This is a genomic window from Kitasatospora sp. NPDC008050, from assembly GCF_042957465.1.
Lineage (GTDB): Bacteria > Actinomycetota > Actinomycetes > Streptomycetales > Streptomycetaceae > Kitasatospora.
The window spans coordinates 1-55,503 of the sequence record NZ_JBIBIJ010000030.1; the positions used below are offsets into that span (position 1 = coordinate 1).

General features: G+C 72.0%; 51 protein-coding genes, 1 pseudogene and 1 riboswitch (1 of these 53 only partly in view). Of the genes and pseudogenes, 31 read left to right on the top strand and 21 right to left on the bottom strand.

Going from position 1 to position 55,503, the window contains the following annotated elements; translation table 11 throughout:
• The 3 genes and pseudogenes from ACFZB9_RS35065 to ACFZB9_RS35075 all read left to right on the top strand — a co-directional run.
• A pseudogene (locus tag ACFZB9_RS35065) lies at positions 1-141 on the top strand (4-hydroxy-3-methylbut-2-en-1-yl diphosphate synthase); the annotation flags it as partial.
• 83 nt (positions 142-224) lie between these two features.
• Positions 225-2,147: a 1-deoxy-D-xylulose-5-phosphate synthase gene (dxs, locus tag ACFZB9_RS35070; RefSeq protein WP_391453968.1), complete on the top strand. Its 1,923-nt coding sequence runs from the start codon at positions 225-227 to the stop codon at positions 2,145-2,147.
• A complete protein-coding gene (locus ACFZB9_RS35075) occupies positions 2,137-3,537 on the top strand; it encodes an aspartate aminotransferase family protein (protein WP_391453969.1) in 1,401 nt (466 codons plus the stop codon). The genes dxs and ACFZB9_RS35075 overlap by 11 nt, the downstream gene beginning before the upstream one ends.
• Before the next feature lie 34 nt (positions 3,538-3,571).
• Here the strand turns inward: ACFZB9_RS35075 and ACFZB9_RS35080 are convergent, their stop codons facing one another.
• Positions 3,572-3,847, bottom strand: a complete 276-nt coding sequence (locus ACFZB9_RS35080; RefSeq protein WP_391453971.1) for a DUF6343 family protein — start codon at positions 3,845-3,847, stop codon at positions 3,572-3,574.
• Between the two features lie 117 nt (positions 3,848-3,964).
• Between ACFZB9_RS35080 and ACFZB9_RS35085 the strand changes: the two genes are divergently transcribed.
• Together ACFZB9_RS35085 and ACFZB9_RS35090 are read left to right on the top strand one after the other, a co-directional pair.
• Positions 3,965-4,213, top strand: coding sequence for a hypothetical protein (locus ACFZB9_RS35085; RefSeq protein WP_391453973.1), 249 nt, complete (start codon positions 3,965-3,967; stop codon positions 4,211-4,213).
• A gap of 80 nt (positions 4,214-4,293) precedes the next feature.
• Positions 4,294-4,497, top strand: coding sequence for a hypothetical protein (locus ACFZB9_RS35090; RefSeq protein WP_391453975.1), 204 nt, complete (start codon positions 4,294-4,296; stop codon positions 4,495-4,497).
• A gap of 267 nt (positions 4,498-4,764) precedes the next feature.
• Here ACFZB9_RS35090 and fabG read toward each other — a convergent pair whose 3' ends face one another.
• Complete coding sequence (fabG, locus tag ACFZB9_RS35095) at positions 4,765-5,532, bottom strand: 3-oxoacyl-ACP reductase FabG (protein ID WP_391453977.1); 768 nt, start codon at positions 5,530-5,532, stop codon at positions 4,765-4,767.
• 514 nt (positions 5,533-6,046) lie between these two features.
• Between fabG and ACFZB9_RS35100 the strand changes: the two genes are divergently transcribed.
• Positions 6,047-6,955, top strand: a complete 909-nt coding sequence (locus ACFZB9_RS35100; RefSeq protein WP_391453978.1) for a MarR family winged helix-turn-helix transcriptional regulator — start codon at positions 6,047-6,049, stop codon at positions 6,953-6,955.
• 192 nt (positions 6,956-7,147) lie between these two features.
• Here ACFZB9_RS35100 and ACFZB9_RS35105 read toward each other — a convergent pair whose 3' ends face one another.
• Positions 7,148-8,002, bottom strand: a complete 855-nt coding sequence (locus ACFZB9_RS35105; protein ID WP_391453980.1) for an aldo/keto reductase — start codon at positions 8,000-8,002, stop codon at positions 7,148-7,150.
• 197 nt (positions 8,003-8,199) lie between these two features.
• On the opposite strand from ACFZB9_RS35105, the gene ACFZB9_RS35110 reads away from it, so the two are divergent.
• The 3 genes from ACFZB9_RS35110 to ACFZB9_RS35120 all read left to right on the top strand — a co-directional run bounded on the left by ACFZB9_RS35110 (position 8,200) and on the right by ACFZB9_RS35120 (position 10,164).
• A complete protein-coding gene (locus ACFZB9_RS35110; RefSeq protein WP_391453982.1) occupies positions 8,200-8,454 on the top strand; it encodes a LapA family protein in 255 nt (84 codons plus the stop codon).
• A gap of 88 nt (positions 8,455-8,542) precedes the next feature.
• Positions 8,543-9,448, top strand: a complete 906-nt coding sequence (locus ACFZB9_RS35115; RefSeq protein WP_391453984.1) for a LysR family transcriptional regulator — start codon at positions 8,543-8,545, stop codon at positions 9,446-9,448.
• 143 nt (positions 9,449-9,591) lie between these two features.
• A complete protein-coding gene (locus tag ACFZB9_RS35120) occupies positions 9,592-10,164 on the top strand; it encodes a cysteine dioxygenase (protein ID WP_391453986.1) in 573 nt (190 codons plus the stop codon).
• Positions 10,165-10,318: 154 nt separating this feature from the next.
• Here the strand turns inward: ACFZB9_RS35120 and ACFZB9_RS35125 are convergent, their stop codons facing one another.
• The gene (locus tag ACFZB9_RS35125) at positions 10,319-12,364 is read right to left on the bottom strand and encodes a hypothetical protein (RefSeq protein ID WP_391453987.1); all 2,046 of its coding nucleotides are present in this window, start codon (positions 12,362-12,364) and stop codon (positions 10,319-10,321) included.
• Positions 12,365-12,443: 79 nt separating this feature from the next.
• Positions 12,444-13,238 (bottom strand): TetR/AcrR family transcriptional regulator, encoded by a 795-nt coding sequence (locus ACFZB9_RS35130; RefSeq protein ID WP_391453988.1) that lies wholly within the window; start codon positions 13,236-13,238, stop codon positions 12,444-12,446.
• Between the two features lie 139 nt (positions 13,239-13,377).
• Here ACFZB9_RS35130 and ACFZB9_RS35135 point away from each other — a divergent pair, with 139 nt between their 5' ends.
• Both ACFZB9_RS35135 and ACFZB9_RS35140 read left to right on the top strand, forming a co-directional pair.
• A complete protein-coding gene (locus ACFZB9_RS35135; RefSeq protein ID WP_391453989.1) occupies positions 13,378-14,109 on the top strand; it encodes a molybdopterin-dependent oxidoreductase in 732 nt (243 codons plus the stop codon).
• Positions 14,093-14,773: a cytochrome b/b6 domain-containing protein gene (locus ACFZB9_RS35140; RefSeq protein WP_391453991.1), complete on the top strand. Its 681-nt coding sequence runs from the start codon at positions 14,093-14,095 to the stop codon at positions 14,771-14,773. The genes ACFZB9_RS35135 and ACFZB9_RS35140 overlap by 17 nt, the downstream gene beginning before the upstream one ends.
• Here the strand turns inward: ACFZB9_RS35140 and ACFZB9_RS35145 are convergent.
• Complete coding sequence (locus ACFZB9_RS35145) at positions 14,755-15,258, bottom strand: NUDIX hydrolase (protein WP_391453992.1); 504 nt, start codon at positions 15,256-15,258, stop codon at positions 14,755-14,757. The two genes, ACFZB9_RS35140 and ACFZB9_RS35145, sit on opposite strands and share 19 nt — an antisense overlap.
• Positions 15,259-15,317: 59 nt before the next feature.
• On the opposite strand from ACFZB9_RS35145, the gene ACFZB9_RS35150 reads away from it, so the two are divergent.
• Positions 15,318-16,544, top strand: a complete 1,227-nt coding sequence (locus tag ACFZB9_RS35150) for a serine hydrolase domain-containing protein (RefSeq protein ID WP_391453993.1) — start codon at positions 15,318-15,320, stop codon at positions 16,542-16,544.
• A 64-nt stretch (positions 16,545-16,608) separates the two neighbouring features.
• Here ACFZB9_RS35150 and ACFZB9_RS35155 read toward each other — a convergent pair whose 3' ends face one another.
• The 3 genes from ACFZB9_RS35155 to ACFZB9_RS35165 form a co-directional block, all read right to left on the bottom strand.
• Entirely contained in the window at positions 16,609-16,977 is a 369-nt protein-coding gene (locus ACFZB9_RS35155) for a DUF779 domain-containing protein (protein WP_391453995.1), read from the bottom strand.
• Between the two features lie 31 nt (positions 16,978-17,008).
• A complete protein-coding gene (locus tag ACFZB9_RS35160) occupies positions 17,009-18,514 on the bottom strand; it encodes an aldehyde dehydrogenase family protein (protein WP_391453996.1) in 1,506 nt (501 codons plus the stop codon).
• A gap of 120 nt (positions 18,515-18,634) precedes the next feature.
• Positions 18,635-19,582 carry a hypothetical protein gene (locus ACFZB9_RS35165; protein ID WP_391453998.1) on the bottom strand — a complete coding sequence of 316 codons (948 nt, stop codon included), beginning with the start codon at positions 19,580-19,582 and terminating at the stop codon, positions 18,635-18,637.
• Positions 19,583-19,908: 326 nt separating this feature from the next.
• Between ACFZB9_RS35165 and ACFZB9_RS35170 the strand changes: the two genes are divergently transcribed.
• The 7 genes from ACFZB9_RS35170 to ACFZB9_RS35200 all read left to right on the top strand — a co-directional run bounded on the left by ACFZB9_RS35170 (position 19,909) and on the right by ACFZB9_RS35200 (position 29,194).
• A complete protein-coding gene (locus ACFZB9_RS35170) occupies positions 19,909-22,860 on the top strand; it encodes an AAA family ATPase (RefSeq protein ID WP_391453999.1) in 2,952 nt (983 codons plus the stop codon).
• Positions 22,861-22,934: 74 nt separating this feature from the next.
• A complete protein-coding gene (locus ACFZB9_RS35175) occupies positions 22,935-24,116 on the top strand; it encodes an aldose epimerase family protein (protein ID WP_391454001.1) in 1,182 nt (393 codons plus the stop codon).
• Positions 24,117-24,234: 118 nt separating this feature from the next.
• On the top strand, positions 24,235-26,661 hold the full coding sequence (locus ACFZB9_RS35180) for a nitrate- and nitrite sensing domain-containing protein (protein ID WP_391454003.1): 2,427 nt from the start codon (positions 24,235-24,237) through the stop codon (positions 26,659-26,661).
• Positions 26,658-27,062, top strand: coding sequence for a roadblock/LC7 domain-containing protein (locus ACFZB9_RS35185; protein WP_391454004.1), 405 nt, complete (start codon positions 26,658-26,660; stop codon positions 27,060-27,062). Before ACFZB9_RS35180 ends, ACFZB9_RS35185 begins: the two co-directional genes overlap by 4 nt.
• Positions 27,059-27,460, top strand: a complete 402-nt coding sequence (locus ACFZB9_RS35190) for a DUF742 domain-containing protein (protein WP_391454005.1) — start codon at positions 27,059-27,061, stop codon at positions 27,458-27,460. Before ACFZB9_RS35185 ends, ACFZB9_RS35190 begins: the two co-directional genes overlap by 4 nt.
• Positions 27,461-27,463: 3 nt before the next feature.
• Positions 27,464-28,030, top strand: coding sequence for an ATP/GTP-binding protein (locus ACFZB9_RS35195; protein ID WP_391454007.1), 567 nt, complete (start codon positions 27,464-27,466; stop codon positions 28,028-28,030).
• 24 nt (positions 28,031-28,054) lie between these two features.
• The gene (locus tag ACFZB9_RS35200) at positions 28,055-29,194 is read left to right on the top strand and encodes an FAD-dependent monooxygenase (RefSeq protein ID WP_391454009.1); all 1,140 of its coding nucleotides are present in this window, start codon (positions 28,055-28,057) and stop codon (positions 29,192-29,194) included.
• 7 nt (positions 29,195-29,201) lie between these two features.
• Here the strand turns inward: ACFZB9_RS35200 and ACFZB9_RS35205 are convergent, their stop codons facing one another.
• From ACFZB9_RS35205 to ACFZB9_RS35220, 4 genes are all read right to left on the bottom strand, one after another.
• A complete protein-coding gene (locus ACFZB9_RS35205) occupies positions 29,202-29,978 on the bottom strand; it encodes a G1 family glutamic endopeptidase (protein WP_391454010.1) in 777 nt (258 codons plus the stop codon).
• Between the two features lie 143 nt (positions 29,979-30,121).
• The gene (locus ACFZB9_RS35210) at positions 30,122-30,886 is read right to left on the bottom strand and encodes a G1 family glutamic endopeptidase (RefSeq protein WP_391454012.1); all 765 of its coding nucleotides are present in this window, start codon (positions 30,884-30,886) and stop codon (positions 30,122-30,124) included.
• Positions 30,887-31,100: 214 nt separating this feature from the next.
• Positions 31,101-32,309 (bottom strand): fumarylacetoacetase, encoded by a 1,209-nt coding sequence (gene fahA / locus ACFZB9_RS35215; RefSeq protein ID WP_391454013.1) that lies wholly within the window; start codon positions 32,307-32,309, stop codon positions 31,101-31,103.
• Positions 32,306-33,541, bottom strand: coding sequence for a homogentisate 1,2-dioxygenase (locus tag ACFZB9_RS35220; protein WP_391454015.1), 1,236 nt, complete (start codon positions 33,539-33,541; stop codon positions 32,306-32,308). The genes fahA and ACFZB9_RS35220 overlap by 4 nt, the downstream gene beginning before the upstream one ends.
• A 386-nt stretch (positions 33,542-33,927) precedes the next feature.
• On the opposite strand from ACFZB9_RS35220, the gene ACFZB9_RS35225 reads away from it, so the two are divergent.
• The 6 genes from ACFZB9_RS35225 (at position 33,928) to ACFZB9_RS35250 (ending at position 40,654) form a co-directional block, all read left to right on the top strand.
• Complete coding sequence (locus ACFZB9_RS35225) at positions 33,928-35,208, top strand: extracellular solute-binding protein (RefSeq protein WP_391454016.1); 1,281 nt, start codon at positions 33,928-33,930, stop codon at positions 35,206-35,208.
• A 103-nt stretch (positions 35,209-35,311) separates the two neighbouring features.
• Positions 35,312-36,262, top strand: coding sequence for a carbohydrate ABC transporter permease (locus tag ACFZB9_RS35230; RefSeq protein ID WP_391454017.1), 951 nt, complete (start codon positions 35,312-35,314; stop codon positions 36,260-36,262).
• 86 nt (positions 36,263-36,348) lie between these two features.
• Positions 36,349-37,263, top strand: a complete 915-nt coding sequence (locus ACFZB9_RS35235) for a sugar ABC transporter permease (protein WP_391454018.1) — start codon at positions 36,349-36,351, stop codon at positions 37,261-37,263.
• A gap of 102 nt (positions 37,264-37,365) precedes the next feature.
• A complete protein-coding gene (locus ACFZB9_RS35240; RefSeq protein ID WP_391454020.1) occupies positions 37,366-39,045 on the top strand; it encodes a glycoside hydrolase family 13 protein in 1,680 nt (559 codons plus the stop codon).
• Between the two features lies 1 nt (position 39,046).
• Positions 39,047-40,099 (top strand): LacI family DNA-binding transcriptional regulator, encoded by a 1,053-nt coding sequence (locus ACFZB9_RS35245; RefSeq protein WP_391454021.1) that lies wholly within the window; start codon positions 39,047-39,049, stop codon positions 40,097-40,099.
• Between the two features lie 51 nt (positions 40,100-40,150).
• A complete protein-coding gene (locus ACFZB9_RS35250) occupies positions 40,151-40,654 on the top strand; it encodes a hypothetical protein (RefSeq protein WP_391454023.1) in 504 nt (167 codons plus the stop codon).
• Positions 40,655-40,750: 96 nt separating this feature from the next.
• Here the strand turns inward: ACFZB9_RS35250 and ACFZB9_RS35255 are convergent, their stop codons facing one another.
• Together ACFZB9_RS35255 and ACFZB9_RS35260 are read right to left on the bottom strand one after the other, a co-directional pair.
• A complete protein-coding gene (locus ACFZB9_RS35255) occupies positions 40,751-41,944 on the bottom strand; it encodes a transglycosylase family protein (RefSeq protein ID WP_391454024.1) in 1,194 nt (397 codons plus the stop codon).
• A 7-nt stretch (positions 41,945-41,951) separates the two neighbouring features.
• Positions 41,952-42,112: riboswitch (cyclic di-AMP (ydaO/yuaA leader) on the bottom strand.
• Between the two features lie 616 nt (positions 42,113-42,728).
• Complete coding sequence (locus ACFZB9_RS35260) at positions 42,729-43,715, bottom strand: hypothetical protein (RefSeq protein ID WP_391454025.1); 987 nt, start codon at positions 43,713-43,715, stop codon at positions 42,729-42,731.
• A gap of 516 nt (positions 43,716-44,231) precedes the next feature.
• Here ACFZB9_RS35260 and ACFZB9_RS35265 point away from each other — a divergent pair.
• Positions 44,232-44,468: a DUF397 domain-containing protein gene (locus ACFZB9_RS35265; RefSeq protein ID WP_391454027.1), complete on the top strand. Its 237-nt coding sequence runs from the start codon at positions 44,232-44,234 to the stop codon at positions 44,466-44,468.
• A 281-nt stretch (positions 44,469-44,749) separates the two neighbouring features.
• Here the strand turns inward: ACFZB9_RS35265 and ACFZB9_RS35270 are convergent, their stop codons facing one another.
• Positions 44,750-45,358: an ATP-binding protein gene (locus ACFZB9_RS35270; RefSeq protein ID WP_391454028.1), complete on the bottom strand. Its 609-nt coding sequence runs from the start codon at positions 45,356-45,358 to the stop codon at positions 44,750-44,752.
• 383 nt (positions 45,359-45,741) lie between these two features.
• On the opposite strand from ACFZB9_RS35270, the gene ACFZB9_RS35275 reads away from it, so the two are divergent.
• Positions 45,742-46,608, top strand: a complete 867-nt coding sequence (locus tag ACFZB9_RS35275) for a helix-turn-helix domain-containing protein (protein ID WP_391454030.1) — start codon at positions 45,742-45,744, stop codon at positions 46,606-46,608.
• 24 nt (positions 46,609-46,632) lie between these two features.
• On the opposite strand, the gene ACFZB9_RS35280 is transcribed toward ACFZB9_RS35275, so the two are convergent.
• Positions 46,633-47,307 (bottom strand): TetR/AcrR family transcriptional regulator, encoded by a 675-nt coding sequence (locus tag ACFZB9_RS35280; protein WP_391454031.1) that lies wholly within the window; start codon positions 47,305-47,307, stop codon positions 46,633-46,635.
• Between the two features lie 244 nt (positions 47,308-47,551).
• On the bottom strand, positions 47,552-49,090 hold the full coding sequence (locus ACFZB9_RS35285; protein ID WP_391454033.1) for an MFS transporter: 1,539 nt from the start codon (positions 49,088-49,090) through the stop codon (positions 47,552-47,554).
• Between the two features lie 87 nt (positions 49,091-49,177).
• Here ACFZB9_RS35285 and ACFZB9_RS35290 point away from each other — a divergent pair, with 87 nt between their 5' ends.
• A complete protein-coding gene (locus ACFZB9_RS35290) occupies positions 49,178-49,585 on the top strand; it encodes a MarR family transcriptional regulator (RefSeq protein WP_391454035.1) in 408 nt (135 codons plus the stop codon).
• A 22-nt stretch (positions 49,586-49,607) separates the two neighbouring features.
• On the opposite strand, the gene ACFZB9_RS35295 is transcribed toward ACFZB9_RS35290, so the two are convergent.
• Positions 49,608-50,570 carry a M56 family metallopeptidase gene (locus tag ACFZB9_RS35295; protein ID WP_391454037.1) on the bottom strand — a complete coding sequence of 321 codons (963 nt, stop codon included), beginning with the start codon at positions 50,568-50,570 and terminating at the stop codon, positions 49,608-49,610.
• A 186-nt stretch (positions 50,571-50,756) separates the two neighbouring features.
• Positions 50,757-51,344 (bottom strand): DUF5134 domain-containing protein, encoded by a 588-nt coding sequence (locus ACFZB9_RS35300; RefSeq protein WP_391454039.1) that lies wholly within the window; start codon positions 51,342-51,344, stop codon positions 50,757-50,759.
• A 513-nt stretch (positions 51,345-51,857) separates the two neighbouring features.
• On the opposite strand from ACFZB9_RS35300, the gene ACFZB9_RS35305 reads away from it, so the two are divergent.
• The 3 genes from ACFZB9_RS35305 to ACFZB9_RS35315 are packed head-to-tail and all read left to right on the top strand — an operon-like array spanning position 51,858 to position 55,074.
• Positions 51,858-53,255, top strand: a complete 1,398-nt coding sequence (locus ACFZB9_RS35305; protein ID WP_391454041.1) for a DUF6421 family protein — start codon at positions 51,858-51,860, stop codon at positions 53,253-53,255.
• Entirely contained in the window at positions 53,252-53,995 is a 744-nt protein-coding gene (locus ACFZB9_RS35310) for an SDR family NAD(P)-dependent oxidoreductase (RefSeq protein WP_391454043.1), read from the top strand. Before ACFZB9_RS35305 ends, ACFZB9_RS35310 begins: the two co-directional genes overlap by 4 nt.
• Entirely contained in the window at positions 53,992-55,074 is a 1,083-nt protein-coding gene (locus ACFZB9_RS35315) for a threonine aldolase family protein (RefSeq protein WP_391454045.1), read from the top strand. Before ACFZB9_RS35310 ends, ACFZB9_RS35315 begins: the two co-directional genes overlap by 4 nt.
• Positions 55,075-55,145: 71 nt before the next feature.
• Here ACFZB9_RS35315 and ACFZB9_RS35320 read toward each other — a convergent pair whose 3' ends face one another.
• Positions 55,146-55,503, bottom strand: the final stretch of a protein-coding gene (locus ACFZB9_RS35320; RefSeq protein ID WP_391454047.1) for an alpha/beta hydrolase. Its footprint extends 800 nt past the window's final position; only the last 358 of its 1,158 coding nucleotides appear in the window; its start codon lies off the right edge, out of view; the stop codon is at positions 55,146-55,148.

Consider the following 55,503-nt stretch of genomic DNA (forward strand, 5'->3'; position numbering starts at 1 on the left):
TTCGTGAAGGGCGAGGTGATCAAGACCGTGCCCGAGTCGAAGATCGTCGAGACCCTGATCGAGGAGGCCCTCAAGCTGGCCGAGCAGATGCAGGCCGACGGTGGCCCAGCGGGCGTACCGGCGGTGATCGCGGCAGGCTGAGAGATCCGAACGTTCCGCCCCCAGCCAGCGGCCGGGCCCCTGTAGAGCAAACCGAGCTGTAGACCAAGCCGAGAGGTGGAGCCATGTCACTCCTGTCCTCCGTTCACGGACCAGCCGACCTGAGGCGACTGCCGGCCAACCGGATGCCGCAACTGGCCCAGGAGATCCGCGACTTCCTGATCGAGGCGGTCAGCCGCACCGGGGGCCACCTCGGCCCCAACCTCGGGGTGGTGGAGCTGACCATCGCGCTGCACCGGGTCTTCGACTCGCCGCGCGACCGGATCCTGTGGGACACCGGCCACCAGGCCTATGTGCACAAGCTGTTGACCGGCCGGCAGGACTTCAGCCGGCTGCGGGCCAAGGGCGGGCTCTCCGGCTATCCGTCGCGCGCCGAGTCCGAGCACGACGTGATCGAGAACTCGCACGCCTCCACCGTGCTCGGCTACGCCGACGGGATCGCCAAGGCGCACCAGATCCAGGGCCGCACCGACCGGCAGACCGTCGCGGTGATCGGCGACGGCGCGCTGACCGGCGGGCTGGCCTGGGAGGCGCTCAACAACATCGCCGAGGCGCAGGACCGGCCGCTGGTGATCGTGGTCAACGACAACGAGCGCTCCTACGCCAAGACCATCGGGGGCCTGGCCAACCACCTGGCCACGCTGCGTACCACCCAGGGCTACGAGCGGTTCCTGGCCTGGGGCAAGGAGGCGCTGCAGCGCACCCCGGTGGTCGGCCAGCCGATCTTCGAAGCGCTGCACGGCGCGAAGAAGGGGTTCAAGGACTCCTTCGCCCCGCAGGGCATGTTCGAGGACCTGGGCCTGAAGTACGTCGGCCCGATCGACGGCCACGACATCGCCGCCGTGGAGTCCGCGCTGCGCAAGGCGCGCGGCTTCGGCGGTCCGGTGATCGTGCACTGCCTGACCGTCAAGGGCCGCGGCTACCGTCCCGCCGAGCTCGACGAGGCGGACCGCTTCCACGCGGTGGGGGCCATGGACCCCTACACCTGCCTGCCGATCTCGCCCTCCGGCGGCACCTCCTGGACCTCCGTCTTCGGCGAGGAGATGCTGGCCGTCGGTGCCCAGCGCCCGGACGTGGTGGCGATCACCGCCGCGATGCTCCAGCCGGTGGGCCTGGCCGACTTCGCCAAGGCCTTCCCCAAGCGCACCTTCGACGTCGGCATCGCCGAGCAGCACGCGGTCACCAGCGCCGCCGGCCTGGCCACCGCCGGGCTGCACCCGGTGGTCGCCGTCTACGCGACCTTCCTGAACCGGGCCTTCGACCAGGTCCTGATGGACGTCGCGCTGCACAAGCTGGGCGTCACCTTTGTGCTCGACCGGGCCGGGGTCACCGGCAACGACGGCGCCTCGCACAACGGCATGTGGGACATGTCGATCCTCCAGGTGGTGCCGGGGCTGCGGCTGGCCGCCCCGCGCGACGCCGAGCAGTTGCGGGCCCAGCTGCGCGAGGCGCTGGAGATCACGGACGCGCCGACCGTGGTGCGCTACCCCAAGGGCGAGGTCGGACCGGCGATCCCCGCCGTCGAACACCTGGGCGGGGCGGACGTGCTGCAGCGCACCCGGGTGGCGGGCCGCGCCGGCCAGGACGTGCTGCTGGTCTCGGTCGGCTCGATGGCCGGCGCCTGCCTGGACGCCGCCGCGCTGCTCACCGCCGACGGCCTGGCCACCACCGTGGTCGACCCGCGCTGGGTCAAGCCGGTCGACCCGGCGCTCGTCCAACTCGCCGCCGCGCACAAGCTGGTGGTAACCGTCGAGGACAACGGGCGGGCCGGCGGCGTCGGCGCGGCCATCGCCCAGGCGCTGCGGGACGCCGAGGTGGCCACCCCGCTGCGCGACCTCGGCATCCCGCAGGAGTTCCTCCAGCACGCCGGGCGCGGCGAGATCATGGAGGAGGCCGGTCTGACCGGTACCGGGATCGCCGCCCAGACCGCCGCCTTCGCCAAGCACCTGCTGCCGAACCGAGGAGTGAACGAACCCCGTGCCAGCTGACCGACCTGAAGGTGCCCTCGACCTCGCCGCCCTGCTTGCCGAGCGCGGTGCCGAGCGGTACGAGTTGCACGGCCGCTACCTCAACCCGCAACTGCCGCGGATGCTGCACACCATCGGCTTCGACAAGACCTACGATCGCGCCCGCGGCCCGTTCTTCTACGACGCCGAGGGCAACGAGTACCTGGACATGCTGGCCGGCTTCGGCATCTTCGCGCTCGGCCGCCACCACCCGGTGGTGCGCGACGCGATCCAGCAGGTGATGGACCTCGACCTGCCCGACCTGACCCGTTTCGACTGCCCCCCGCTGCCCGGCCTGCTGGCCGAGCGGCTGCTCGCCGAGGCGCCGGGGCTGGACCGGGTCTTCTTCGGCAACAGCGGCACCGAGGCGGTGGAGACCGCGATCAAGTTCGCCCGCTACGCCACCGGGCGCGGGCGGATCCTCTACTGCGACCACGCCTTCCACGGCCTGACCACCGGCTCGCTGTCGATCAACGGGGAGGGCGGTTTCCGCAAGGGCTTCGGCCCGCTGCTGCCGGACACCGCGATCCCGCTCGGCGACCTCGGCGCGCTCCAGCGCGAGCTGCGCAAGGGCGACGTGGCCGCGCTGATCGTCGAGCCGATCCAGGGCAAGGGCGTGCACGCCGCCCCGCCCGGCTGGCTGCGCGCCGCCCAGGAGTTGCTGCACGAGAACAAGGCGCTGCTGATCTGCGACGAGGTGCAGACCGGCATCGGGCGCACCGGCGCCTTCTTCGCCTACCAGGACGAGGAGGGCGTGCAGCCCGACCTGGTCTGCGCGGCCAAGGCGCTCTCCGGCGGCTATGTGCCGATCGGTGCCACCCTGGGCAAGGGCTGGATCTTCGAGAAGGTCTACTCCTCGATGGACCGGGTGCTGGTGCACTCGGCCAGCTACGGCTCCAACGCCCAGGCGATGGCGGCGGGCCTGGCCACCCTGCAGGTGATGCGCGACGAGCAGGTGGTGGCCAATGCCCGCCGGGTCGGTGATCTGCTGCGCACCCGGCTGGCCGCGCTCACCGGGACGTACGAGATGCTGGCCGAGGTCCGCGGGCGCGGTCTGATGATCGGCATCGAGTTCGGCCGGCCCCGCTCGCTCAAGCTGCGCACCGGGTGGACCGCGCTGCAGGCCGCCCGCAAGGGGCTCTTCGCGCAGATGGTGGTCGTGCCGCTGCTGCAGCGGCACCGGATCCTCACCCAGGTCTCCGGCGACCACCTGGAGGTGATCAAGCTGATCCCGCCGCTGATCATCACCGAGCGCGAGGTGGACCGGTTCGTGGACGCGTTCAGCCAGGTGATGGACGACGCGCACAGCGGCGGCGGGCTGATGTGGGACTTCGGCAAGACCCTGGTCAAGCAGGCGGTGGGCAACCGGTAGACCGGTGCGCTCAGGCGGTCCTGGGCGCACCGGCTCACAGCTCGACCCGGCGGCGCCGGATCACCACGTAGAGGTCGACGACGGCGAAGACGGTCAGGACGAAGCAGGCGATGGCGAAGCCGATCAGGGCGCCCCGGGAGGGTACGCCGGTCGGTTTCGCCAGCGCGGCGAAGACGGCGAAGGCGGCCGCCATCAGGGCGAAGACCGGTATGAAGATCACCGAGAGCAGGAAGCGCAGTCTGAGGTCACTGCGTGCGGTGGCCGGTTCGGTCCCGCTGCGCCAGCGGCGCGGTGTGGTGGCATGACGCATGCTGTCCACCTCCGTCCGGATCGGGGTACCCCGGCCGCTCCAGGTTATTCCGGCGGTAGGCTCGGCAGTCGGGGCGTTTCGCCCCCTGGCGGGAGCGCGAGAAACGGAGGATCCGGCGTGAGCATCGCGGTGTGCACCATCTGCACCGGGACCGGGCGGTTGGCCGGTCTGCAGTGCCGGACCTGCAAGGGCACCGGCACCACCGAGCGGGACGGCGGCGGCAACTGCTTCCTGTGCAGCGGGACCGGCACCTACACCCGGTATCGTGTTTCGGCCGATGGCAGTAAGCAGGCTTACCGCGAGGAACCGTGCCGGACCTGCGACGGAACCGGATCGATCACCGGAAGCCACCCCATCGACGCCTGATCGTCCATCAGTTCGCTCTTTCTGGGCCCGCGTCAAGCGGCTACCGTGGACGTACTCTTCGTAGTCGATGCGAGGTCGTCATGGTCGCCACCGTCACCTATTCCCGGTACTGCGCCCACTGCGGCACCCCGGTCTCCGAGGGGCCGGAGGGTGGCTACGTCTGCGGGGCCTGTTTCCACGTGGTCGAGCCGCTCGGCGCGGACGAGGCGCGCAAGGCCCGCCGGGTCGAGCGAGCCGTGATGGTCGTGGAGGCAGCCCGGTTACGGGCGATGCGCGAGCACTGACCGCTCGGCCGAGTAGGCGCCGGGTCGGCGACCCCCAGGGACCCGCGACGTGTTCGAATCCATGGTTTGGCGCGGGTGGACGCGCGCCCGGCTCGGTCCTGTGCCCCGCGATGCCGCCCGGCGTGCGCCGGAGCGAACCCGGTCATCCTCCCGGTGGACAGCCGTCGGTCCGGCTGCCCCGGTGGAACCGGGATCCGGGCCGGAGAAAGACGTAGCGCCTTTGGTCATCTTCTCTTCGCGATGACCAGAGGCGCTACGACGGACGGACTAGTCGAGTGGACCGCCGGCGACGTAAATCACCTGGCCGCTGACGAAACCCGCGCCCTCGCTGGCGAGGAACGAGATGGTGTGCGCGATGTCCTCGGGCACACCCACCCGCTGGACCGGGATCTGGGTGGCCGCGGCCTCCTTGAAAGCCTCGAACTCCATGCCGACCCGGGCCGCGGTGGCGGCGGTCATGTCGGTGGCGATGAAGCCGGGGGCCACCGCGTTGGCGGTGATGCCGAACTTGCCCAGCTCGATCGCCAGGGTCTTGGTGAAGCCCTGGAGGCCCGCCTTGGCGGCCGAGTAGTTGGCCTGGCCGCGGTTGCCCTGCGCCGAGGAGGAGGAGAGGTTGACGATGCGACCGAAGCCGGCGTCGACCATGTGCTTCTGCACCGCACGGGTCATCAGGAACGCGCCGCGCAGGTGCACGCTCATGACGGTGTCCCAGTCAGCGGCCGACATCTTGAAGAGCAGGTTGTCGCGCAGCACCCCGGCGTTGTTCACCAGCACCACCGGCGTGCCGAGTTCGGCCGCGATCCGGTCCACGGCGGCCTGCACCTGGGCCTCGTCCGAGACGTCCGCGCCCACGGCCAGGGCCCGGCCGCCGGCCGCGGTGATCTTCTCGACGGTGTCCTTGCCGGCCGACTCCTCCAGGTCCACCACCGCGACGGCGTAGCCGTCGGCGGCCAGTCGCTGGGCGGTGACTGCACCGATGCCGCGGGCGGCGCCGGTGACGATCGCGACCCGGGACGTGCTGCTCTGTTCCGTCATGCGTCGTACTCATCTCTCTTGCTGGGGCCGATTGCTTCGGACGGGTCGATTGGACCGGTCAGGCCGATTGCTTCGGACGGACCGATTGCTTCGGAAGGGCCGAATGGACCGGCCGGGCCGATTGGATCGATTGGGTCGATCCAATTGCTTGAGCCGACCTGTCCCGCTGGTGCCGGTGGGCCCCGAAGTTGGGGGCGAGGGCACTGTGCGGTCACCCTACCGGCGGGTAGTTGAGGGGGCCAGAGCGCCTTGCCGGGCTGTTCCTGACCGAACGCTGGGGGAGAAATACCACAAGTCCGCCGAACATCCGTCTACTATCTGCCCCTGCCTGCCGCTGGGCGGACTCCGTTTGTATAGTGTGCGCCAGCAGCCGTCGGCTGCACGGCGGAGCTCCCCTCGATTCGGGTCGAAATCAGTGCGGTTGATCTCGATTCGGACCAAGGGAGGCCAGCACGCCGCTACTGCCCCGCCCGGGTGTCCCACAGCACGCCGGGTGTGACATCAGGACGGATTCATGGTGCTGGGGGAGATCCCGACGACCCGTGTGCCCGGACGACTGCAGCAGTCGCCCGGTCACCTCATCCGCGTGGCCCAGCAGGTGCACACCCGGCTGTGGTCCGAACACGTAGGAGCCGAACTGACGGCTCCTCAATTCGCTGTCCTGCTCGCGCTCGCTCTCGAACCGGGCGCTGACCAGCGCACCGTGGGCGAACGAGCCTCGCTGGACAAGGCGACGATGGCCGAGATGGTCGCTCGGCTGGTACGGCGTGGCCTGGTGCTGCGCCGTCGCGATCCGGCGGACGGCCGGCGCAAGTTGCTCGCGCTCTCGCAGAACGGCGCCCAGGCGGTCCGTGAGGCCACCGGCGGCGTGGTGCGGGTACAGCGCACCCTGTTCGAGCCGCTGACCAGCGACGAGCAGCTCGATCTTGTTCGATTCCTGGCCAAGATAGCCAAGTTGGAGCCGGCCGCGGTGGCCGCGCTGACCGACACCCGGCCGCTGCTGGACGCGCAGCGGGCGGTCGGCTACCTGATCAGGGTCGGCCAGCAGGTGCACACCAAGCTCTGGTCCGAGCACGTCGGATCGGAGCTGACGGCACCTCAATTCGCGGTGCTGGACGCCCTGGAGAGCGAACCAGGGGCCGACCAGCGCACGGTCGGCGAGCTGGCCTCGCTGGACAAGGCGACGATGGCCGAGATGGTCAGCCGACTGGTGCGGCGCGGTCTGGTGCTGCGTCGGCGCGACCCGTCGGACGGGCGGCGCAACCTGCTCTCGCTCTCGCCGACCGGTCAGGAGCTGCTGCACAGCGCTGCCGCCGGAGTGGCGGAGGTGGAGCGGTTGCTGCTCGAACCGCTGGATCCGGCCGAGCACCAGCCGGCCATTGCCCTGCTGGCAAAGGCGGCTCGGCTCGCACCGGTGGCGTAACGATTCGCCCGGAAATTCCTGGGAATTGTCTGGGAATTACCTGAAGTTACGCATACGTGTGGGCTCCCGCCGACTGACGGGAGCCCAACACAGGAAAAACGTCGCCGGACTGACGTGCGGTTCAGCTATCCGCAGTCAGTTAGTCCCGGAAGTACCGATGCCAGGGGTGCGGCTGATCCCTGGCCGGACGACTCAGTTCCAGTCGAAGGTGGTCGGCTCGGGGCCCAGGCGCTTGCCGGTCTCGATGCCGGCGATCGCGGCGAGGTCCTCGGCGTCCAGCTCGAAGCCGGTCACCGCCAGGTTCTCCTTGATCCGCGAGGGGGTGACCGACTTCGGGATCGCGATCAGGCCGCTCTGCAGGTGCCAGCGGAGCACCACCTGAGCGGTGGTCCGCCCGTGCTTGGCGGCGATCTGCGTCAGGACCGGCTCGGTGAGCAGCTCCTTGCCCTGGCCCAGCGGGCTCCACGCCTCGGTGGCGATGCCGTGCTCGGCGTGGAAGGCGCGCAGCTCGTGCTGCGGGAAGTGCGGGTGCAGCTCGACCTGGTTGAGCGCCGGCACCACCGAGGTGGTCTCGAACAGGTGCGTCAGCTCGGCCTGGCCGAAGTTGGAGACGCCGATCGCCTTGGTGCGACCCGAGGCGAGCAGCTCCTCCAGGCCCTTCCAGACGTTGGCGTAGCTGCCGTGCATCGGGCGCGGCCAGTGGATCAGGTAGAGGTCGATGTACTCCAGGCCGAGCTTGGCCAGCGAGGCGTCGAACTCGCTGAGCACGGCCTCCCGGCCGGCCTGACCGGTCCAGTCGCGGGTGCCGCTGTTCCACAGCTTGGTGGTGATGAACAGCTCGTCACGCGGGACGCCTGCCTGGCGGATGCCAAGGCCGGTGCCGGCCTCGTTCTCGTAGATGGCGGCGGTGTCGATGCTGCGGTAGCCGGTTTCGATGGCGGTGCGCACGGCAGCGGCCGCCTCGTCCTCGGGAACCTGCCAGACGCCGAAGCCGAGCTGCGGGATCGCGACGCCGTTGTTCAGGGTGATCGTGGGAATGGTGCTCACGAGCTGTGGTGGCCCTTCGGGGTTGTCGAGTTCTGCTGTCGGGTCAACAAGCGGCAGCTCACGGGTGTTCCCGGTGCGGCGGATTTCGCCTGGTCCGGGTCGTCGGCCACCCGCTTGGGCGTCCCGTGCTACGCCGTTCGGGGCAGCCGGCGGCGGATCGCGCGATCCGCCGGGGTCGCGGGGCGCAGACTGCCCGGGTGACCAGAAAATCGGACAGCTCGTTCGCAGGACAGAAGCGGCAGGGCGATATCGCCGGCATTCCCACCAGGCTGATCGCCGGTGTGGTGCTCTTCGCGCTCGCGCTCTGGTTCCTGCTGGCCAATCTCAACAACGTCAAGATCCAGTTCTGGGTGTTCACCGTGACGGCGCCGCTGTGGATCGCGCTCGCCGCGACGCTGCTGATCGGTGGGGTGATCGGCTATCTGTTCAAGGGCCGACGTGAGGGGCGGTAGCACGCGCCACCAGCCGGGATGTCGGCGCCAGTGATCACCACAAGTAGGCCTTGGTGAGTGATTGCCAACTTCTGCTTATGATTCAGGGATGCTGGACTCCCGACACATCCGGACCTTCCATGAGGTGGTCAGCACCGGCTCGTACACCGCCGCCGCGCGCTCGCTCGGCTATACCCAGCCGGCCGTCACGCAGCAGATACGCGCGCTGGAACGGGAGGCCGGGGTTCCGCTGTTCGCCCGGGACGGCCGTCGGATGCGGCTGACCGAGGCCGGCGAGACGCTGGCCCGGCACGCCTCGGTGATCCTCGGCAACCTCGGCGCCGCGCAGCAGCAGCTCCAGGCGCTGGCCCGGCTGCGGGCCGGACGGGTGCGGGTCTGCGCCTTCCCCAGCGCCAACGCCACCCTGATCCCGCAGGCGATGGCCCGGCTGCTGGCCGACCACCCCGCGGTGCGGGTCGAACTGCTGGAGGCCGAGCCGCCCGAGTCGCTGCACAAGCTGCTGGCCGGCGAGTGCGACATCGCGCTCTCCTTCAGCTACCCGGGGATGCGCGCCGAGCTGCCGGGCGAGCTGGTGGAGATCCCGCTGATGGAGGACCTGCTGACGGTGCTGCTGCCGGTGGGCCATCCGCTGAGCCGCCGGCACGCCGTGCGGCTGGCCGAGCTGGCCCAGGCCCGCTGGATCGCCGGCTGCGCGCGCTGCCGGGCGAACTTCCTGCAGATCTGCGCGGAGACGGGCTTCGAGCCCGACATCGTCTTCACCACCGACGACAACCTGGCGCTGCAGAGCCTGGTGGCGGCCGGGGTGGGGCTGGCGGTGGCGCCCTCGCTGGTCCTGTCCTTCCTCTGCCACCGCAAGGTCACCGGACGGGCGCTGGAGCCGCACGTCCGCCGTCAGGTCTGCGCCTATGTCCTGCCCGAGCACCTGCCGCTGCCCGCCACCGAGCTGGTCCTGGACGGGCTGCGCTCGGCCGCCGCGGCCCGGCTGGGCTGCTGAGCGGACGTCAGGGATCCGATCGTGCGCGGGCACTGAGGGGCCGCCATCCGGGGCCGGTCCGGGGCGGATCGATAAGCGGGCGTAGGGGTTCGCCAAGAAACACTGCTTGGACGCGGCCGAAGGCCGGGGCGGAAGCTGCTGGCATGACAGCGACCACCACGGCCCGTACGGCCGCTCGCATCACACCGTTGGCCGAGGCACTGGTGGCGCGGACCCGCGCCGTGGTGAGTCGAGGCCTGACCCCCGCAGTGACCGCCGAGCTGGTGGCCGAGCAGCTGCGCGGCTTCCTCGGCGACCCCGAACTGCTCACCCCCGACCAGCAACTCGGCGACCCGGACTGCTACCGCCAGCACGTGCTGCACGCCGAGGCGGACGGCAGCTTCTCGGTGGTGGCGCTGGTCTGGCTGCCCGGGCAGCAGACCGCGATCCATGACCACGTCTCCTGGTGCGTGGCCGGGGTGCACCAGGGCCAGGAGAGCGAGCGCCGCTACCAGCTGGTCCCCGAGGGCATCGGCGCGGCGCGGCTGGTCGCCACCGAGGACGTGGTCAACCCGCTCGGCTCGGTGGCCGGCTTCGCGCCGCCCGGTGACATCCACCTGGTGCGCAACTCCTGTAGCGGCACCGCGATCTCGATCCACCTCTACGGCGCGGACGTGCTGCGGCTGGGCAGCAGCGTCCGTCGCGTCTACGCGTGCCCCGAGGGCGAGCAGGCCTGAGGCGCCGGTCGGCCCGAGGCCCCGGATTGGTCCGGGGCCCAGGGCGGGGCAGCTTGGCTGACGGGGCACCGGAGTGGGGGACCCGCCGGGACGGGCCGGTGGGGGCGGCCCCAGGGGAGCCCGGCGGGTGGCGCCCCGTCAGCTGCTGCTGCGGCTAGGAGAACGGATCGGGCTTGAGCGGTGCTGGTGATTCGCTTGCGTCGCTGGTCACCGGGGTGGGCGCGACATGGTTCTCGGGCGCGAAGGGGTCGAAGTCCGGCGGCGGGACGTTGACCGTGGTGCCCTTGGGGGCCGCGGCCGGTTCGGGCTCGGTCTGCGGGGCGAAGGGGTCGAAATCGGGCGGCGGGACGTTGACCGGGGTGCCCTTGGGAGCCGGCGCCTCGGTCGGCTCGGTCCCGGACGCCGCCTCGGTGGCCGGAGCGGGCTCGGGTTCGGTCGGGGGCGCGAAGGGGTCGAAGTCCGGCGGCGGGACGTTCACCCGGGTGCCCTTGCCGGGCGCCGGGGCGGTGGTGGCGGCGGGCATGGGGGTGGGGGCCGCGGCGGGCTTGGCCGGCGCGCCGGCCGTGTTGCGGGTGACGGTGCCGAAGGGGTCGAGCGGCTCGTTCTTCATCACCGTGCCGAACGGGTCGAGCGCGGCTTGGGCGGGCTCGGGCTGCGGTTCGGGCACGCCGGCGGCGGCCGCCGGGGCGGCGGTGGGCGCGGGGGCTGCGGCCGGAGCGGGCTCGGTCGGCGGGGCGAAGGGGTCGAAGTCCGGCGGGGGGACGTTGACCGGGGTGCCCTTCTTGGCGGGCGCCGGTTCGAGTGCCGGTTCGGGTGCCGGTGGCGCGGGCTCGGGTGCGGGTGCGGGCGCGACGGTGGGCGGCACGGGCGGTGGCGGTGGCGCGGTCGGCGGCATCGGCGGTGGCGGCGGGACGACGACGGGCGGTGCGGCGACCGGGGGAGCGGGCTGTGCGGGTGCGGGCGCCGGTGCCGGTGCCGGTGCCGGTGCCGGTGCGGGCTGCGGGGCCGGTGCCGGGGCCGCGGGCTGGGGCACCGGCGTCACCGTCACCGGCGCGGGCGAGCCGGTGGCCGTACCCGGGCTGAGCCGGCCGTCCACCCCGTCCCAGCCGAGCTCCACGCTCCGCAGCAGCTCCGCGAAGACCGTCGCGTACAGCTCCCAGTCCTCGCCGTGCGCGGTCCCCAGCTGCACGGTCAGCAGCGAGGCACCGTCCGGCAGCGGCAGGAACGCCTGGACCACCGAGGAGACCACCCAGCGCCGGGTGCCGTCGGCGGCCAGCGCGGCCGGGATCGCCCCGGTGCGGCCCTGGACCAGCACCACGGCGGGGCCGCACGGCAGGATCACCGTCCACACCTCCGCCTGGGGCCGGGAGGTGGCCAGTTCGGCGGCCAGTTCGGCGATCGGGGTCCGGTCCCGGTGCAGTGCGACGACCAGCGAGGCATTGCTCGGCCGCCCGTCGATCCGCACCGCCGCCACCGCGCTGAACCGCACGTCGGCGGCCGCGCTCTCGTCCAGCAGCGCGGCGTTGAGCACGGCCCAGTCCCGGCGGGCGGACGGTCCGTCGGCGGCGAACAGCTCCTCCGCCACCTCGCCGAGCTGCTCGGCCGAGGCCTGGTCGCCGCCGCGCGCCGTCAGCGCGTGGAAGGCCGGCGGCACGCTCAGCCGCACCTCCACCCCGCTGCCGGTGGGCAGTTCGGCGGGCAGCAGGGTCTGCCGGCCGGCGGCGAGCTCGGCCAGCGGCGCGGCGAACGGCGGCCGCAGCCGGGCGGCCGAGGGCTCGGCGGTGACCGGCAGCTGGAAGGCGGCCAGCGTGGTGGCCGCAACCCCGCGCACGGGCTCGCGGCCGTAGCGGGCCAGCAGGTGCTCGACGGTGCCGGCGGCCGAGCCCGCGGGCGGCTGCGTGGCGCAGGAGACCACGGTGCCGTCGCCGGGGCGGGCCAGCCGGCCGTGGCCGCTCTGGGTGAGCCAGGTGTCGAAGAGGCCCGGCGGCTGCTCCACCCCGGTGGTGCGCGGGCCGGCGTCGAGGGCGCCGGGCGCCTGCCGGTTGATGTCCGGGCCGAGCAGCGCCTCGGCCAGCGAGTCGAGTGTTGCGGAGATCCGCTCGGCGGGGGCCACCACGGCCGCTCCCGCCAGGCCCCCCACCGCCGGGCCGTCGGCTCCCGCCAGGCCCATGGGCGCGCCCCCGTGGCCGTCCTGCGTCATGATCCGCAGCCCCCGATCGCTCTCTGTTGTGCTGTTTCGTCCGCTCCGCTGTTGTATCAGACCGGCCGGACGGCTTTGGCTACGTGCCCGCCTGCTCGGGATCCGGGGCCATCAGGGCACCGAGGGCCTCAGGCAGGCCGGGGACGGCCAGCAGGCCGCCGAGGTCGCGGACCAGCGCGCCGGTCGGGGAGCCGGGGTGCTCGGCGGCCAGGAAGCCGGGCAGGGCGGCGGCCAGCGCCGGCTCGCGCGCGGCCGTCACCACCAGGGCGGCCACGAAGTCCTGCACCAGCCGCTGGCGGACCTGCGCGCGGGGCGGCTGCTGCCGGTCGGCAAGCCAGGCGAGCGAGCTGATCTCGGCGTTGGCGATCCAGGTCCGCACCGTCAGCCGCAGCCCGGGGCTCGGGTCCGGCAGCGCGAGGTGGGCCAGGATCTGGTCCTGGGCGGCCCGCCGGACCTCGTCGATCACCGCGTTGGTGCCGGGGCTGGCCGCCACCGAGCCGCCGCGCAGCAGGGCCGCGAAGCCGGGACCGTGGCCGGCCACGAAGCCCAGGTAGCGGTCCATCACCCGGGCCAGCCGCTCGGAGAGCGGGCCGGTGTGCGGCTCCTCGAAGCGGCCGGCCAGCTCCTGCCCGGCCCGGCGCAGCGACTCCTCGTAGATCGCCTGCTTGCCCGGGAAGTAGTGGTAGACCAGCGGCCGGGAGGCGCCCGCCGCCGCCGCGATGTCGTCGATCGACACCTCTTCCGGCGGCCGGGCGCTGAACAGGTCCAGGGCGACGGCGATCAGCTGCTCGCGCCGCTCGTCGACGCTCAACCGCCGTCGCGGCTGGGCTCTGGCCGCGGACTGGGACGCCGCGTGCGGCGTGCGGGGGGACATGGGCGTCACCCTATCCACCTCGGCGATCCGGCCCCACCCCCGTCGTACGCCTGCCGATCCGCACTGATCCGCGCGCAGAGATGACGAAAGTCTGACGTCCCGGCCGCGAACGGTCCCGCCCTCATCAAGGGCGGTGACAATGGCGGACGTGAACGACGATGCACCGACCCGGGGTACTCCGGTCGGCCGACGCGTGCTGCTCGGGATGCTCGGCTTGGGCGTGGCCGGGGTGGCCGCGGGCCCGACCCTGTCCAACGCCGTGAACTCGGCGCTGGCCGGAATAGCGCAGCGGGACCCGACCGGGCTGACCGGCCTGCTGCCCGACTCCGGCGGCTTCCGCTACTACTCGGTCACCGGTCCGGTGCCGGTCAGGACGGCTGCCAACTACCAGCTCACGGTCGGCGGACTGGTGGACCGGCCGCGCTCCTACACGCTGGCCGATCTGCAGGCGCTGCCGCAGACCCGGCTGGTGCACGACGTGCAGTGCGTGACCGGCTGGCGGGTGCCCGGCACGCCGTTCGAAGGCGTCCGGCTCGCGGACCTGCTGACGGCGGCCGGGGTCCAGGAGGCGGGCACCGCCGTGCACTTCACCTGCTTCGACGGCAGCTACACCGAGAGCCTCACGCTGGACCAGGCCCGCCGGGACGACGTGCTGGTGGCGCTGAAGATGCAGGACAAACCGGTCACCCACGACCACGGCGGCCCGGTGCGGCTGTACGTGGCGCCGATGTACTTCTACAAGTCGGCGAAGTGGCTCTCCGGGATCACCGTCACACCAGATGTCGAGACCGGTTACTGGGAGAACTACGGCTATGACGTCGATGCCTGGGTCGGCAAGTCCAACGGGCGCGACGATGCCCCGACCAGCTGACACGGACGCGGACCGGCCGCTGCCCCGGTTCACCCGCGCCGAGCGCTGGGTGCACCGCTGCACGGCGACGCTGATGCTGACCTGCATCGCCACCGCCGCCTGCCTCTACCTGCCGCAGCTGGCCGAGCTGGTGGGCCGCCGGCGCCTGGTGGAAACGGTGCACGAGTGGTCGGGGCTGGCGCTACCGGTGCCGCTGCTGCTCGGCCTCGGCTCCCGGGCGCTGCGCCGGGACCTGGGCCGGCTGAACCGCTTCGCGCCCTACGACCGGGAGTGGCTGAAGGCGGCGCTGTGGCGCTCCTACCGGCGCAGCGCCGGGAAGTTCAACGCGGGGCAGAAGCTCTGGGCGAGTTGGATCGCGGGCGCCACGCTGGTGATGCTCGGCACCGGGCTGCTGATGTGGTTCACCGGCCTGGCCCCGCTGGGCTGGCGCACCGGGGCGACCTTCGTGCACGACTGGCTGGCGCTCGCGGTGGGCGTGGTGGTCGGCGGCCACCTGTGGATGGCGCTGCGCGACCCGCAGGCCCGGCGCGGGATGCGCACCGGGTGGGTGGAGCGCGGCTGGGCGGTGCGCGAGCACCCGCAGTGGGAGCCCACCGAGGAGGAGGGCGACCTCGGGCCGGCCCGGGCCCCGGCGCAGCTGCCGGATCAGCCGCGGGCCAGGTAGCGGCGGTAGGCCTCGCGCCCGTCCGGGACGAACTCCCAGTGGGTCAGCCGGTCGGCGACCTCGGCGTCGGTGAGCCAGCCGTGCCAGTCGATCTCCTCGGCCTGCGGTGCCACCGGGCCGGTCCAGCGCGCCTGGTGCACGTCGCAGAACCAGGAGTAGCCGGGCTCCTCGAAGAGGAAGCGGAACAGCGGCTCGGTGCTGATGCCGCTCACGCCCAGCTCCTCCTCGGCCTCCCGGACGGCGGCCTCGGCGTAGCTCTCGCCGGCGCCGACCACCCCGCCGACGAAGACGTCGTGGGCGCCGGGTGCGAAGAGCTTGTCGGCCGAGCGGCGGTGCACGAAGATCCGGCCTTCGGTGTCGCGGACCAGGATCATCACGCAGCGGTGGGTCAGGCGGCGCCGGTAGACCTCGCCGCGCGGCGCGGTGCCGATCACCCGGTCGTGCTCGTCGACCACGTCCAGCAGCTCATCCCGAGGGTCACTCATGATGATCAGACTAAGGTTCCAAGAGGCATCGGCGGGACGAAACGGCAGGACGGCGCGCGGTGGTGGAGATCTGGGGCGAGACGGCGCCGGGCTATGAGCCGGTCCGGGCGGCCTTCGAGCGCAACTTCCGGGACTACGGGGAGCTCGGCGCGGCCGTGGCGCTCTATGTCCGCGGGCACAAGGTGGTGGACCTGTGGGGCGGCGACGCGCGTCCCGAGGTCGGCGGCCGGCCGGTGCCCGCGGTGGCCTGGACGGCGGACACCGCCCAGGTGCTGCGCTCGGTGACCAAGGGCTGCACGGCCGCCGTCGCGCTGCTGCTGGCCCAGCGCGGCCTGCTCGACCTGGACGCGCCGGTGGCCGAGTACTGGCCGGAGTTCAGGACGGCCGGCAAGGAGCGGATCCCGGTGCGCTGGCTGCTCTCGCACCGCGCCGGGCTGCCCGCGCTGGACACCCCGCTGCGGGTGGAGGATGTGCTGGCCTGGGAGCCCGCGGTGGCCGCGGTCGCCGCGCAGGCGCCGGCCTGGGAGCCGGGCAGCGCGCACGGCTACCACCCCTACACCTTCGGCTGGCTGGTCGGCGAGGTGGTGCGGCGGGCGAGCGGACGCACGGTGGGGCGGTACTTCGCCGAGGAGATCGCCCGGCCGCTCGGCCTGGACCTGTGGATCGGGCTGCCGGCCGGCGCCGCGCCCCGGGTGGGCCGGCTGGTCGACCTGCCCGCGCCGCCGGCCGCCGTGGGCCAGGGGGCGAGCGGGCTGAAGCTGCGGCCCAAGCGCTCGGTGGTGGCCGCCTACCAGGACCCGGCCTCGCTGACCGCCCGCGCCTTCGGGGCCGTCGAGCCGCGGCTCGACCTGAACGACCCGGCCGCGCAGGCCGCCGAGATCCCCGGCGCCAACGGGATCGGTACGGCCCGCTCGGTGGCCCGCTTCTACGCGGCGCTGATCGGCGTGGCCGACCGGCACGGCGGCCCGCCCGGGCAGCCGCTGCCCGCGCTCTTCACGCCCAGGACGCTGGCCGAGGCGGTGGGACCGGCCGCCGACGGTCCCGATCGGGTGCTGATCGTCAACTCGCGCTTCGGGCACGGCTACTTCCGGCACAGTTCGACCTCGCCGATGAGCTCGCCCGCGGCCTTCGGACACCCGGGGCGCGGGGGAGCACTCGGCTTCGCCGATCCGGAGCTCGGGCTGGGCTTCGGCTACGTCACCTGCGGGATGCAGCCGGGGGTGACCGGCGACATCCGCTCCCGGGGGTTGATCGCGGCCGTGCGGTCCTGCCTCGACGCGGTCTGACGGCGGGGTGTCCGGCGAGGTGCCGGCGGCCGGTCATCGACCGGTCGCCGGACACCTCGCCGGGTCAGCCGAGTTCCGCCGCCTCCTGGTCGGTCAGCAGCCGGGAGCGGGTCAGGAACCGCTGCCCGGTCGGCGTCTCCAGCGAGAAGCCGCTGCCGCGTCCGGGTACCACGTCGATGGTCAGGTGGGTGTGCGACCAGTAGGCGAACTGGTCGCGGGCCATCCAGACGCCGACCGGGTCGGGCAGCCCGGCCACCGTCAGCTCGCCGAGCAGCACATCGCTGTCGGAGGTGCGGAACTCCCCGGCGGGGTAGCACATCGGCGCCGACCCGTCGCAGCAGCCACCGGACTGATGGAACATCAGCGACCCGTGCTCCAGGGACAGTTCACGCAGCAGCTCGGCCGCCGCCGTGGTGATCGCCACCCTCGCCATCAGCAGGCCCCGCCCCTCGCAAGCCCGTTCATCAGAAGAAGCCCAGCGCCTGCGGCGAGTAGCTGACCAGCAGGTTCTTGGTCTGCTGGTAGTGGTCCAGCATCATCTTGTGGGTCTCCCGGCCGATCCCGGAGTTCTTGTAGCCGCCGAAGGCCGCGTGCGCGGGGTAGAGGTGGTACGAGTTGGTCCACACCCGCCCGGCCTGGATCGCCCGCCCGGCCCGGTAGGCGGTGGAGCCGTCCCGGCTCCAGACGCCCGCGCCCAGCCCGTAGAGCGTGTCGTTGGCCTGCGCGATGCCGTCCTCGAAGTCCTCGAAGCGGGCCACCGCGACCACCGGTCCGAAGATCTCCTCCTGGAAGATCCGCATCCCGTTGTGGCCCTCGAAGACGGTCGGCGCCACGTAGTAGCCGCCCGCCAGGTCGCCGCCGAGCTCGACCCGTTCGCCGCCGGCCAGCACCTTGGCGCCCTCGGCCTGGCCGATCTCGATGTAGGAGAGGATCTTCTCCAACTGGTCGTTGCTGGCCTGGGCGCCGACCATGGTGTCGGTGTCCAGCGGGTTGCCCTGCTTGATGGCCCGCACCCGCTCCAGGCCGTCGCCGAGGAACCGGTCGTAGATGGACGACTGGATCAGCGCCCGGCTGGGGCAGGTGCAGACCTCGCCCTGGTTGAGGGCGAACATGGTGAAGCCCTCCAACGCCTTGTCGTAGAAGGCGTCCTGCTCGGCCGCGACGTCGGCGAAGAACAGGTTGGGGCTCTTGCCGCCCAGCTCCAGGGTGACCGGGATCAGGTTGGCGCTGGCGTACTGCATGATCAGCCGGCCGGTGGTGGTCTCGCCGGTGAAGGCGATCTTGCGGATCCGGCTGCTGGAGGCCAGCGGCTTGCCCGCCTCCACACCGAAGCCGTTGACCACGTTGACCACCCCGGCCGGCAGCAGGTCGGCGACCAGCTCGATCAGGACCAGGATCGAGGCGGGGGTCTGCTCGGCGGGCTTGAGCACGACCGCGTTGCCCGCGGCCAGGGCCGGGGCGAGCTTCCAGATCGCCATCAGGATCGGGAAGTTCCACGGGATGATCTGGCCGACCACGCCCAGCGGCTCCTGGAAGTGGTAGGCGACGGTCTCCTCGTCGATTTGCGAGAGCGAGCCCTCCTGGGCCCGGATCGCGCCGGCGAAGTAGCGCAGGTGGTCGATGGCCAGCGGGATGTCCGCGGCCAGCGTCTCGCGCACCGGCTTGCCGTTCTCCCAACTCTCTGCCACGGCCAGCAGTTCGAGGTTGGCCTCCATCCGGTCGGCTATCCGGTTCAGCAGCAGCGCCCGCTCGGCGGGGGAGGTGCGGCCGAAGGCGGGCGCGGCGGCGTGCGCCGCGTCCAGGGCCAACTCGACGTCGGCGGCGCTGGATCGGGCGACCTCGCAGAAGACCTGACCGGTGACCGGGGTCGGGTTCTCGAAGTACTGGCCGCGTACCGGCGGCACCCAGGCGCCGCCGATCCAGTTCTCGTAGCGGGACTTGAAGCTGGTGGGTGGCTGAAAGATCGTCAAGTCCGGGTTCTCCTAGCCAGGTGATGGCCGACAGTTGGCGTGCTCTGGGCACCCTAGCCGGGCGCGAGCTGATCGGCTACGGTGTGTACCGAACTGCTCACCGGGGCGCCCGGACGGGTCCTAGGGCTGGTAACGGCCGGTGCCGCTCTCCCAGCTCAGGTAGCCGGAGAGCCAGGCGGTCAGGCCGTCCGCGTAGCGCTGCGCGGTCCGGCTCTGGTCCGGTCCGAGCTCCAGCTCCCGGTAGGTGCGCGGGAGTTCGTCGACCAGGTGGGTGTAGCGGTCCACCATCAGCTGGGCCTCGGCGAGCACCACCGAGCCAGCCTCCTCCAGCGAGCAGCCGCGCTCCTGCCGCACGATCATCACCAGGTTGTTCACGTCCCCACGGGGTGCCTCCTGCGGGTAGGAACGGATGTCGTTGCTCAGCGAGGGGATGTCGGCGACCAGTTGGCGCAGCTGCTTGAGCGGCGGGCTGTGGAAGGCGGCCGGGGCCACCTCGAAGCGGCCCAGCCGCTCGACCATGTCCAGCACCGACTCCATCGCCGCGGTGCCCCGGCGCAGGATCAGGTAGGTCTCCCGGTCGGGCAGCCGGCCGGCGCGCCGGCCCGCCGCCTCGGCCGGGTGACTGGCGAAGTAGGACTCCCAGTTGAAGGTCGCGCGGGCCCGCCAGCGCGGGGACATACCGCGGCTGATCCGCTGCCAGAGGTCCTCGAAGGCGCGGGCGCAGGGGGTGTCCTCGGGGGCGGGCGTGCCGTGCAGCACGCCGATCAGCTGGTCGCAGAGCCGTGCGACCGCGGCCGGCTGGTAGCCGAGCGGCCCGTCGAACTGGTCGTCGAACAGGAAGTAGAAGCCCATGAGGTCGGTGGCCAGCGCCAACTCCTCGGTGGTGCAGTCCGGGTAGCTGAGGGCCGCCAGGTCGGGCACGTCCCAGCGGTCGTACGCCTCGGGCGTCAGCGCACTGCCGAGCATCCGGTGCTCGGCCAGCCAGGCCCGGTGGTGGGCCTCGGCGTCAACCCGGTGCGGGTTGCGGCGGTAGGGGTAGGGGACATCAAGGGTGGTCGCATCGGACATCGGACTCCCGGGAGGTGAGGGCCGGTCGTACGGGTGACGCCTGCTTCGGGTGGCGCCGTGAGTCGTGCCATGATCCCTGGGTCGCCCGGGCCGCAGGGTAGCCGATCACACCATCGGATGGCCTGACTGTCGCAGCAATTGCCCGCGGCATCTGCAGTTGAACCATCGTCAGAGTCGCTACCTGCGCGAAGGGACGGCGTCGGGCCCGCAACGGCGCTAGCCTCACGGAAAGAGTTCGTGGCATCCGGCAGGAGTGCGCGAAATCCGGCGGCGCGCGACTCGACGCGCAAGCTGGGGCAGCCCGGGAGAGGCGGAGGGGACCGACGGTGACCGAACGGGAGAACGGGCAGGAAGCGGACGAGGTGCCGGCGCTCCCGCGACTCTACGAGCGCGAGGCCGCGATCAGCGCGGCCAGGACGGCGATCGACACCCTGGGGCGGCAGTTCGCGGCCGGCGGCATCGAGCTCGGCTCGCTGCTGCTCTACAGCGGCAAGCCCGGCCTGGGCAAGACGAGCATGCTCCGCCAGGTCCGGATGCTGGCCGGGCGCCAGGGCCTGACCGTGCTCAGCGGCCGGGCCGGTGAGCAGCGCGGCAACGAACCCTTCTACCTGCTGCGCCAGTTGCTGCTGCCCGAGCTGCTGCGGCTGGACTCCGAGCAGCGCCGTGAGGTGCTCGGCCCCTGGCACGAGGTCGCCGGGCCGGCGATCGGGCTGGCGGTCCCCAGCGGCGAGGCGGCCGACCCGCAGAGCGTGCGGGTGGGTCTGGACTACGTGATGACCCAGCTGGCCCGCCTCAAGGCGCCGCTGGTCATGCTGGTGGACGATCTGCAGTGGGCCGACCTGGAGTCGCTGGGCTGGCTGGAGTCCTTCGCGCAGCGCTGTCCCGAGCTGCCGGTGCTGCTGGCCGTCGCCTGGCGCTCGGGCGAACTGCCCCAGCAGGCCCAGGCCTTCCGCACCCTGGTGGCCGGCAACTCGCATCGGCACCTGGAGTTCCAGGGCCTGCAGCCCAAGGCGACCGAGAAGCTGGTCCGCGAGGTCTTCCCCGACACCGCCGAGGACTCCTTCTGCCGCCAGGTCTGGGCGGTCACCGACGGCAACCCGTTCCTGGTCAACGCGTTGCTGGCCAAGATCCGCGAGAGCGGCATCGAGCCGGTGCACGAGAACGTGCTGCTGCTGCACGACCTGGCCGCCGAGGCACAGGGCATGGACCGCGAGTACTGGCTGGGCAAACTCGGCGTCAACACCTTCAACTTCGGCCAGGCCGCGGCGATGCTCAACACCCAGGTCGCGATCCCGGTGGCGACCAGGATCGCCGGGATGACCCCGGCCGCCGCGGCCGAGGCGATCGCCGAACTGCGCCGTCAGCAGGTGCTCTACGGCCCGGCCGACGGACCGCTGGAGTTCGTCCACCCGCTGCTGGCCACCTCGCTCTACAAGTCCATCCGGCTGGGCATGCGCACCGCGATGCACGGCAAGGCCGCGCAGGAGCTGGAGCACGCCGGGCGCCCGCTGATGGAGTCCTCCCGCCATCTGCTGGAGACCCACCCGGAAGGCGATCCCGAGGTGGTCGCCAAGCTGCGCCGGGCCGCCCGCGAGCACCTGGCGGTCGGCGCCCCGGACGCCGCCGTGCGCTGCCTGGACCGGGCGCTGGCCGAACCACCGGAGGACGAGGACCGGGCCGAGGTGATCTACGAACTGGGCTGCGCCACGCTGCTCACCGACCCGGTCAGCACGGTCAACCAGCTGCGGCTGGCGCTGGACGACCCGGGCCTGAGCAGCGAGCTGCGGGTGGACGCGACCTTCCGGCTCTCCGAGGTGCTGGCGCACAGCGGCCAGTTGGTGGCGGCCGCCGACATCACCCTGGCGGAGGCCGAGCGCACCGCGCCGGGCCCGGGGCGGACCAGGCTGCAGGTGGCCCACTTCATCTGGGCCGCCTTCCAGCGCGAGGAGGTGGACGGCCCGGCCCGCTCGGCGCGCCTCGCACAGCTCAGCGCCGAGCTGACCGCCGCCGACCCGGCGGGTGACGACCTGTACGCGCGTGCCGCCCGGGCGCTGCGGGCCTGGGACCTGACGCTGCAGGGCGCCGACGTGACCCAGGTGCTGGCCCTGGTGGACTCCGCGCTGCTGCCGGACGGCCGGCTGCCCGACGGGCTTGGCTGGACCAGCAGCGCCTGGGGCCTGGAACTGCCCGGGATCATCGGCCTGACCTACATCTACACCGACCGGCTGGACCGCGCCGAGAAGCTCTTCGAGGAGGCGATCCGGGCCTTCGAGGTGGCCGGCTGGGGCGGTGGCCATCTCGGCTTCGCCTACTTCCTGATGGGCCTGGTGCGGTTCCGCCGCGGCGCGCTGGCCGAGGCGGAGGAGTTCCTGCGCAGCGCGCTGCGGATCGCCCGCCGGCTGGGCCCGGGCCTGCCGTTGCAGTGGGACGCGGTCGGCGTGCTGGCGGACACCCTGCTGGCCCGCGGCCGGGTGGAGGAGGCCTGGAAGCTGGCCGCCGACCACGGCTTCGCGCCGCCCTACCACCCCACCGCGATGGTGCTGCCGGACGCGGCCACCCTCTACGGCAAGCTGCTGCTGGCCCAGCGCGACCGGCGCCCCGCGGCGGAGGTGTTCACCGAGGTCGGCGGGCGGCTGGCCGAACGCGGCTGGCACAACACCATCTGGGCGCCGTGGATCGGCCACCTCGCCCAGGCCGTGCTGCCCGAGGAGCCGGACCGGGCCCGTGAGCTGGCCGCGCAGGGGGTGCGCCGGGCCAGGGAGTTCGGCGCCTCCTCGGCGGTCGGCAGCGCCTTGCGGATGAGCGCCGCGGTGGCCGACGGGCAGCAGGCGGTGGAACTGCTCGGCGAGGCCGTGCGGGTACTCGGCCGCTCCCCGGCGGGTTACGAGCACGCCTTCGCGCTGGTCGACCTGGGCGCGGCGCTGCGCCGGGTGGGCCGGCTCGACGAGGCCACCGAGCAGTTGCACCAGGGCATGGAGCTGGGCGTGGAGTGCAACGCCGACGGCCTGGTGGCCCGGGCCCGTGAGGAGCTCAAGGCCTCGGGCCTGCGGCCCAACCGGCTGCGCAGCACCGGGCGGGACGCGCTCAGCATGGCCGAGTGGCGGGTCGCCGAGCTGACCGTGGAGGGCCTGTCGCCGGTGCAGATCGCCGAGCGGCTGAACGTCGCGGTGAGCCTGATCAACCGTCGGCTGGCGGCCGTGCACCGCAAGACCGGCAGCACCAGGGAGGGGCTGGCCGCGGCCCTCGGCATGCCGGGCCGGGACACCGAGAGGCCTTGACCTGGAAGGGACCTGACAAGCTCTAGGGTTGCTGCCGACAGAAAGCCTGGTTCCCCTGGCCCGAGGAGCAGCAGATGGCGCCGAATCCCGCGCACCCGGTGACGGTCTCGCACGCCCCGTTGGCGCCCGGCGGGGCGGGTGCCGCGGTCGAGCGCTGGACACTGCGGGCCGGCCCCGTCGAGGTGACGGTGCTGACCCTGGGCGCCACCCTGCACGGGGTGCGGATCCCCGACCGCACCGGGGCGGTGGCCCAGGTCCTGCTCGGCACCGAGGACCTGGGCCAGATCCTCGGCCCGGCCCGGCACTTCGGGGCCACCGTCGGGCGCTACGCCAACCGGATCGCGGACAGCGTGATCACCCTGGACGGGGTGGCCCACCCGCTCGCGCCGACCGGCGCCGGGGTCACCCTGCATGGCGGCCCCGACGGCTTCGCCAACCGGATCTGGACCGCCGAGGAGGTGCCGGCCCGGACGACGCCGGACGAGATCGCGCCGGACGAGATGGCGCCGGACGAGAAGGGAGCCGGCGGACAGTCGGCCGGCGGACCGCGCGCCGGTGTCCGGCTGCGCCTGCACAGCCCGGACGGCGACCAGGGGTTCCCGGGTGCGCTGGACGTCCGGGTCGACTACCTGCTCTCGCCCACCGGTGAGCTGGCCATCGAGTACCGGGCCGTCACCACCCGTCCCACCGTGGTCAACCTGACCAACCACGCCTACCTGAACCTGGCCGGCGAGGGCAGCGGCGACGTGCTCGGGCACCTGCTCACCCTGGACGCCGACGCGTACACCCCGGTCGACCAGCGGCAGATCCCCTACGGCCCGTACGAGCCGGTGGCCGGCACCCCGTTCGACTTCCGCACCGCCCGGCCGATCGGCGAGGCGATCCACCAGGACCACCCGCAACTGGCCGGCCCCGGCGGCTACGACCACAACTGGGTGCTGCGCGCCCGCTCGCAGGACGGCCCGCCGGTGCGCGCGGCGCTGCTCCAGGACCCGGTCTCCGGGCGCTCGGTGGAGGTGCTCACCACCGAGCCGGGCGTGCAGGTCTACACGGCCAACGCCTTCCGGGGCGAGGTGCGCGGGGTGAGCGGGACCGCCTACGGGCCGTACGCCGGTGTGGCGCTGGAGACCCAGCACCACCCGGACTCGCCGCACCACCCGGGCTACCCGTCCACCGAGCTGCGGCCCGGGCAGGAGTTTCGCTCGGTGACGATCCTGCGGTTTGCCTGGGACTTTCCCACTAGTCACATGAGATGACTAGTATCACTGCGTCAAAGTTCGTACCACAGACGGCGTGCCGTCCCTCAGCGCCGCCTTTCCCGAGGAGAATGCCCTGCGCGCGCGTCCCTCCAGAGCCAGGCGAGCACGCCTGAGCTTGCGAACCGCCCTGCTGGTCCTGGCGATCGTTCCCAGCCTCGCGCTCGCCGCGCTCTGGGCCGTCACCACCGGACAGACCTTCTCCGACTTCCAGCGGCAGGCCGCGCAGGGGCTGCTCGCCCAGAAGGCCGGCCAGCCCTCCAACATCGTGTACTACAACCTGCAGGAGGAGCGCCGGCTCAGCGCCGAGCAACTGGCCCAGCCCGGCAGCGTCACCGACGCGCTGACCCGCCAGCGCGCGGCGACCGACGACGCGGTGCGCGCCTTCCAGAAGCTCTCCCGGGTCTCGGACAGCCACGCCCCCGCCGAGGTGCGCGACGCGGTCAAGGCGGCCCAGCAGGCGATGGCCGAACTCCCGCAGCGACGCGAGGCGGTCGACCACGGCGCCGCCGACCAGGCGAGCACCTACAGCTTCTACAGCAACCTGATCAACATCGACCTTCGGCTCTTCACCGCGCTGAGCCACGTCGACAACGGTGAGGTCGGCTACATCTCGCGGATCCTGGTCGACGAGTTCTGGGCGAAGGAGACGATCTCCCGCGAGGACGCGATCCTGGCCCGCAGCTGGCCCAGTGGGCGCATCCCGGTGGCGGACCTGCAGGCGGTGCAGATGCAGATCGGCTCGCAGTACTTCCTCTACAACAGCAAGATCCTGCCCTACCTGCCGGCCGCGGAGAGCGCCGCGGTGCAGCGGCTGACCAGCAGCCCGGCCTGGCAGGCCAAGAGCGTCGTGGAGCAGGACCTGCTGAAGCCCGCCGCGGCCGGGGCCGACGGCACGGTCCAGCTGCCGCCCGACCAGGCACAGTGGCGCCAGGCCGTCGACCTGTCCACCCCGCAGCTGGTCTCGCTGCTGGAGACCCGCACCAACGCGGTGGTCAGCACGGGCAAGAGCACCATCCTCTCGCTCTTCCTGCGCGTGGTGCTGACCAGCGTGATCGGCCTGCTCGCCGTGATCGCCGTGATCATCACCTCCTGGCGGCTCACCCGCTCGCTGCGCCGGCGGATCGTCGACCTGCAGGACCAGGCCGGCGAACTCGAGCGCACCCTGCCCGAGCTGGTGGAGCGCCTCGGCCGCGGCGAGCAGCTGGAGCCGGCCGAGGAGAGCCGGGCGATCGCCACCGAGCCGACCAGCGGCGACGAGCTGACCAAGCTCGGCCAGGCGCTCAACTCGGCCCGGCACAGCGCGGTGACGGCCGCCGTGGCACAGGCCGACCAGCACCGCGGCTTCGAACGCCTGCTGCAGCGCATCGCCCGCCGCACCCAGCTGCTGATCGGCCTTCAGCTCAAGACGCTGGACGAGATGGAGCGCCGGCACGAGGACCCCGAGGTGCTGGAAGGCCTCTTCGACCTCGACCACCTGACCGCACGCCTGCGCCGCTACGAGGAGAACCTGGTCATCCTGGCCGGCGGTCAGCCGCAGCGACGCTGGCGCAAGCCGGTGCCGCTGCTGGACGTGCTGCGCGCCGCCCAGGGCGAGGTGCAGGACTACCGGCGGATCCTGATCGACGTCGAGGGCAGCCCCTGGCTCTCCGAGCGCGCGGTCGGCCCGGTGGTGCACGTGCTGGCCGAGCTGATGGAGAACGCCGCGGCCTTCTCCAAGCCGCCCACGCCGGTCGAGGTGCGCGCCGCCATGGTCGGGCGGGGTCTGGCGGTGGAGATCGAGGACCGCGGCCTGGGCATGGAGCCCGAGCAGTACGAGGCCGCCAACACCCTGATGCGCCGTCCGCCCCGGATGGACGTGCTGGCCCAGGCCGACGACATCCGGCTCGGCCTCTACGTGGTGGCCCGGCTGGCCGACACCCTCGGGCTGCGGGTGGAGTTCCGTCCCTCCGCCTTCGGCGGTACCCGCGCGGTGCTGCTGATCCCGGACGAGCTGGTCACCGACGGGTCGTCCGGCGACGGGCAGCTCACCGGCGGACAACTCACCGCCGTTGCCGCCCCCGAGCCCGGCGCGCTGCCGTCCCGGGTGCGCGGGCGGGCGCTGGCCGGGGCCACCGCCGCGTCGATCGCGCCGCCGGTGGCGGCGCCGGCCGCCGACCCGGCGCCCGGAGCCGAGGCCACCCCGGCACCCGGACGCACCCCCGAGTCCGAGTCCGTCCAGGTGCCCGGGCCCGCGCAGCTCCCCGCCCCGCGCCCGTCCTGGGCCGAGGGCGGCACCGACCACGCACGCACGGCGGAGAGCGTCCAGCCCCCACTGCCGCAGCGGGTCCGCCAGGCCAGCCTGGTCGCCGAGCTGCGCCTGCCCCAGACCCCGGCGGACGGTGCCGAACCGGCCGAACCGTCTGCGGTGACCGAGGCGCCCAGCGACGCACCGGCCCGGTCCGGCGCCGCCATCGGCGCCTTCCAACGGCGTTCGCGCGCCGCCCGACTCGGTGACGAGACGACTGAACTGACCCCCATCCCCACCCCAAAGGACCAGCCATGACGCGCACCACCGCCACCCACCAGGACCTGGACTGGCTGCTGGACGGGTTGGTCGATTCGGTGGCCGGGACCAGACACGCCGTGCTGCTCTCGGACGACGGCCTGGTGGTCAGCCAGTCCCGTGGCATCGACCGGGCCGACGCCGAGCGGCTGGCCGCGGTCGCCACCGGGCAGCAGAGCCTGGCCCGGGGCGTGGGCACGCTGTTCGGCGGCGGCGGGGTGCGCCAGGTGATCGTGGAGCTGGCCGAGTTGTGGCTCTTCATCACCGCCGCGGGCCAGGGCACCCACCTGGCCGTGATCGCCTCCCAGGAGGTGGACGCCGAGGTGATGTCGCTGGCCATGCACACCCTGGTGCAGCAGGTCGGCCAGAAGCTCGGCACCCCGATCCGGAGCGTCGGGTGAGCCCGCACTGGAGCGAGGCGGAGCGCGAACTCGGGGACGACGGGGCGGACTCGATGGTGCGCCCGTACACCATCACCCGGGGCCGCACCGCTCCCGAGCGCGACGACCTGACCCTGATCACCGTGCTGACCGCCGCCCCGCAGGCCGCCGAGCAGGCCGGGCGGCGGCTGCAGCCCGAGCACCGCACCATCCTGGCCCGCTGCCTGCGCCAGCCGGCGGCGGTCGCCGAGTTGGCGGCCGACCTGGACCTGCCGGTCTCGGTGACCAAGATCCTGCTGGGCGACCTGATCGCCCAGGGCCTGCTGCTCGCCCGTGCCCCGATCGCGGTGGCCCGGGCCAGCGGCGGGGTGGACCTCGGCCTGCTGACCGCCGTACGCGACGGACTCCGGAGACTTTAGAAGATGACAGACAGTCAGGCGGCTCCCGCCGCCGTCAAGATCCTGATCGCGGGCGGCTTCGGCGTCGGCAAGACCACCCTGGTGGGCTCGGTCAGCGAGGTCACCCCGCTGCGCACCGAGGAGTACCTGACCCGGGCCAGTGTCGGGGTGGACTTCCTGGACGGCGTGGACGCCAAGGACACCACTACCGTCGCACTCGACTTCGGCCGCATCAGCATCGGCTCCGACCTGGTGGTCTACCTCTTCGGCACGCCGGGCCAGGAGCGCTTCTGGTTCATGTGGAACGACCTGGTCAACGGCGTGCTGGGCGGCGTGGTGGTGGCCGACACCCGGCGTCTGACGACCAGCTTCGCCTCGATCGACTTCTACGAGAGCCGCGGCATCCCCTTCGTGGTGGCGATCAACTGCTTCGACGGCGTGGACGACCGCTCCGCCGCCGAGATCCGCGGTGCCCTCGACCTGGACCCGCAGGTGCCGCTGCTGATCGGTGACGTGCGCTCACGCGCGTTCGGCCGGGACGTCCTGCTCGCCCTGGTGGACCACCTGATCAACCAGCCCGCTCTCGTCTGAGCCTCTTCCAAGGACCCGCCACTGATGATGACCACTTCACCCCTTCGCGTGCTGATCCACGGCGGCGGCATCGGCGGCCTCACGCTGGCCACCGCGCTGGCCCGGCGCGGCCACCAGGTGGATGTCGCCGAGCTGCGCGCGGAGTTGGACGCGCTCGGGGTCGGCATCATCCAGCCCTCCAACGCCCTGCACGTGATGCGCGAGATCGGCGTGCTCCAGGAGTGCCTGGCAGCCGGCTTCGAGTGGGAGGTGCTGACCATCTGCGACCCGGCCGGCGCCACCCTGGCCAAGATCCCGCAGCCGCGGATGGGCGATGTGCCGTCGAACAACGGCATACCCCGTCCGGCGCTGGCCGAGGTGCTGGGCGCCGCCGCCACCGCGGCCGGCGCCCGGATCAGGTTCGGCACCACGATCGGCGAGCTGCACGAGGACGCCGCGGGGGTCGAGGTCACCCTCTCCGACGGCACGGCCGGGCGCTACGACCTGGTGGTCGGCTTCGACGGGATCGGCTCCCCGCTGCGCACCCGCATGTACGGCGAGCGCTTCACCCCCGAGTACACCGGCTTCGCCAACTGGCGCGTCACGCTGCCGCGGGATCCGGAGGTGGTGGGCGTGCTGATGAGCGCCGGCAACCGGAACGCCAAGGCGCTGCTCACCCCGATCACCGAGGACCTGATGTACCTCGGCACGGTCTCGGCGGAGGCCGCGGACTTCCGCCCGGACCCGCTGCGCGCGCACGAGCAGCTCGCCGAGCGGCTGGACGGCTTCGGCGGTCCGATCGCCGCCGCGCTGGCCCAGGTCACCGACCCGGCCGCGGTGGTCTACTCGCGGATCTCCCAGGTCACCGTTGAGGCGCCGTGGCAGGCCGGCCGGCTGGTGCTGGCGGGCGACGCGGCGCACGCCAGTACCCCGCACCTGGCGCAGGGCGCGGCGATGGCGGTGGAGGACGCGCTGGTGCTGGCGCAGTCGCTGGACGCGCACGCGCAGCTGCCGCAGGCGCTGGCCGCCTGGGAGGAGCGGCGCCGGCCGCGGGCCATGTGGGTGCAGGCGCTGTCCCGGGCGATCCTCACGCAGGAGACCGGCGGGGTGACCACGCCGGCCGAGGACGAGCTGCTGAAGGTCGGCATCCCCGGCGCGGCGCACGTGCTGGTGCAGCCCTACTGACCGAGGGTCAGTTGCTGTTCTGCCAGGTCACCGAGAAGGCGTTGCCGCCGCTGAGCGGTGAGGTGGCGGCCAGCGTCCGGCCCTGGCGGGCCATGGTGACGTTCTCCGGGTTGAAGTCCCCGAGCGGCTTGCCGTTGGCGGTGGCCGAGCTGAAGTCGACGGTGCCGAAGTTGCTCAGCGGCAGCGGGCCGCTGGTGGTGGAGGGCGCCTCGGCGATCACCTCGGCGGAGGACAGCTCGGCGTTGAGCAGGGTCTTGTTGACCGTGTGGGTCCAGCCCTGCGTGGTGTCGGAGAGCTTGAGGGTGAAGGAGCCCTTGCCGTTGGTGGTCACCGAGGCGGTGAAGTGGTCCCCGGGGGCTACGGCGTTGTAGAAGTTGACCGGGTAGGCCGGGTACATCTCGTACCAGGCGTAGTAGTCCGGCTGGCCGCTGGAGCAGTCCGCCGAACTGCCGGTCTGCTCGACGGTCTTGCTGACCGCGCCGTCCAGGCCCACCCAGAAGCTGGAGTAGGTGTCCTGGTTGGTGCAGTCGACCGTCGGCTGGACCCAGTGGGAGGTGACGCTGGTGAACTTGGTGCCGTTGGTGCTGGTGGCGATGTAGCCGGACCAGTTGGTGCTGGTGCCGTGGCGCAGGCCGTTGTGCGCCTCGGTCAGTACGGGCGAGGTGGCCACCAGCGGCGCGTTCAGCGGCGCGGGCAGTGCGGTGGCCAGGGCGGGGACGGCGTTGGCGAGCACCGCCGCCAGGGCGGCGGTGCAGGCGAGGGCGCGGCGACGGGGGACGGGCATGGCGACTCCACCGGAAGGTTGTGTACGGACGGGGGTTGGCGTTGAGATGCCTTATGCCCGTCTTACGGTCCGGTGATGTGACACATACTCAGAACGACCTCGTGTTTCACCCGTTCGGGTGTGCCGCCGCGCCCGACGTCAGCTCAGCTCTCGTTCTGCCAGGTCACCGAGAAGGCGTTGCCGCCTTGAAGTGAGGAGGTGCTGGCCAGGGTGGTGCCGTTGCTGGCCATGGTGATGTTGTCCGGGTTGAAGCTGCCGATCGACTTGCCGTTGGCGGTGGCCGAGGTGAAGTTCACCTTGCCGAAGTCGGTCAGCGGCAGTGCGCCGCTGCTGTCGGACGGCGCCTCGGCGATGATCTCGGCGGAGGCCAGCGCGGCGTTGCGCAGCGTCTTGTTCTCGGTCTTGCTCCAGCCCTGCGTGGTGTCGGAGAGCTTGAGGGTGAAGGAGCCGCTGCCGTTGGTGGTCACCGAGGCGGTGAAGTGGTCCCCGGGCGCCACGGTGTTGCTGAAGTTGACCGGGTAGGCCGGGTACATCTCGTACCAGGCGTAGTACTGCGGCTGGCCGCCGGAGCAGTCCACCTCGCTGCCGGTCTGCTCGACCGAGTTGCTGCCGTCGCCGTCCAGGCCGACCCAGAAGCTGGAGTACGTGTCGTCACCGTTGCAGCTGGCCGCGGGCTGGACCCAACTGGCGCTGACGCTGGTGAACTTGCTGCCGGTGGCGGCGTAGCCGGACCAGTTGCTGCTGGTGCTGTGCAGGATCCCGCCGTGGGCGGTGAGGTGGCCCTGGCCCACCGCCATCGGTGCGTTGACCAGGGTGGGGGCGCCGACGGCGAGGGCGGGGGCGGCGCCGGCGAGGAGCGCGGTGAGTGCGGCGGCGATGGCCAGGCTGCGGCGAGGAGTTGCGGACATGGCTGCTCCCGGTGGGGGTGAGAGGAGGTGTGGCTGTCGCGCGAACTTCGGTGGGGGAGCACCGTTTTGACGGTGCGGCGACAACTGTAGGGCAGCCAGTCGGGTAGTTGATGTTACGAGTATGCAAATCTTCCCTGGGTGGACCATGAGAAAGGCCGGCCACCCCATAGAGGGTGACCGGCCTTTGGGCGCGGGTGCGCCGGCTGGTGGAGCGTCAGCTCGCGATCGTGCCGGAGACCTCGCCGAAGCCGATCCGCACGCCGTCCAGGCCGGGCGCCGAGGCGGACATCGTCACGGTGTCGCCGTCCATCAGGAAGGTCCGGGTCGAGCCGTCCGGCAGGGTCAGCGGGTCCCGCCCGTTCCAGGTCAGCTCGATCAGCGAGCCGCGCTGGTCGGCCTCGGGGCCGGAGATGGTCCCGGAGCCGTAGAGGTCGCCGGTGCGCAGCGAGGCGCCGTTGGCGGTGGTGTGGGCGAGCATCTGGGCCGGCGACCAGTACATGCCGGCGTACGGCGGCCGGGAGACGACCGCGCCGTTCAGCTTGACCTCAAGGCTGAGGTCCAGGCCCCAGGGCTCCTTCTCCACCAGGTAGGGCAGTGGCTGCGGCTGCTGCGCCGGGGTGGCCACCCGGGCCGCCTCCAGTGCCGCCAGTGGCACCACCCAGGGGGAGATGGAGGTGGCGAAGGACTTGCCGAGGAACGGGCCGAGCGGCACGTACTCCCAGGCCTGGATGTCGCGCGCGCTCCAGTCGTTGAGCAGCACCGCGCCGAAGACGTGCTGCGCGAAGTCGTCCACGCTCACCGGCTCGCCCAGGGTGGAGCCCGTGCCGACCACGAAGCCCAGCTCGGCCTCGATGTCCAGCTTCACCGTGGGGCCGAAGACCGGCGCCGGATCGCCGGGGCCCTTGCGCTGGCCGCTGGGACGGCGGATCCCGGTCTCGGAGGCCACCACCGTGCCGGCCCGGCCGTGGTAGCCGACCGGCAGGTGCTTCCAGTTGGGCAGCAGGGCCTCGCCGCCGGGGCGGAAGATGTGGCCCAGGTTGGTGGCGTGCTGCTCCGAAGCGTAGAAGTCGACGTAGTCGGCCACCTCCACCGGAAGGTGGAGCCGCACCTCGTCGATCCGGTGCAGGTTGGCCTCCACCAGCCGTCGCTCGCCCTCGGTGGTGAGCAGGTCGGTGACCCGCTCGCGGACGTACGCCCACTCACCCGGACCGCGCCGCATGAAGAGGTTGAGCGAGCCGGTGGCCAGGTCGGCGCCGAGCGGGGTGCCCGCCCAGACCGCCGACAGGTCCAGCACGAACTCGCCGATCGCCACGCCCACCCGGGCCTGGCTGGAGCCGCGCGGGGTGAAGACGCCGTAGGGCAGGTTCTGCACCGGGAAGTCGGAGCCCTCCGGCACCGGCACCCAGCTCTGAAGGGAGGTCACTGCTGCTTGCCACCGTCCTGCGGGCCGCGCCCGCTCCAGCTCCACGCGTACTTGCCGTCGTCGCTCGCCCGGCCGCCCTCGGCCACCTCCAGCGGACGGAAGGTGTCCACCATCACCGCGAGCTCGTCGAAGAACTCGGCGCCGATCGAGCGCTCGTAGGCACCGGGCTGCGGGCCGTGGGTGTGGCCGCCGGGGTGCAGCGAGACCGATCCCTGGCCGATGCCGGAGCCCTTGCGGGCCTCGTAGTCACCGCCGCAGTAGAACATCACCTCGTCGCTGTCCACGTTGGAGTGGTAGTACGGCACGGGGATGGAGAGCGGGTGGTAGTCCACCTTGCGCGGCACGAAGTTGCAGATCACGAAGTTGTTGCCCTCGAAGACCTGGTGGGCCGGCGGCGGCTGGTGGATCCGGCCGGTGATCGGCTCGTAGTCGCGGATGTTGAAGACGTACGGGTACAGGCAGCCGTCCCAGCCCACCACGTCGAAGGGGTGGGTGGGGGTGACGAAGACCGTGCCGGCGATGCCCGAGGAGCCGTTGCCGCGGTGCTTGACGTAGATCTCGGTGTCTTCGGCGGCGCCCTCACCGACGTCGGCCAGCAGCGGCCCCACCGGCCCGCGCAGGTCGCGCTCGCAGAAGGGTGCGTGCTCCAGCAGCTGGCCGAACTTGGAGAGGTAGCGCTTGGCCGGGGTGATGTGGCTGTTGGCCTCGATCGCGTACAGCCGCAGCGGCTGCTCGCCCGTGGGCAGCCAGCGGTGGGTGGTGGCGCGCGGCAGCACCACGTAGTCGCCCTGGCCCACCTCCAGCGTGCCGAAGACCGTCTCGACCGTGCCGCTGCCGGACTCGACGTAGACGCACTCGTCGCCTATGGCGTTGCGGTAGAGCGGTGAGGGCTGGCCGCAGGCGACGTAGGCGATCCGCACGTCGGCGTTGGCGAGCACCACCCGGCGTCCACGCACCGCGTCGGTCTGGCGCCACTCCTCGCCCGGGAAGAGGTCGTGCAGTTTGAAGTGGAAGGGCTTGAGCGGGTGGTTCGGCTCGGGCTTGCCCTCCGGCAGGGCCCAGATCCGGCTGTCCACCAGGGCGGAGGGGATGGCGCGGTGGTAGAGCAGCGAGGAGTCGGAGGAGAAGCCCTCCTCGCCCATCAGCTCCTCGTAGTAGAGGCCGCCGGCCTCGTTGCGGTGCTGTGTGTGCCTCTTCGGCGGCACCGTGCCGACGGTGCGGTAGTACGCCATCTGCGCCTCCTGAGCGACTGACCACCCTGGACTGCGCCGGCCAGGGCCGTCCACCCGGGGGTGGGGGTGGACAAGACCAATCCCATGGCCAGCGGCCTGGTGCTGTCAAGGACACCAGGCTGGTGGGGCCGCCCGGAAGCGGAACGAATCCGGGCGAACCGTCAAGACGCACCGAGGCAACTCTCCGGACACGCGGATGTAACGATCCCCGTGTTCTTGCAGAAACTTGCTGCAAGAACTTTCAAAGCGCCTTGCAGCGCTGTTACGTTCCTGCTCACAGCCCGGCGTCGACACCCAGTGCGGTCGGTGTCAGGGGGCCAGTATGCGCTCCCGCCGTCCTGCCCGGGCACCCCACCCCCACCACCCTTTTCCTCCTAGGAGTTCTCATGCGGCGTGGCAGCGCGGCCTTCGCCCTGGTAGCGGCCCTCACGGTGTCGCTCGCGGCCTGCGGCAGCAGCGGCTCCGGTTCGTCCGGCGCGGCCTCCGGCCCGGTGACCATCACCTACTGGGACACCTCCAACGCGACCAACGAGGCCCCGAACTACCAGGCCGTGGTCACGAAGTTCGAGGCCGCGAACCCGGACATCAAGGTCAACTTCGTCAACGTGCCGTTCGACCAGGCGCAGGACAAGCTGCAGACCGCGATGGGCAGCAAGGGTGCCCCCGACGTCTTCCGCTCCGACGTGGGCTGGACCGCCGCCTTCGCCAAGTCCGGCTTCCTGACCCCGCTGGACGGCACCCCCGCGCTGCCCCAGCCCTCGGCCTACCAGCCCAGCCTGATCAAGCAGGCCCAGTACCAGGGCAAGACCTACGGCGTCCCGCTGGTCACCGACACCCTGGGCCTGCTCTACAACAAGGCGCTGTTCGCCAAGGCCGGCATCACCAGCGCGCCCACCACCTGGGACGAGCTGAAGGCCGACGCCGCCACCCTCAAGGACAAGACCGGCGTCGACGGCTTCGAGATGCGCGCCGGCGACAGCTACTACGCGCTGCCGCTCTTCTTCGGCGAGGGCACCGACCTGGTCGACGCCGCCAACAAGAAGATCACCGTCAACTCGCCCGCCGCGGCCAAGGCGGTGGCCACCTACCAGTCGCTGTTCACCGCGCCCGGCACCGTCAAGGCCGACGTGACCACCGACTCGTACGCGCACATGATGGACGCGTTCAACAACGGCAAGGTCGCCGCGATCATCAACGGCCCCTGGGAGATCACCAACATCTACCAGGGCTCGGCCTTCACCGACCACGGCAACCTCGGCATCGCCCCGGTGCCGGCCGGCTCCACCGGCAAGGCCGGCGCCCCGACCGGTGGCCACAACCTCGCCGTCTTCGCCGGCTCGGACGCCGCCCACCAGGCCGCCGCCGAGAAGTTCGCCGCCTTCATGACCTCGGCCGACAGCGAGGCCTTCATCGCGCAGAAGAACTCCACGCTGCCCACCCGCCCCGACGCCTTCACCGCGGACGTCAAGTCCAACCCGGGTATCGCGGGCTTCCAGCAGATCCTCAACGTGGCCCAGCCGCGCCCGGCGCTGCCCGAGTACTCCTCGCTCTTCACCTCGCTGAGCACCAACCTCGGCAAGATCGCGCAGGGGCAGCAGAGCATCCAGTCCGGTCTGGACGCCAGCGCCCAGGACTACACCAAGCTGCTGCCGGACTTCAGCAAGTAAGTCCCGCGGGCTGCCAAGCCCCCCACACTCGTCCGGCCCGCCGAGGGGGCGGGCCGGGCGAGTGCGCCGTCAGGTACCGACCCGGAGAAGGTGTTCCACCCCCATGACAGCCTTGGTGCAGCGCCTGAAGCGCTCGTACAGCACGTACTGGTACGCCTACGCGATGGCCGCGCCCGTGGTGATCGTGCTGGGGGTGCTGGTGGCCTATCCGCTCGGCCGCGGCATCTACCTGACGCTGACCGACGCCACCAGCCTCAACGTGGGGCACACGATCGGGGTCAACCACATCCCCGACACCTTCAAGTTCGTCGGCCTGCACAACTACCAGGACGTGCTCTTCGGCGAGGGCGCCTACGACCGGTTCTGGTCGCACTTCGTCTGGACCATGACCTGGACCGTCCTCTGCGTCGGCCTGCACTTCAGCCTGGGCCTGAGCCTGGCGATGATGCTCAACCAGAAGCTGCGCGGACGCACCTTCTACCGGCTGCTGCTGATCGTGCCGTGGGCGGTGCCGAGCTTCGTGACCGTCTTCTCCTGGCGGCTGATGCTGGCCGACGGCGGCCTGGTCAACATGCTGCTCGGCTCGCTGCACCTGCCGCAGCCCAGCTGGCTGGAGGACCCGCTGGCGCAGAAGGCCGCGGCGATCCTGGTCAACACCTGGTGCGGGGTGCCGTTCATGATGGTCTCGCTGCTCGGCGGCCTGCAGGCGATCCCGGGCGAGCTGTACGAGGCGGCCGAGATGGACGGCGCGAGCGCCTGGCAGCGGTTCCGCTACGTCACGCTGCCCGGTCTGCGCCCGGTCACCAGCACCGTGGTGCTGCTCGGGGTGATCTGGACCTTCAACCAGTTCACCATCATCTTCCTGCTGTTCGGCAAGACCAACGCGCCCGACGCGCAGATCCTGGTCACCTGGGCCTACCAGCTGGGCTTCGGTCAACTGCCGCGCGACTACGCGCAGTCGGCCACCTACGGCATCATCCTGCTCTCCATCCTGATCGTCTTCACCGGGTTCTACCAGCGCTGGCTCAAGCGCAACGACCAGACGGCGATCTGACCCGCCATGGGATCCCCGATCGCCTCTTGCCCCGAGCAGCCCGCCGAGCAGGCCCAGCAGACCCCCAGGAACGGAAAGGCCACCCGATGAGCACCACCACCGACCGGCCCGGCGCCGCCGCCCGCCCGGCCGCGCCCAGCACCCCGGCCCGGCCCGGAAAGGTCCGCGCCCGTGGCGAGCGCAGCCCCGGTGCCACCGCGCTGCTGCACACCACCCTGGGCCTGGCCGCGCTGATCGCGGTCTTCCCGGTGCTGTGGATCTTCTACATCGCGCTCGGCCCGGACGAGACGGACTACCTGCACCCCGGGAAGATCCTCGGCAAGGCCACCTTCGCCAACTTCACCACGGTGCTCAACCACACCGACTTCCTGACCTGGTTCGGCAACTCGCTGATCGTGGCCGGCGGCACCGCCGTGTTCGGCGTGCTGATCGCCGCCAGCACCGGCTACGCCGTCTCCCGGATGAAGTTCCCGGGCCTGCGCCCGCTGATGTGGTCGCTGCTGGTGACCCAGATGTTCCCGATCGCGGTGCTGATCGTGCCGATGTACTACATCATGGCCAACCTCGGCCTGCTGGACAGCTACGGCGGCCTGATCCTGGTCTACGCCGGCACCACCGTGCCGTACTGCGCCTGGCTGCTGAAGGGCTACTTCGACACCATCCCCGCGGAGATCGACGAGGCGGGCCGGGTCGACGGGCTCAGCCCGTTCGGCACCTTCTGGCGGCTGATCCTGCCGCTGGCCCGGCCGGGCCTGGCGGTCGCCGTCTTCTACTCCTTCCTGACCGCCTGGGCCGAGGTGCCGTTCGCCTCCACCTTCATGCTCAGCTCGGACAAGTACACCCTCGCGGTGGGTCTGAGCAGCTTCGTCAGTGAGCACGACAGCCAGTGGAACCTGATGGCCGCCACCGCCGTGCTGATCGCGATTCCCGTCACGGCGCTCTTCTACCTGGTCCAGAAGAATCTGGTCACCGGGCTGACCGCGGGTGCCGCGAAGTCCTGACGGACGGTCAACTCCTACCAGTATTCTGCCTGTTGCTCGTGCGTCGATCGCACACTCGAGTGAGTGCGCGACACGATACCTAGTTCCCAAGGGATCCGCCTGATGACCCAGAACCTGGCCGACACCCCCCGGCCGCTGTCCGCCGTCGCCACCCCCGCCGGCGAGCCCAGTCGCTGGTGGCGCGACGCGGTCATCTACCAGGTGTACCCGCGCAGTTTCGCCGACGCCAACGGTGACGGCATGGGCGACCTGCCGGGCGTCCGCAGCCGGCTGCCCTACCTGCGCGACCTCGGCGTCGACGCGGTCTGGCTCTCCCCGTTCTACGCCTCCCCGCAGGCCGACGCCGGCTACGACGTGGCCGACTACCGCGCGGTGGACCCGATGTTCGGCACCCTGCTGGACGCCGACGCGCTGATCCGCGACGCCCACGAACTGGGCCTGCGGATCATCGTGGACCTGGTCCCCAACCACTCCTCCGACCAGCACGAGTGGTTCCAGCGGGCGCTGCGCGAGGGCCCCGGCTCGCCGCTGCGCGAGCGCTACCACTTCCGCGCCGGCAAGGGCGAGAGTGGCGAACTGCCGCCCAACGACTGGGAGTCCATCTTCGGCGGCCCGGCCTGGACCCGCAGCACCGACCCCGACGGCACCCCGGGCGACTGGTACCTGCACCTGTTCGCCCCCGAGCAGCCCGACTTCAACTGGGACAGCCCCGCGGTCGCCGACGAGTTCCGCTCGATCCTGCGCTTCTGGCTGGACATGGGCGTCGACGGCTTCCGGGTCGACGTCGCGCACGGTCTGGTCAAGGCCCCCGGCCTGCCCGACCTCGGCAGCCACGACCAGCTCAAGCTCCTCGGCAACGACGTGATGCCGTTCTTCGACCAGGACGGTGTGCACGAGATCTACCGCGCCTGGCGCCGGATCCTCGACGAGTACCCGGGCGAGCGGATCGCGGTGGCCGAGGCCTGGACCCCCACCGTGGAGCGCACCGCGAACTACGTGCGCCCCGACGAGCTGCACCAGGCCTTCAACTTCCAGTACCTGGGCACCGCCTGGGACGCCGCCGAGCTGCGCGCCGTGATCGACTCCTCGCTGGCCGCGATGCGCCCGGTCGACGCCCCCGCCACCTGGGTGCTCTCCAACCACGACGTCACCCGGCACGCCACCCGCTTCGCCAACCCGCCCGGCGGCACCCAGATCCGCGAGCGCGGCGACCGCGAACTCGGCCTGCGCCGCGCCCGCGCGGCCACCTTGCTGATGCTCGCGCTGCCGGGCTCGGCCTACCTCTACCAGGGCGAGGAACTCGGCCTGCCGGACGTCACCGACCTGCCCGACGAGGTCCGTCAGGACCCCTCGTTCTTCCGCGCCAGCGGGCAGGACGGCTTCCGCGACGGCTGCCGGGTGCCGATCCCGTGGTCCGGCGAGGCCGCGCCCTACGGCTTCGGCCCCGTCGAGGGCGGCCCGAGCTGGCTGCCGCAGCCCGCCGAGTGGGCCGGCCTCAGCGTCGAGGCGCAGACCGGCGACCCGACCTCCACCCTGGAGCTCTACCGCAGCGCGCTGGCCATCCGCCGCGCCGACCCGGCGCTCGGTGCGGGCGGCGAGCTGACCTGGCTGCCGGCCCCCGAGGGCGTGCTCGCCTTCCGCCGCGACTCCTTCCTCTGCCTGGTCAACACCACCGCCGAGGCGGTGGTGTTCGCCACCGAGGGCCGGCTGCTGCTCAGCTCCACCGGGCAGGTCGAGCCCGGGCTGCTCGCGCCCGACAGCACCAGCTGGTGGGCGGTCTGACATGGTTGCAATAGGCTCTGGGCTCGTGACTACGGCGCGACTCTCGGACATCGCGGCGCAGGCGGGGGTCAGCGAGGCCACCGTCAGCCGCGTCCTCAACGGCAAGGCGGGCGTCTCCGCCGCCACCCGGCAGACCGTGCTGGCCGCCCTCGACGTGCTCGGCTACGAGCGGCCGACCCGGCTGCGCCAGCGCAGCGCGGGCCTGATCGGGCTGATCACCCCGGAGCTGAGCAACCCGATCTTCCCCGCACTGGCCCAGGTCATCGAGCAGCAGCTCAGCCGGCACGGCTACACCCCGGTGCTCTGCACCCAGACCCCGGGCGGATCGACCGAGGACGAACTGGTCGAGATGCTGGTCGAGCGGGGGGTGGCGGGCATCGTCTTCGTCTCCGGCCTGCACGCCGATTCGACCGCCGACCACGACCGGTACGCCAAACTGACCGGGCGCCGGGTGCCGTTCGTGCTGATCAACGGCTACAGCGAGAAGGTCGCCGCGCCGTTCATCTCGCCCGACGACCGGGCGGCGATGTGGATGGCGGTCCAGCACCTGGCCGAGCTCGGCCACGAGCGGATCGGCCTGGCGGTCGGTCAGCGCCGCTATGTGCCGGTGCTGCGCAAGATCGAGGGATTCACCGCGGCCATGCGCTCGGTGCTCGGCGTCGGGGACGAGGAGCTGGACGAGCTGGTGCACCACACGCTGTTCAGCGTGGAGGGCGGCCATGCGGCGGCCGGTGTGCTGCTCGACCGCGGCTGCACCGCGATCGTCTGCGGCAGCGACCTGATGGCGCTGGGCGCGATCCGCGCGGTGCGTCAGCGCGGGCTCGCCGTGCCCGGCGACATCTCGGTGGTCGGCTTCGACGACTCACCGCTGATCGCCTTCACCGAGCCTCCGCTCACCACGATCCGTCAGCCGGTGGAGGCGATGGCCACCGCCGCCGTCGACGCGCTGCTGGAGGAGGTCGGCGGCGAGCCGGCCCAGCGGGTGGAGTACATGTTCCAGCCGGAGCTGGTGATGCGCGGCTCCACCGGGGCCAGGCCCCACCGCGGGGACTAGTCGGTCCCGGCCCGACAGGCGCCGAAGATCCACCGGTGCCAGCATCGAGGCATGGGAGCCACCTCGCAGCGACCCGACGAAACGGCGCCGCCAGCCCGCCCGGACTGGCGGCGCCGACTGCTGCTCGGCGGCTGCTCGCTGGCCGCACTGATCGGCCTCTACTTCCTGTGGGCCGCCACCGTCCCGCGCTGGTGGGCCCAGCAGGTGGGCGACAGCGTGCACGGCCGGCTCTCCAGCGGACTGGTCTTCGGCCTGCTCACCGGCGTCACCTGCACCCTGCTGCCGCTCCTGGTGGCCTGGTTCGGGCTGCGCCGGCGCCGGTCCTGGAAGGTCTCGGCGGCCTGGGTGGCGGTCGCCCTGGTGCTGGCGCTGCCGAACCTGTGGACGTTGGGCGTGGTGGTCGGCGACGGCAGCGGTGCGCACGCGGGGCAGCGCACGATGGACGTGAACGCTCCCTGGTTCCGCGGGGCCAGCCTGATCGGCGCGGTGATCGGCGCGGCGGTCTTCGTCGCGCTGGTCTGGTTCGCCCGGCGCCGGCAGCCGAAAGCGCCGTGACGCCGGTTCACCGGATCGGCCGAGGGCCACCTCCCGGAGAGTGGGGAGGCGGCCCTCGTTGCTGTCCAGCGGCTGCTCAGCGCTGTGCCGTCAGGTTCAGACCCGGCCGGCGAAGTCCGGGGCGTAGTTGCTGATGGTCTCGTACTTCACGCCCGCGCTCGGGTTGGCGGCCTCGACGAACTGGCCGTTGCCGACGTAGATGGCGACGTGGTAGACGCCCGAGTTCTGGCCGTTGTTGGACCAGAACAGCAGGTCGCCCGGCTGCAGGCTGTTCATCGACACCGGGGTGCTGGCGGCGGCCTGGTCGGCGGCCACCCGCGGGATGGAGATGCCCGCCGAGGCCATCGCGGCCTGGGTCAGGCCGGAGCAGTCCCAGCCACCGTTGCCGGTGCCGCCGTAGATGTAGGCCTGACCGACCTTCGACTCCGCGAAGGCGATGGCGGTGGCCATCGCGCCGGAGGCGGGCGCCGGGGCGGCGGTGGTGGTGGAGGCGGTGGCCTGGGCGTTGACGGCCGGCGCCGGGGTGCTGGCGGCCGGGGTGCTGTCGCTGCTCTGGGGGGCGGCGGTGGCCGAGCCGCCCAGGCTCAGCTGCTGGCCCGGGTAGAGCACGTCAGGACCGGCGCTCAGGACCGACTTGTTGAGCTCGTACAGCTTCTGCCAGCCGCCGGCCACGTGGTGGCTCTGGGCGATGGTGGAGAGCCAGTCGCCGCGCGCCACGGTGTAGGTCTGGTCGCCGGCGTTCTTGGTGCCGTTCCACTGGTGGTTCCAGTGGCCCTGGCCGCCCTTGCCGCCCTGGGTGGCGTTCTGCGAGCCCTGCGGGGCGCTGGGCTGCGCGGGGGCACTCGGCTGGGCCGGGGTGCTGGTGGCCGGGGTGCTGGTGGCCGGGGCGCCGGGGTTCACGGCGGCGGGGGTGCCGCCCTGGGTCAGACCCGCCTGGACGGAGCAGACCGGCCAGGCGCCGGGGCCCTGGTCGGCGAGCACCTTCTCGGCGACCGCGATCTGCTGGTCCTTGGTGGCCTGGTCGGCCTGCGCGGCGTACTGGGTGCCGCCGTAGGCGGCCCAGGTGGAGGCGCTGAACTGCAGGCCGCCGTAGTAGCCGTTGCCGGTGTTGATGCTCCAGTCGCCGCTGCTCTCGCACTGGGCGACCTTGTCCCAGGTGGAGACGGGAGCGGCGGAGGCGGTGGTGGCCGTGATGCACGGCAGGGCAAGACCGAGACCGAGCAGGCCGGTGGCGGCGATCGCCCGGCGAGCGGTGCGGGACGGACGGGTCGTGCCAGTGGTGGGCAGCATGAAGACGCGTTCCTCTCCTACGCCTACGAGGTGAGCTGTCGGATTCGGACTGGAGTTGCCCGGCCGCGCGCTGCGCGGCTTCACCCCTAGCTCCGTCACTCGGTCCGAGGACCGGGTGCCGGGGCGGCTTACCTGGTTCCCCCGCTCCTGCCGTGGTGCGTTTTCGCGCTGCCAGCGCATCCGGTGGCAGGACTCGGCGTCCGGCTGTGCTGGGTCCGTGTGACCACGAACGGGGAGCACGTTAGACAGAGATAAGTTGAATCCGCAAACAGCTGTGATGGCCGTCACAGGGCCGCCATGGAACCTTCAAGATCGCCCCGGGGGCATACCTGAGAGGGCGTCGGGGGAGGGGTGCGGCGAGGGCGTGCAACCGGCCTGCGGAGTACGGGATGTGCCGTCGGCTCAGGGGTGGACGTGCTGATGGTCTGTCCGTTCCCGGCCTTGATGATCAAGGGGTCGGCCGATCGGACCGAGGTGCCCTGACCGGTCGTCGGTGAGACGAAAGGCCCTGTGTGGCGCACCGGTCGACATCGACCGAATGTCCGTTTTACCCCTTCTGTCATCGCGTCAGCTCGCAGCCCCGACCGACCGGTCGGCTCGACGGGTCCGCTTGCCCACTCCCGCTTGGACACTGGACCGTCACCAAACCGCCACATGTGCGCCACTGACCCGTCGCCGACCCACCGATGAACAGGGCCCCGGACAGGCCGATGGCCCCGCTCCCAGGGCTGGGAACGGGGCCATCGGCCTGTCCGGGGCCGGCACGGCCGCGTTGGTCAGTGGGTCACTCGCCGGCGGCGGGCTCCTCGGCGGGCGGCTCCTCGGTCGGCAGCGGCTCGGCCACCGGCTCCGGCAGTGCGGCCAGGTAGGCCGAGGCGATCAGCTGACCGAGGGTCGGGTAGGCGCCGAGCACGGCCGCGCTCGGGCAGCCGGTCTCCTCGCTCGCCGCGAGCAGCAGGTCCTCGGCGACCTCGGGGCCGATCACCAGCGGAGCCAGCGCCGGGCGCTGGGAGCCGGTGGCCCGCAGGTGGTCGACGGCACCGGCCACCGCGCCGGGCACGTCCAGGGCCGCGGCCACCACGGGCACCGCCAGGCGGGCGGCGAGCAGCACGCCGGTGATCCCGGCCGCCGCCGCGGCGTCCTCGCCACCGGCCGTGGTCAGCACCACGCCGTCCGCGGCGGTGGCGATGGCGAACAGGCGGGCGCGGTCGGCGCGGGCCAGACCGGCCTCGGAGAGGCGCACGTGCACGGCCTCGGCGAGCAGCGGGTGGGGGCCGAGCACGTCGGTCACCGGGGCGCCGGTGCGCGCGGCCAGGCCGTGCAGCTCCGTCAGGTAGCCGTGCGGGCCGGGCAGCAGCGGCACCAGCACCGGGGCGGGCATCCCGGCCGCCAGTGCGCCGGCGATCAGGCTCTCGACCGTGTCGACCTGCTGCACCGTCGGGGCCGCGGTCGCCCGGTCCGCCTGCTCGGCGGCCTGCGCTGCGGCGTCGGCGTCGACCGCTTGGGCCTGTGCGGCGTCGTGCGCCGGTGAGGGTGCGGCGGGCAGCCAGCCGGCCGCTGCCAGGATCCCGGGCTGCTCACCGCGGAGAATCGAGAGCAGTTCGTCCACCACCGCGACCGCCTGCGGCGTCGGCTCGGCCGGGACGGCGAGCACGAGGGCCGGGGCGCCGACCGGCAGCTCTGGCCGTTCGGGTCGACGATGGCGCCCCCGCGCGCGGGAGCCTGGCGTGCGGACGGGTAGTGGCGCGCCCGGGATGGCTGCAGTGCTCATGGCGGAGATCGTAGGACATGCGCCGGGGCATCCGGCATTCGGCTGCCGTTACCGCACGTCTGTCGCATATCCACCGGAATATCAGCTGCCGCCCGGCGGCCCGTGGGCCTGGTCGGTAGCCGGATATTTCGGGCAACCGCTGACAAATCGCCAGCCCAATCCGGTCAGTGTGACGGAGTGTGAGGAATTGGCTGCGAAGTTGATCAACCGAACCGCGTGTCAATGGTCGAACCGGTCAGCCTCTCCGGCCGTCCTTCAAACACGGGGTCACGGACAGTCTGCTGATTTGCTGTCAAATGTCCGAATAGGGGTACCTGATGAGACCGCCGGGAGGCGGTTTGGTCACCTCTTGTACAGGCAGCTGCACGCGCAAAATCACATGCCGATGCACGTGCATTAGCGTTATCATTACGAGTAGTAAGGCATCTGCCCTGCCCGTACGAGCCGGAGGCGGCCGGCGGCCGGAGCGGTTGGGCGCCGAGCAGTACGAGCACTCCAGGCTCTTGGGAGATTTCTATGCACCACACGTACAACGGCATGGCTGCTGCGGACCTCGATGGCGTGGTCTGGCAGAAGAGTCAGCACAGCAACTCCAAGGGGAACTGCGTGGAGTTCGCCGCCCTTCCGGACGGCGCGGTCGCGATGCGCAACTCGCGCTTCCCGGACGGCCCGGCGCTCATCTACACCCGTGACGAGATAGCGGCGATGCTGCTGGGCGTCAAGGACGGGGAGTTCGACTACCTGGTGGCCTGACCGGCCGACCGGGCCGGGTCGGGCAGGCTGGTTCACGCCGTCGTGGGAGCAGGGGCCGCGACGGCGTTCGGCGTTGCGCGGCTCGGGAGTTGGCGCACTGCTGGTGGCGTGCGGCCGGGGAGCGTGCCGAGGGGGAGCCGGTGTGGTGCCCGTCTCCGTGGGCCGCGCCCCGGGCGGGCGTGAGCCCGGGCCGGTTCGGACCCGGGGCGGCCGGCCGGCGCGCCTCGCGGGGTTTCGGGCTTGCGGGGTTTCGGGCTTGCAGGGCTTCGACGTGCGGGGCTTCAGGCGGAGCGGCGGTGGCGTCCGGCCGTCGCGGCGGAGCCTGATATGGAGTCAGCGAGCGCGTCGGACAGGTCGACTGACGGTCCGTCGGCCTGGAATACCGCCCAGACCACCTTGCCGGCCCCGGAGGCCAGCGGGTGCCAGCCCCAGGAGTGGCTGAAGGAGTCGACCAGGTGCAGCCCGCGCCCCGACTCGGCGACGAAGTCCGCCTCCCGGGTGACCGGGCCGGCGCTGCTCGGATCGCTGACCGCGCAGACCAGTTGGGAGCCTCGGTGGACCAGGCTGATCCGGATCGGCAGCCGTCCCTCGGCCGGGTGTCCCTCGGCGGAGCGGGCGGCGCACGGCTGGGCCGGGATCGCGGCACGGCCGCCCGGACAGCCGGTGGCTCCCGGCAGGCTCGCCGCGGCGAGCTGGCCGATCGCGTGCCGCAGGGCGTTGGTCACCAACTCCGAGGCCACCAGGGCCACATCGTCGAAGAGGTCACCGAGTCCCCAGCGCTGCAGGGTGGTTCTGGTGAAGTCGCGGGCGGTCTTCACCGCGTCATAGCGGGGAGCGAGAGTACACGTCACGACGTCAGGATCGACGGCCAGGGCCGCACCGGTGCCCATGAAGAGCTCCTCCCATAAGGGGGCGGACACGGCTGGACCCGGCGGGGTCATGCCGGTCACCTCCGACTCGCTCGGCCGCTTCGTCCTCGTCCCGACCCGGCGTGCACGGTCGACAACGAAGCCCGCGGGGATTGTCCAGGGGCGTGCAACTGCACGTGCACCATCGTGCTCTGCGCTCACGGCAGATGCAAGAGTCGATTCACGTGCAGTCGCACTATTGGCATATGCAGACACCGGATGCACGTGCAGCGGAACGTGCCGATGGACGTGCTGATGGACGTGCCGATGCAAAATTGATAGATCCTTCTGCCACTACAGGCACTGTGAGCGGCCAAGTGATGGCAGACTGTGCGCTGTTTTCCCGACGCGGAGGTTCCCACGGCATGACCACAGTGCAGCCAGGCGGCGGATCCATGGTGCGCCGGATCCTCCTGGGCTCCCAGCTGCGCCGACTGCGCGAGAGTCGCAACATCACGCGCGAGGACGCGGGCTATGCCATCCGCGCTTCCGAGTCCAAGATCAGTCGCATGGAGCTGGGTCGGGTCAGCTTCAAGGAGCGCGACGTCGCCGATCTGCTGAGCCTGTACGGGGTGACCGACGGCGAGGAGCGCGAGTCGCTGCTCGGCCTGGTCCGCGAGGCCAACAAGTCCGGCTGGTGGCACAGTTTCAGCGATGTGCTGCCGGGCTGGTTCCAGACCTACGTGGGCCTGGAGGAGGCCGCCTCGCTCATCCGCACCTACGAGGTGCAGTTCATCCCCGGCCTGCTGCAGTCCGAGGAGTACGCCAGGGCCGTCTTCGGGCAGAGCCGCCCGGTGCTCAGCGACGACGAGATCGAGCGTCTGGTGGGCCTGCGGCTGCGCCGCCAGAAGCTGCTGACGGAGGGTCAGGGCCCGCGCCTGTGGGCCGTGATCGACGAGGCGGCGCTGCGCCGTCCGGTTGGCGGGCCCAAGGTGATGCGCGGCCAGCTGCAGTACCTGATCGACGTCGCCGAGCAGCCCAACGTGGTGATCCAGGTGATGCCGTTCCGGTTCGGCGCGCACGCCGGCGAGAGCGGTGCGTTCAGCATCCTGCGCTTCCCTGAACAGGACCTGGCCGACGTGGTCTACCTGGAGCAGCTGACCAGTGCGCTCTACCTGGACAAGCGCGACGACGTCGACGCCTACGTGCAGGTGATGGAGAGGCTGTGCGTGGACAGCCTCACCCCCGAGAAGACGGTCGAGCTGCTCGCCTCGATCCTCGCCGAGAACTGAGCCCCGCCGGGCCCCACCGGGGCGCTACCGCGCGGTGATTCCCCCCGGGGCCCGCTCCGGGGCCTCCTGTGGCTGCCAGTGCGGCCGCGCGGGTGCCTCGGGCTGCGGTGGGCACCCCAGCTCCCAGTCGAGCGAGTAGCGGGCGAACAGGTCGGCCCGGATCGGTGGCAGCGGGGTCTGCGCGTCGGGCAGCAGCACGCCGATGCAGCCGCCCATCAACGCGCTGCGCAGGACCGCGTGTTCGGCGATCGGATCGCCCGCGCCCCAGTCCATGAGCACCTCGCGCAGGATGGCGCCCAGCTGCTGCTGTTCGGGGTCCTGCACGAAGCCGCCGACGTCCGGGTCGAGGATCAGCGCCAGGTGCGAGCGCATCACCCGCGGGTGGTTCAGCGCGAGGTGGAGCACCGCGTCGATCGCCGTGGCCAGCCGGTGCTGCGCGGAGGCCTCGGGCGCCAGCGCCCCCAGTGCGGCGGTCAGTTCCAGGTGCATCAGGCGGTGGGTGGCCGACTGCATCAGCAGTCGTTTGCCGTCGAAGTAATACGACACCAGGCCGCGGGCGAGCCCGGCCCGCTCGGCGATGTCGGCGAGCGTGGTGGCGGCGTATCCGCGCTGGTCGACCAGTTCCACGGTGGCCCGCATCAGGCGTTGCCGGGAGCGCAGCCGCATCTCCTCGTTGACCGATTCCCCGCGAGGTGCCATCGTGTCAGCTCCGTACTTTGGTTGGCTCTCGGTCAATATACGTGGCCGGGAGCGGCCCAGGCATACGTCCGAGGCGAAGGCGGACGTCGGCCGGGGTACGGAGAACCAGGTGCCGGTCTCACCAGAACGGGGGACTGGTGAGACCGGCACCACCGTGCGGCGAGGGCTCGCCGCACGGTGGTTGTCAGCGGGCTGCCGACCGGTTGGTACCGGTCGGCAGCCTCTGCACGTTCGCGCCTTGCGTTCAGACCTTCTCGGCCAGTGCCTTGTCGGCGCCCGCCCCGGCGTTGACCCGGCCGTAATCGTAGTCCGGCACGGCGTGCGCGGTGACGGCGCGTCGGCGGTCCAGTACCGCACCGCTCGCGGTGACCACCAGCGCGATCAGCGCGACCCCGGTGACCAGCAGCAATCCCGGGCGGTAGCCGTTCAGTTGGGCCTGCGGGCCGGTCCCGCCGTGGCTGCCCGCGGTGAGCACGGCGGTGGTGACCGCCAGCACCAGCGCATTGCCGATCTGCATGGCGGTGTTGACCAGGCCCGAGGCCAGTCCCTGCTCCTCGTCGGCCACGCCGTTGGTGGCGGCGATGTTGGCGGAGGGGTAGAAGAGCGCGAAGCCGATGCCCAGCAGCACCATGCTCGGCAGCACCAGGGCGGCGAAGGTGCTGTGGGTGTCCAGGCGCAGGAAGAGCGCGTAGCCGAGCACCATCGCCAGGCTGCCGAGCGGCAGCAGCCGGCCGGTGCCGTAGCGGTCCACGATGGCGCCCATCCTGGCGGAGGAGAGGGCGACCAGCGCGCCGGCCGGCAGCAGCGCGAAGCCCATCTCCAGGGCCGACCAGCCGAGCAGCCGCTGCAGGTAGAGCGCCACGATGAACTGGAAGCCCGCGTAGGAGCCCATCAGCACGAAGGCCGCCACGTTGGCCCGGGCGACGCTGCCGTTGCGGAAGATGCCCAGCCGCACCAGCGGATGCGCGGTGCGCTGCTCGATCAGCAGGAAGGCCGCGCCGAGCACGACCACCGCGACCAGCGAGCCGATGGTGCGCAGGCTCGCCCAGCCGGCCGCCTGGGCCTCGGTGACGGTGAAGACCAGCAGCAGCAGCGAGGCGGTGCCGGTGATCGCGCCGGCCACGTCGTAGCCGCCCTCGGTCCGCTCGTGCGGGTGCTTGGGCAGCAGCCGCAGCGCGAAGACCAGCGCGATCAGCGCGACCGGGACGGGCATCAGGAAGGTCCAGCGCCAGCCCACCGAGGTGAGCAGACCGCTGATCACCAGGCCGAGCGAGTAGCCGCTGGCGCCGCAGGTGGTGAAGATCGACAGCGCCTTGTTGCGGGCCGGGCCCTCGGGGAAGGTGGTGGTGATGATCGACAGTGCCGCGGGTGCGGTGAACGCGGCGCTGGCGCCCTTCAGGAAGCGGGCGGCGATCAGCAGCCCGCCGTCGCTGACCACGCCGCCCAGCAGCGAGGCGGCGGCGAAGACCGCGAGCGCGATCAGGAAGACGCGCCGGCGGCCCAGCAGGTCCGCCGCCCGGCCGCCGAGCAGCAACAGACCGCCGTAGCCCAGCACATAGCCGGAGACCACCCACTGCAGCGCCGACGTGGAGAGCTTGAGGCTGGAGCCGATGGAGGGCAGGGCGACGCCGACCATCGAGACGTCCAGGGCGTCCAGGAAGAGGGCTGCACAGAGCACGATCAGGGCGCCCCAGAGCCGGGGGCTCCAGTGCAGTTGGTCGGACGGGCTGTCAGAAGTCGTGAGTGTGCTGCTTGTTGGCACGTGGTGGGGTGCGGAGGTCATGGCCCAAACAGTACATGCGCATGCATTCAATGCAAGTAAATATAATGTGAACTCATATAGTGACTATGCATGTGGTACCATGCGGGGGTGTCAGTACAAGACCCGGCCGAGACGGCCGCCCTGGTCTCCGAGTGGCGTGAGCTGCTGGCCCGCCACGCGGCGACGGCCTGCGCCCTGGATCGTGAGCTGGGCGATCAATTCGGGCTCTGCATGAGCGACTTCGAGGTGCTGGAGCGCCTGGCCGAGGCCGCCGACAACCTGCGGGTGCAGGAGCTGGCGGAGAAGGTCCACCTGAGCCAGAGCGCGCTCTCCCGGCTCATCGGCCGCCTGGAGAAGGCCGGCCTGGTCGAGCGGACCATGTGCGACCTGGACCGCCGCGGCATCTACGTGCGGCTCGCGCCGCTGGGTCAGGAGCGCTACGAGGCGGCCCGGCCGCTGCACCGCGAGGTGCTGGAGCGCATGCTGATCAACCGTCGGCAACCCGGCTGCGGCTGAGTCCTGGGTCGAACGCCGGCCCTCAGTGCAGGGCGCTGAGGCCCGGCAGCACCGCCAGCAGCAGCACGCTCGCCGGCGCCGCGAGGGCGGCCGCGGTCAGCCGCAGCCGGCTGTGCACGGGCAGCCGCGGCGCACCGGCCAGCAGGCGGTCCACCCGGCGCGGCGCCTGGGCCAGGTGGCCCGGGACCAGGCCGCCGGGGCAGGCCGCGAAGACGCCGCGCCCCGCGTTGATCTCGACCATCGCGTGCGCGGTGGTCAGCCGGCCGTGCCGGCGGGCGGCCCGGTCGTCCGCGGCCAGTTCCACCAACTCGCCCACCTGGTCCCGGAACGCGCGGAACACCCCGACCCCGGGGAAGCCCGCCGCGAGCGCCTGTGCGCACTGGGCCAGCCAGTGGTGGCGGGCCCGGACATGGCCGCGCTCGTGACTCAGCACCGCGGCCAGCTCCCGGTCGGTCAGCCGGCTCAGCGCGCCGGTGGTGACCACCAGCCGGGACTGCGGCCCGGGCAGCGACCAGGCCTGCGGCTGGACGTTCTCCAGCACCACCAGGCGCTCGCGGCGGGCCGGCAGGTCTCCCGCGGCGGCCGGCAACTCGGGTGACCGGGTCGCCAGTTCGGCGTGCCGGTGGTCGCGCTCGGCGCGCGCCGCGCGGATCTCCCGGGTCAGCGAGAGCGCGGTCCGCAGCCCGCCGAGCGCCAGCAGCGCCGCGCAGAACCGGCCCCAGCCCTCGGCGTCGCCCAGCCCGTAGGCCGCCTCCACGCCGTGCGGCGCCCCGGCGAAGAGCAGGGTGCGCACCTCGGGCAGCGCGGCCGAGACGGCCAGCAGCAGACTCAGCAGGCAGCAGAGCAGTACGGCGACCACCAGGCACTGCCACACCAGCAGCGCGAGCACCGGTTCGCGCTCCGCCCAGCCGGCCCGGGTCAGCAGGAGTGGCCCGGCGGTGGCGAGCAGCACGCCGAGCAGCAGCAGGCCGAGCAGGGCCGTCATGGCAGTGGGTCCCCCCAGATGAAGGTGTGACCGGACACTGCGGCTCAATCTAGGCGGTCGGCGGACGGCGTGGAACCCCACCGTCCCCCGGCAGTGACCAACGCCACGCGGGCGTACCGGTGAACGCCCGGCAACGCCGTCGGGTTCCCGCACGCGGCCCCACGCGGGCGCGTGCCGGGCCGGCCGTCAGAGCACCAGCAGCATCGCGAACATGCCCACACCCATGGCGAGCCGGCAGGCCTGGGGGAGCGGGCCGCCGCGGTCCCCGAGCACCGAGGTGCCCAGGGTGCCGGGGGCGCCGGGGGAACCCGGGTGGCCCGGCACCGTCAGCAGTCGGCTGCCCGACCAGAGGGCGTAGCAGCCGAAGTAGACCAGTAGCAGCCCGGTGACCGCGGGGCGGCCCATCGGCATCGCCATCCCCGCGTGCTGCTGGGGTGCGCCGCCCATCGCCAGAGCCATGTAGGCCATCGCCGCCGCCCCGACCGCGTGGTGCAGCCGGTGCGCCCGTCGTCCGCCGGCCCCGCGGCCCGCCGCCGCGCCGAGCGAGCCCGCGCAGAGCAGGCCGAAGAGCACCACCCAGAGCGCGGCCGGCAGCCGGTCGCCGAGGGCGATCATCGCGGCGGTGCCCAGGCCCATCGCGGCCTCCATCGCGTCCGACCCGCGCCCGCGGTCCGGTGCGGCGCCGGTGGTGCGGCGCAGCCGGAGCAGACAGATCCCGCCGGTGCCGGCGGTCAGCAGCGCCAGCAGCCAGCTGAGCACAGCGGGTCCGTCCATGGGTCCCCCTCCGTCCCCGCCGTGGGCCACCCCGATCCGCTTCGGACACCCGCTGCCGTGCTCGTCGGGGACGGGCGGGTAGCAGCGGAGCGGGGGGTACCGACCACGATCACCCACGGCCACGGGCCCACAGCAGGGCGCGTACAGGGGCGCATTGAGGTGCGCTGGTGGCAGTGGACGAAGCCGCACGCCGGGGACGAGGAGGCCGGGGCGGGTGGACGGGGAGGAGTCGGCAGGGACGGGCAGGCGGGGCCCGGGCGGTCGGCACGGCCGACTGGACCTGTGCGCTGGCGATTGCGTCACAGAAGCGGAGAGAGTCGTTCCGGTTGGATGCCCTGGTCCGGGCGGTCAACCCGGCCGCCCGGCCAGGGTGTTCAGCGGCCCGTCACCGGAAGGAAATCGGGCATCTGCCCCATCACGTGGAGATTCTCTCATCGAACCCCCCTTGAACAGGAGAACCTTTCGTCCTTATCGTGTCCTTGATTCAATAACTTCTGTCGAAGCAGGTCCCCGATGCAGAATCTCTCGTCGAAGCTCGCGGTGGCGGCCGACCTTCCGGTGGCGCCCCACTCCGACCACCCCGCCTGGCAGCGGCTGAAGCAGACCGTCGAGGAGCTGCGCCCGCTGCAGTCCAAGGACGGCTCGATCGACCTGGCCACGGTCCAGCGGCAGACCGTCGACCCGCTGCTGTCCACCGTGCTCGACGCGATCGCGGAGCTGGCGCCGCTCTTCCCGCACGACGCCGCCTACCTGGAGGCCGTCCAGGCCGACCTGCGCAAGTGGGCCGACACCGGCTACCGCGAGCCCGACTTCCTGGACTCGCTGCTGGCCTTCCAGCCCGCCGCCGAGCGCCAGGACGGCCTGGAGCACCTCGTCGTGTTCCCGATGTACACGCAGAACGGCAACCCGGACCGCAACCTGGAGGCCGTCCTCCTCCAGGTGGTCTGGCCCGACTGGCTGGCCGAGCTGGAGCGCACCCGCTTCGACAACCCGATGTTCGTGCCGATCACCTTCGTCGACTTCACGGCGGGGTACGACACCAACTCCGCGGTCCTCTTCCCGGAGACCGTGGCCGTCCGCCAGGCCCCCGAGCGGTTCACCTGGGGCGGCATCTTCTGCGACCGCGAGGCCGCCCGCTTCCGCGCCGTCTCCACCTCGGCCGTGCGGCTGCTCGGCCTGGAGATCCCCGCCGACGCTTCCGAGCTGATCGCCGACCAGGCCCGGTCCCAGCAGACCTTCGTCCTGTGGGACCTGGTGCACGACCGCACCCACAGCCACGGCGACCTGCCGTTCGACCCCTTCATGATCAAGCAGCGCAGCCCGTTCTGGATGTACGGGCTGGAGGAGCTGCGCTGCGACCTGACCGCCTTCAAGGAGGCCGTCCGCCTGGAGGCCGAGGGCTACCCGCAGGGCCGCGACGTCCAGTACGCGATCCTCTTCGACCGGATGTTCCGCTTCCCGGTCACCGGCGGCCGGGTCCGCAACTACGACGGCATGGGCGGCCAGCTGCTCTTCGCCTACCTGCACAAGCACGACGCGCTGCGCTGGCGCGACAACCGGCTGAGCATCGACTGGGACCGGGTCGCCGAGGTCACCAACGCCCTCTGCGGCGAGATCGAGGCGCTCTACCGGGCCGGCATCGACCGCCCCAAGACCGCTCACTGGATCGCCGCCTACGAGCTGGTCTCCCGCTACCTGACCCCGCACCCGGCCTCCACCTGGGCCAGGGGCTCCGAGGCGCTCCCGCTGGACCTGGACGGCAAGGCGCTCAACAAGGCGCTGTGCGACGCCGTCCACCCCGACGAGTTCCCGCTCAGCATGTTCTACGAAGCCCTGTCGAAGAAGCTCAGCGGCGTGATCGCCGCCACCACCGGCATCACCGGTGCCGGCCTGACGGAGGTGGCCGCGTGAGCGCGCTCCAGGACAAGGTGATCGCGGTCGCCGGTGCCAGCGGCCCGGCCGGCCAGGCGACCATGCGCCGGCTGGCGGCCGGCGGCGCCGTGGTGATCGGCGCGGACATCGACCAGCAGCGCCTCGACGCCGCGATCGCCGGCGTGCGCACCGCCGTGCCCACCGCGCGGATCAGCGGCCAGGTCATCGACCTGCTCGACCCGCAGGAGGTGCACGACTGGGCCGACCACCTGGAGGCCGAGCACGGGCACGTCGACGGCCTGCTCCACCTGGTCGGCGGCTGGCGCGGCAGCAAGACCTTCCGCGACACCCGGCTCGACGACTGGGACTTCCTGCACGACACGGTGGTCCGCACCCTCCAGCACACCTCGCTCGCCTTCCAGCCCGCCCTGCTGCGCAGCGAGGCCGGCCGGTACGCGATCGTCTCGGCATCCGCCGCGCACAAGCCCACCGGCGGCGGCGCCGCCTACGCGGCCGCCAAGGCCGCCAGTGAGGCCTGGACGCTCGCGATGGCGCACTCCTTCCTGAAGGAGACCACCGCCGAGGACGGCGTGCCGACCGCCGCTGCTGTCATCCTGGTGATCAAGGCCCTGCTCAGCCCCGAGATGCGGGCCGAGAAGCCGGAGGCGAAGTTCACCGGCTTCACCGACACCGCCGACCTGGCCGACAACCTCGCGGACCTCTGGGCCCGCCCCGCAGCAGAACTGAACGGACAGCACCTGTGGCTGACAGCCCGATGAGCACCACCCCCTCCGGTACCGACGCCGTGCGCCGCCACGACCCCGCCGTGCGCGGGTTCGCCAGCGACAACTACGCCGGCGTCCACCCGGAGATCCTGGCCGCGCTGGCGGTCGCCAACGGCGGCCACCAGATCGCGTACGGCGAGGACCAGTACACCGAGCACCTGCAGACGGTCTTCAAGAAGCACTTCGGCGAGCGTGCCGAGGCCTACCCGGTCTTCAACGGCACCGGCGCCAACGTGGTCGCGCTCCAGGCGCTGCTGCCGCGCTGGGGCGCGGTGATCGCCGCCGAGAGCGCGCACATCAACGTCGACGAGTGCGGCGCCCCGGAGAAGATGGCCGGGATCAAGCTGCACCTCGTCCCCACCCCGGACGGCAAGCTCACCCCCGAGCTGATCGACCGGCAGGCCTACGGCTGGGACGACGAGCACCGGGCGTCCCCGCTCGCGGTCTCCATCACCCAGAGCACCGAGCTCGGCACCCTGTACACCGCCGAGGAGGTCCGGGCGATCTGCGAGCACGCGCACGAGCGCGGCATGCTCGTCCACATGGACGGCTCCCGGCTGGCCAACGCCGCCGCCTCGCTGGGCCGGCCCTTCCGCGAGTTCACCACCGACGCCGGGGTGGACGTGCTCTCCTTCGGCGGCACCAAGAACGGCCTGCTGCTCGGCGAGGCCGTGGTGGTGCTCAACCCGGAGAAGGTCCGGAACCTCAAGTACCTGCGCAAGATGTCGATGCAGCTCGCCTCGAAGATGCGCTTCGTCTCGGTGCAGTTCGAGGCGCTGCTCACCGGCGACCTCTGGTTGCGCAATGCCGGGCACGCCAACGCGATGGCCCAGCGGCTGGCCACGGCGGTCGGTGCGATCGACGGCGTCACGCTGGTCCGCCCGGTGCAGGCCAACGCCGTCTTCGCGATCCTGCCGCGGGAGGTCAGCGAGCGGCTGCAGAAGCGTTACCGCTTCTACTTCTGGGACGAGCAGACCGGCGAGGTGCGCTGGATGACCGCCTTCGACACCACCGAGGCGGACATCGACGCCTTCGCGGCGGCGATAGCGGAGGAGCTGGGCCGGGGCGTCTGAAGCCCTTCCCCGCACTGCTCGACGCCTGCCTGTGGCCGGCCGGGACACTGTCCCGGCCGGCCACTCGCGTCTCAGCGCTCCAGCAGCAGCGGCCAGACGTCCCGCTCGGCGGCGGGTGCCCAGAGCACGTCCGCGTGCCCGTAGCCCGGGACCACCCGGTAGTCGACCCGCGCCCCGCCCGCGCGGATCAGCCGTGCGCCGAGGTCGTGATCGCCCCGTCCCAGTTCGGTGTTGATCCACACCACCTCGGCGCCGATCGCCGCCCAGTCGATCCGGTACACCTCCTCGCGCCCGCCCCACAGCGCGGCGAGGTCCCGCAGCAGCGCCGTCGGCTGGACCCCGCTGCCGAGCCGGCCGACGGCCTCGGACCAGACGGCCAGTGGCGTGCGGTCCAGGGTGAAGCTGTCCTGCGCCGGGGTGCGGCCGAAT

Coding starts and splice junctions, on each gene's coding strand:
- ACFZB9_RS35200 (WP_391454009.1), top strand. CDS start 28,055: ATGATGACCACTTCACCCCTTCGCGTGCTGATCCACGGCGGCGGCATC.
- ACFZB9_RS35305 (WP_391454041.1), top strand. CDS start 51,858: ATGCAGAATCTCTCGTCGAAGCTCGCGGTGGCGGCCGACCTTCCGGTG.
- ACFZB9_RS35225 (WP_391454016.1), top strand. CDS start 33,928: ATGCGGCGTGGCAGCGCGGCCTTCGCCCTGGTAGCGGCCCTCACGGTG.
- ACFZB9_RS35120 (WP_391453986.1), top strand. CDS start 9,592: ATGACAGCGACCACCACGGCCCGTACGGCCGCTCGCATCACACCGTTG.
- ACFZB9_RS35135 (WP_391453989.1), top strand. CDS start 13,378: ATGGCGGACGTGAACGACGATGCACCGACCCGGGGTACTCCGGTCGGC.
- ACFZB9_RS35220 (WP_391454015.1), bottom strand. CDS start 33,541: ATGGCGTACTACCGCACCGTCGGCACGGTGCCGCCGAAGAGGCACACA.
- ACFZB9_RS35315 (WP_391454045.1), top strand. CDS start 53,992: ATGAGCACCACCCCCTCCGGTACCGACGCCGTGCGCCGCCACGACCCC.
- ACFZB9_RS35130 (WP_391453988.1), bottom strand. CDS start 13,238: ATGTCCCCCCGCACGCCGCACGCGGCGTCCCAGTCCGCGGCCAGAGCC.
- ACFZB9_RS35295 (WP_391454037.1), bottom strand. CDS start 50,570: ATGACGGCCCTGCTCGGCCTGCTGCTGCTCGGCGTGCTGCTCGCCACC.
- ACFZB9_RS35185 (WP_391454004.1), top strand. CDS start 26,658: ATGACGCGCACCACCGCCACCCACCAGGACCTGGACTGGCTGCTGGAC.
- ACFZB9_RS35115 (WP_391453984.1), top strand. CDS start 8,543: ATGCTGGACTCCCGACACATCCGGACCTTCCATGAGGTGGTCAGCACC.
- ACFZB9_RS35265 (WP_391454027.1), top strand. CDS start 44,232: ATGCACCACACGTACAACGGCATGGCTGCTGCGGACCTCGATGGCGTG.
- ACFZB9_RS35205 (WP_391454010.1), bottom strand. CDS start 29,978: ATGCCCGTCCCCCGTCGCCGCGCCCTCGCCTGCACCGCCGCCCTGGCG.
- ACFZB9_RS35255 (WP_391454024.1), bottom strand. CDS start 41,944: ATGCTGCCCACCACTGGCACGACCCGTCCGTCCCGCACCGCTCGCCGG.
- fabG (WP_391453977.1), bottom strand. CDS start 5,532: ATGACGGAACAGAGCAGCACGTCCCGGGTCGCGATCGTCACCGGCGCC.
- ACFZB9_RS35090 (WP_391453975.1), top strand. CDS start 4,294: ATGGTCGCCACCGTCACCTATTCCCGGTACTGCGCCCACTGCGGCACC.
- ACFZB9_RS35210 (WP_391454012.1), bottom strand. CDS start 30,886: ATGTCCGCAACTCCTCGCCGCAGCCTGGCCATCGCCGCCGCACTCACC.
- ACFZB9_RS35285 (WP_391454033.1), bottom strand. CDS start 49,090: ATGACCTCCGCACCCCACCACGTGCCAACAAGCAGCACACTCACGACT.
- ACFZB9_RS35230 (WP_391454017.1), top strand. CDS start 35,312: ATGACAGCCTTGGTGCAGCGCCTGAAGCGCTCGTACAGCACGTACTGG.
- ACFZB9_RS35245 (WP_391454021.1), top strand. CDS start 39,047: ATGGTTGCAATAGGCTCTGGGCTCGTGACTACGGCGCGACTCTCGGAC.
- ACFZB9_RS35080 (WP_391453971.1), bottom strand. CDS start 3,847: ATGCGTCATGCCACCACACCGCGCCGCTGGCGCAGCGGGACCGAACCG.
- ACFZB9_RS35260 (WP_391454025.1), bottom strand. CDS start 43,715: ATGAGCACTGCAGCCATCCCGGGCGCGCCACTACCCGTCCGCACGCCA.
- ACFZB9_RS35280 (WP_391454031.1), bottom strand. CDS start 47,307: ATGGCACCTCGCGGGGAATCGGTCAACGAGGAGATGCGGCTGCGCTCC.
- ACFZB9_RS35175 (WP_391454001.1), top strand. CDS start 22,935: ATGGCGCCGAATCCCGCGCACCCGGTGACGGTCTCGCACGCCCCGTTG.
- ACFZB9_RS35195 (WP_391454007.1), top strand. CDS start 27,464: ATGACAGACAGTCAGGCGGCTCCCGCCGCCGTCAAGATCCTGATCGCG.
- ACFZB9_RS35250 (WP_391454023.1), top strand. CDS start 40,151: ATGGGAGCCACCTCGCAGCGACCCGACGAAACGGCGCCGCCAGCCCGC.
- ACFZB9_RS35165 (WP_391453998.1), bottom strand. CDS start 19,582: ATGTCCGATGCGACCACCCTTGATGTCCCCTACCCCTACCGCCGCAAC.
- dxs (WP_391453968.1), top strand. CDS start 225: ATGTCACTCCTGTCCTCCGTTCACGGACCAGCCGACCTGAGGCGACTG.
- ACFZB9_RS35140 (WP_391453991.1), top strand. CDS start 14,093: ATGCCCCGACCAGCTGACACGGACGCGGACCGGCCGCTGCCCCGGTTC.
- ACFZB9_RS35125 (WP_391453987.1), bottom strand. CDS start 12,364: ATGACGCAGGACGGCCACGGGGGCGCGCCCATGGGCCTGGCGGGAGCC.
- ACFZB9_RS35275 (WP_391454030.1), top strand. CDS start 45,742: ATGACCACAGTGCAGCCAGGCGGCGGATCCATGGTGCGCCGGATCCTC.
- ACFZB9_RS35300 (WP_391454039.1), bottom strand. CDS start 51,344: ATGGACGGACCCGCTGTGCTCAGCTGGCTGCTGGCGCTGCTGACCGCC.
- ACFZB9_RS35235 (WP_391454018.1), top strand. CDS start 36,349: ATGAGCACCACCACCGACCGGCCCGGCGCCGCCGCCCGCCCGGCCGCG.
- ACFZB9_RS35100 (WP_391453978.1), top strand. CDS start 6,047: ATGGTGCTGGGGGAGATCCCGACGACCCGTGTGCCCGGACGACTGCAG.
- ACFZB9_RS35240 (WP_391454020.1), top strand. CDS start 37,366: ATGACCCAGAACCTGGCCGACACCCCCCGGCCGCTGTCCGCCGTCGCC.
- ACFZB9_RS35155 (WP_391453995.1), bottom strand. CDS start 16,977: ATGGCGAGGGTGGCGATCACCACGGCGGCGGCCGAGCTGCTGCGTGAA.
- ACFZB9_RS35270 (WP_391454028.1), bottom strand. CDS start 45,358: ATGGGCACCGGTGCGGCCCTGGCCGTCGATCCTGACGTCGTGACGTGT.
- ACFZB9_RS35145 (WP_391453992.1), bottom strand. CDS start 15,258: ATGAGTGACCCTCGGGATGAGCTGCTGGACGTGGTCGACGAGCACGAC.